Below are 56,517 nucleotides of genomic sequence, written 5' to 3'. Positions count from 1 at the left end.
GAAGTGGCGCGGATCCTCACTGCATGCCGCGAAAGCTTTGCGGTGGCCGTCGACGCCGAGGTCACGCTCGAAGCGAATCCCGAGTCGGCGTCTGCCGAAGCACTGGACGGGTACCGCGCCGCCGGCGTCAATCGCCTGAGCTTCGGCGTGCAGTCGTTCCACGACGCCGAGTTGAAGCGGCTTGGCCGGCTCCACTCGTCGGCCACCGCCCGCCTCGCCGTGACTCGTGCGCGCGCCGCCGGATTCGACAATCTCAGCCTCGATCTCATGATGTGGCTGCCGGGCCAGAGTCCGGCCGACTGGCTGGGCTCGCTGGACACCCTGATTGACGTCGGCCCCGACCACGCATCGCTCTATTTGCTGGAGATCTACCCGAACGCGCCGTTGAAAGACGAGATGGCGCGCGCCGGCTGGTCGGTGGCGCCAGACGATGACGCGGCAGAGATGTATCTGGATGGCCTCGGCCGGCTCGATCGAGCCGGGTACGAGCAGTACGAAATCTCGAACGTGGCTCGCGCGGACCGGCGTTCGCGCCATAACCTGAAATACTGGCAGGAAGGGGAGTGGATTGGCTTCGGCTGCGGGGCGCATTCGACCTATGCTGGGGAGCGTTGGCGGACGCTCAACTCGACGGTCGAGTACGTCGAACGCATCGCCGCCGGCGCGGATGTCCGCCTTGACCGGAGGCTCCTGGACCCGCAGGAACGACTCGAAGAGGCGCTGTTCATGGGGCTCCGGCTGGTGGAGGGCCTGAACCTGCGGGCCATCCAGGCACGACATGGCGTTGATATTTGGGCACGATACGGACAAGACTTAGCTACGTTCGTCCACGCTGGGCTTCTGGTTCATGAGCCGGGCCGGCGCCTGGCGCTGACGAGGGCTGGCATGCTTCTCGCTAACGAGATGATGTCGGTTTTCATCGGGCGCACAGTACGGTAAAGTAGCGAACTTTCGTTTGAAGGAGGCTGGTCAATGCTTCGAGGATTGCGGGTTATGGTGTCGGGAATGGCGCTGGCGGCAATGACGCTGGCGGGGGCGGCGTCGGCTTCGGCTCAAGAGGCGACCGCGCCAACCTTGTCCTTCGAGGGGGACAGGGCGTTAATGATCGTTCTCATCAAGCCCGACAAGACGGCGGACTTTGAGGCGGTGATCGCCAAGTACCAGGAAGCCTTGGGCAAGAGCGACAAGCCGGTCCGCAAGGAACAGCTGGCGGGAATGAAGGTCTTCAAGTCGCCGACGCCGATGGGTGGGAATGCGGCCTACGTCTTCAGCTTCGATCCGATTCTGAAGGGCGAGGAGTACGACATCACGAAAGTGGTGACCGAGGTATTCCCAGTGGAAGTGCTGGAAATCTACGAGAAGTACAAGAATAGCTACGTCGGACGCCAGATCATCCCGTTGATCCGGATTCCCTAGCTGGTGACGTGCACGGGCTCTGGAGTCAGCGACTCCGGAGCCCTGCCCCCCGCCCGGCACTGCGCGGGTCCCGGCAGCGCGCGATATGCTGTCAGCTGTGACCGTCACCCTCACCCTGCTGATGCTGCTGGCCGCCCAGGCCCCAGCGCCCCCGCCCCAACCCGCGGCCGTCCCGGCATCGCCCGATCCGGCCAACTCGGCATTTGCCAGTACAGCAGGGATGATCCTGGTCGCCATCAAGTCGACGGCCACGGCCGACTACGAATCGATTATTCGCGAACTGCAAGCGGCCCTGGCCAAGGACACCGACGCGCCGCGCAAGGCCGCGACCAAAGGGTGGCACGTGTTCAAGGCCTCGACGCCCGATGCGAAAGGCAATGCCCTCTACATCCACGTGATGCTGCCGGCGGTGCCGGGCTTTGATTACCGGCCGTCGTTGCTCGTCGACACGCTGGTGAAGGACCTTGCCCCCGAGTTGCTCACCAAGTACCAGGACGCGTTTGCCGGACCGCCGACGAAGCTGGATCTGGCCGAACTGGCCCAGATGGCCGTCGCACCGTTGCCGCTGCCCGACGCCAAGAAGCCGGGTCGTTAGGGACGCCGTTCGACCTAGAACGCCAGGTTCGCGCCGGCGTAAAAGCGCTGGTAGGCCGGATAGAGCGGCTCACCCTTCAAGCGGAAGACCCGGTAGTCGAGCCTGAGCCGCACCGGCCCCAGGACCCGCACCTTGATCCCGCCGCCGAAGTTGAGACCGAAGTTCTTTTCATCCCTGGCCGCCAGGTACTCCTGGTACCCGCCTGCCCCGGCGGTGGCGTAAAACTGCGTGCCCTTGATCTCGATCGGGGTCTGTACCAGCACGTTGCCCGAATAGGTCTTCAGCCCCGGCAGCGCCTCCAGGGTGTCTTCTCCCAGGTGGCTGTACTCGAACTCGAAGCCGACCACCAGCAGGGACAGGCCGCCGCTGAAACCCTTGACGGTGTGCCGTTCAGGGGTAGGCGACATGCCAAGAAATGCCGTGATGTCGGCGCGCGCCGGCGCCGCCGTGGCTGCGAGCAGGACCAGGGCCGTCAAAAAGTGCACAAACGCGCGAGTGTAGGTAGCCAGTGACATTCCGCCTCCGATGCTATGATCCCACGTTCCTACTGCAAGTGACAGGCCAGGTCCGCCTTCGCCAAAGTCCGGCGACAGTCGCAAATGGGCATGGAATTCGCAATGGATGAGGTCAGTCTCGAAAGACTGTCCCGAGGAGGTTACAGATGGTTCCCCAACGGTGGATCGTGCGTTTGGCCCTGGTCGTGGCGCTGCCGGTTGGCTTGCAGGCCGACACGTTGATCTTGCGAGACGGGTCTCGCGTGCAGGGCGAGCTCGTCTCGGTCAGGAACGGCACTATCGAATTCGAAGAGCGCCGAGGCTACGGCTCGAGCTCGGGCCGGACCCTGCGTTTCGACCGCGACGAAGTGGTTCGCATCGAGTTCGACAACAACCGCAGCACCAGCAACTTCTCGAACAGCTTCGGCCGCCCCTCGGGCATGCGCGAGCGGCAGGTAATGGTCGCGGCCAACGTTGACTGGAACGATGCGGGCATCGACGTGCGGGCCGGGCAAACGGTGTTCTTCGAAGCCACCGGCCAGGTGCGGTGGGGCAAAGACCGGCGCGATGGTCCGGCGGGAGAGCGCAACTCACCGTCGAATCCGAACCGCCCCATCGGCAGCCGCAACGCGGCGGCCTTGATTGGGAAGATCGGCAACGACGTGTTCTTCATTGGCGACGACACCGGCGCCATCCGCATTCGCAACAGCGGCCGCCTCTATCTCGGAGTCAATGACGATGTGCTGACGGATAATACCGGCAGCTTCAGGGTCGTCGTTTACTACTGATACTCGCCGGGAGGGCACTCCTTGTCGGGATGGCACTCTCTGTCGGGAGGACACTTCGTGTCGGGACAGTCCCGGCAAGCGGCACCCTCCCGACAAGCGGCACCCTCCCGACAAGCGGCACCCTCCCGACGAGCGGCACCCTCCCGACGAGCGGCACCCTCCCGACAAGTGGCACCCTCCCGACAAGGAGTGCCTCCCGACAAGGAGTGCCTCCCGGCCAGATATAATCGCCGTAATGGATTTCCGCCCGTCTGAGGAGCAGGAGTTGCTCCGCAAGTCTGTCCGCGAGTTTGCCGAAACCGAAATGCGGCCTCACCTCATGGAGTGGGACAACGCGCAGCACTTTCCGAAAGAGTTACTGCCCAAGCTCGCCGCGCTGGGCCTAATGGGCATCCAGTTTCCCGAAAGCCTCGGCGGCGCCGGCATGAGCGCCGTGGACTACTGCATTTGCATCGAAGAACTCGCCCGGGTTGACCCGAGCGTATCGCTGTCGGTGGCCGCGCACAACGGGCTCGGCGCGGCGCACATTGCCATGTTTGCGAATGACGCGCAGCTACAGCAATACCTGGTGCCGCTGGCCCAAGGAGAAACGCTCGCCGCATGGGGGCTGACCGAACCCGGTTCAGGCAGCGATGCGGCGGCCATGCGGACCACTGCCGTCGCCGACGGCGACCACTACATCCTGAACGGTTCCAAAGCCTTCATCACGCACGGCACGTCGGCCGACACGCTCGTGGTGATGGCGGTGACCGACCGCACCAAGGGGCCGAAGGGCATCTCGGCGTTCATCCTCGAACGCGGCACGCCCGGTCTGCTGGCCGGCAAGAAGGAAGACAAGCTTGGCATGCGGGCGAGCGAGACCACCGAAGTGATCTTCCAGAACTGCCGCATTCCGGCGTCGCAGTTGATCGGTGACCTCAACCAGGGCTTCATCCAGACGCTGCAGGTGCTCGATGCCGGTCGCATTGGCATTGCCGCGCTGTCAGTAGGCCTGGCGCAAGGCGCGTACGAGGCGGCCGAGTCCTACACCGCGCAGCGCAAGCAGTTCGGCCGCGCCATTCGGTCGTTCCCCTCGATCCAGGAACGCCTGTCCGCCCACGCCGCGCGCGTGGACGCGGCGCGCCTGCTGACCTACCGGGCCGCGTGGCTCAAGGACCAGGGGCGCCGCATGACGCTCGAATCGGCCATGGCCAAGCTCTACGCCAGCGAAATTGCCGTGCGCGCATCTGAAGACTGCGTGCAACTGCATGGCGGCTACGGATTCGTGAAGGATTACCCGGCCGAGAAATTCTTCCGCGACGTCAAGCTCCTGACCATTGGCGAAGGCACGAGCGAGGTGCAGCGGCTCGTGATCGCCCGCCAGCTGATGGCCGCATAACGTGACGGCGCCCTTGACACTTGCCGAGCGGGTGCGATCCGGTGACGCACGGGCGATCGCCCGCGCGATCTCGCTGATCGAAGACGAGACCGCCAGCGCGGCCGGCCTGGTCCGCGACATCTTTCCGCACACCGGCCGCACCTACCTGATCGGCGTCACCGGACCGCCTGGCGCCGGCAAGAGCACGCTGGTCGACCGCCTGACGGCTGTCACGCGCGCGGGCGGTGACACCGTGGGGGTAATCTGCGTCGATCCGACCAGCCCGTTCACGGGCGGCGCCATCCTGGGCGACCGCCTGCGCATGCAGGCGCATGCCCACGACGAGCAGGTGTTCATCCGCAGCATGGCGACCCGTGGCCACATGGGTGGACTGGCGCGCGCGACCAGCGACGCCGCACTCGTGCTCGATGCGGCCGGCAAGTCGCTGGTCATCATCGAAACCGTCGGCGTCGGCCAGGATGAGGTCGACATCGTGCGCACTGCGGATATCTCGATCGTCGTGCTGGTGCCGGGCACCGGCGACGATGTGCAGGCGCTCAAGGCCGGCATCATGGAGATTGCCGACATCTTCGTCGTGAACAAGTGCGACCGTGACGGCGCCGACCGCATGGTCTCGTCGATCGAGTCGAACCTGGCGCTACAGGCCTACGGGGACGGCGAATGGCGGCCCCCGATCATCAAGACCGAGGCCACCACCGGCCACGGCGTGCCCGAACTGTGGGCCACGATCCAGCAGTTCCGTGCCCATTCCGAGCAGCTCGCGTCAAGCGGACCGGAGGTGGCGTCCGGCTTCTCAGCCAATGTGGCGTCCGGCTTTAGCCGGACCAGTCGCACCAGGCGCCTCAAGGCCCGCAACGAGTTCCGCCTCCGCGACCTCCTGACCCACCGCTTCATGGAACTGGTCGAACGCGACCTGCTGGCCGCGGGCGAGTTCGATGCGCTCGTGGCCCGCATTGCCGCCAGGGAAGTCGACCCCTACACCGCCGCCTCGGATATCCTGTCGCGAGCCCTCAAGTCCAAGCCGTGATGAAAGCCGTCCTCGACCACATTGGCATCGCCGTCAGCGACCTGCCGGCGTCGCTCGCGTTCTTCCGCGACACGCTCGGCCTGCACCTCGAAGCCAGCGAGGAGATTGCCTCGCAGAAGGTCCGCGCGCATTTCCTGTCGACCGGGCAGTCAGCGCTCGAGATCCTCGAAGCGACGGCGCCCGACTCGCCGATTGCGAAGTACCTGGAGAAGCGCGGGCCCGGCATTCATCACGTGGCGCTGCGGGTCGATGACATCGCGGCGGCGCTGGAGCATCTGACAGCCCGTGGCGTGCGCCTGATCGACGAGCGTCCCCGGCCGGGCGCCGAAGGCGCGCTGGTCGCCTTCATTCACCCCTCGGCCGCGCACGGCGTGCTCGTGGAGTTGAAGCAGCCGGCCCCGGCCGTGCCGCTGTTCCGGACCGTTGGCCGCCACACGCTCGGCGACTTCGAGCTGGTGACCCTGTCCGATGGCTTCATCCACCTCGACGGCGGCGCCATGTTCGGTACGGTGCCGCGGACCCTGTGGCAGAAGCGGTTGCCCCCCGACGATACCAACCGGATCCCGCTCGGGATGCGGCCGCTGATCGTGAGAGGCGAGCAGACGCTGTTGATCGACGCCGGTTGCGGCGACAAGATGGACGCGAAGAACGCGGCCATCTACGGACTGGATCGCCGCTACCACCTGGATCACTCGCTGGCCGAAGCCGGCCTGACCGCCGACGACATCGATATCGTCCTCGCCAGTCACTTGCACTTCGACCACGTGGGCGGCTTCACGGCCCGCGCGAAGGACGGCGCGATCGTCCCCCGATTCCCCAAGGCCCGCTACGTGGCGCATCGCGGCGAGTGGCACGACGCCACGCATCCCCACGAGCGCAACCGCGCGAGCTACCTGCAAGAGAACTTCGTGCCGCTGCAGGACGCGGGTGTCCTCACGCTGGTGGACGATGGCGCCGAGATCATGCCGGGCGTGCGGTTCCGCCACTCCGGCGGCCACACCCCCCATCACCAGGTCGTGATGATCGAGTCGGGTGGCAAGACGGCCGTGTTCACGGCCGACATGTATCCGACGACGGTGCACATTCCCGATCCGTGGATCATGGGCTACGACCTGCATCCGATGGACACGTTGACGTTCAAGCGCGCGTTCGCCCGAGAGGCCGTGGAGAAGGAATACCTGCTGTTCTTCGAGCACGAGCCGTCGTTGGCGGCCGGGTACCTGCGCGAGAAGGACGGCAAGCGGTCGGTGGAAAGATTGATTTGAAGGAGATCGAATGTCCGTGCGGATAGGGATCATCGGCGGCAGCGGCCTGTACGACATGGCCGAGCTGACCGATCGCGAAGAGAAGGTGCTGTCCACACCATTTGGCGAGCCGTCGGGACCGTACGTGCTGGGCACGCTGCGCGGCAAGCGGGTCGCATTCCTGGCCCGCCATGGCACCGGCCACCGCCTGACGCCAACCGAGTTGAATTACCGCGCCAACATCTTCGGCATGAAGATGCTGGGGGCGGAGTGGATCGTGTCGGCCAGCGCGGTGGGGAGCCTGCAGGAGCAGTATCGCCCGATGGATCTCGTGTTTCCGGATCAGTTCATCGATCGGACGCGCGGCCGCATCAGCACCTTCTTCGGCGGCGGGGTGGTGGCCCACGTCGGCTTCGCCCATCCGCTCAGCCACCACCTGTCGGCGCTGGCGGCTGATGCGGCCGCCGAGATCGGCGCCCGCGTGCATCGCGGCGGCACGTACGTGTGCATGGAAGGGCCGCAGTTTTCCACGCTGGCCGAGTCAAAGCTGTACCGCGCCTGGGGCGCCGACATCATCGGCATGACCAACTTGCAGGAAGCCAAGCTGGCGCGCGAGGCTGAGATCGCGTACTCGACCATGGCCCTGGTCACCGACTACGACTGCTGGCACGAGGATCACGATTCGGTCACGGTCGAGATGATCATCAGTAACCTGACCCACAACGCGAAGACGGCGCAGCAGGTGATCGCGACGGTGGTGGAACGACTCGACGTCGAGACGCGCGACCCGGCGCACAGCGCGCTCGCGACCGCCATCATCACGCGCCCAGATGCCATCCCTGCACAGACCCGGCGCGATCTTGCGCCCATCATCGGTAAGTACATCAAATGAAGCTCATCGTCACCGGTTCGGTCGCGTTCGATTACCTGATGTCGTTTCCCGGCAAGTTCACCGAGCACTTCCTTCCCGAGCACATGCACCGGGTGTCGCTCAGCTTCCTGGTTGACACCATGGACAAGCGGCGCGGCGGCTGTGCCCCGAACATCGCCTATACGCTGGCGCTGCTCGGCGAGCGGCCGTTCCTGATGGCCACCGCCGGCCAGGACGTGGGCGACTACAAGACCTGGATGGAGGCGGCGAATATCGACACGTCCCTGCTGAAGGTGATCGACGGCAAGTTCTGCGCCTCGTTCTTCTGCAGCACGGACCAGGCCAGCAACCAGATTGCGTCGTTCTACACCGGCGCGATGGCCAACGCCGGCGAGTTGTCGTTCCGGGGCGTACCGGGCCTGGCGGGCGCGCTGACGATCATCTCGCCCAACGACCCGGGCGCCATGGTGCAATATGCCGAAGAGTGCGCGGCGATCGGCCTGCAGTACATCTGGGATCCCGGGCAACAGTGCGCCCGCATGGAAGGCGATCAGCTCGCCGACGGCGTCAAGGGCGCATTCATGGTGATCTGCAACGACTACGAGTTCGAGCTGATCCGCCAGAAGACCGGCATGAGCGAGGCCGAGGTCCTGGTCCACGTGCCGCTGCTCGTGATCACCAAGGGCGAGAAGGGCTGTGCGATTTACACCCGCGAGGGCATTACCGACGTCGCGGCGGTGCCGCCCGCGCGCATTGCCGACCCCACCGGCGTGGGCGACGCCTTCCGCGGCGGGTTCATGAAGGGGTTGGCCATGGGGGTGACGTTCCCGGTGTGCGCCCAGCTGGGCAGTGTCGCCGCCACGTATGCCCTTGAACACCTCGGCGGCACCGCCCATGCATATACTTGGAAAGAGTTTGTGCAGCGCTACGAACAGCACTTTGGACCCCTGCAGGCATAACACCATGATGCGTAACGTACTGATCACCGCCGGCACGACCCTGACCCTCGCCGTGAGTGCCGTGGCGCTCCACGGCCAGACACCGCAGAAGACGACCAACAGCGCCGTCTACACGGCCGCGCAGGCCGCTCGCGGCGAGGCCATGTTCGCCGAGAGGTGCAGCGCCTGCCACGACCCGGCCCGCTTCACCGGCGCCGCGTTCTTCGACGCCTTCGATGGCAAGGCGCTCAAGGAGTTTTGGGATATCGCCAGCGGCACGATGCCCGAAGACAATCCGGGCAGCCTCAAGCCGCAGGAGTACGGCGACATCGTCGCGTACGTCCTCAAGCTGAACGCGTTCCCGGCCGGCGAGGCCGAACTGCCCGGCGACGCCGGTGCTATGGCCAACATCAAGGTCGAGCAGCCGAAGAAATGATCCGCCTTGGCGCCGCCGGCGCTTCGGCGGGACTGGCCGCGTGCGCCTTGCTCCTGGCGTCCGTCGGCCTGTCCGCAGGTGGAGGCAACCCCTTCTTGGGGTTGCCTGGCCAGGGCCAGAAGTCGGTCAAGGCCGGCGTCTACACCGCGGTGCAAGCCGATCGCGGGCAGGCGCTGTTTCGCAGCAAGTGTGCCAGCTGCCACGCGCCAAACCGGTTCACCGACGACCTGTTCTACACGAGCTTCGCCGGGAAGCCGCTGTGGGAGATGTTCGACGTGATCAGCGACACCATGCCGGAAGAGGCCCCGGGCACCCTGAAGCCCGAGGAGTATGTCGACGTGATGGCCTACCTGTTGAAGCTCAACAGCTTTCCCACCGGCGACACGGAGCTACCGGTGGGGAAGAACGCCTTGAGCGCGATCCTGATGGAAAAGCCTTAGGAAACACTAGCTGGCGATTCATTGACCGCCGACGAACTTCTTGCGTACCTCTTCCCAGGGAATCCCAGTCGTCGGGTCCGCCAGGTGTTCTGCTAAGCGTCGATCGAGCTCTGCAGCCAATGCTGGGGTGAGATCAAAGGACGCTTCACGATCGGTTTCGTCCAGGCTTTCCCATAGGGCAAGCGCCAGATCGGCTCGCTCGTTCGGCGGAAGCTTGAGTAAAGTTTGCATTACCTCTGGTGCCATGTCTTCATCCTGCCATGACTGTCGCCAGGAGGCGAGCGTTCGTCGTGCCCGGGTAACGCTGGCGTTCACCAGCGGCGGCTCATGATTACACCAGCCGCCGTCTGGTGCAACGCGATGCTAGGCAGAAATGGTGTCCTTCTCGCTCCGGCTAGTTGTGGGCGGTGACGTCAAAAGGCGTTCCACCAGGTGGGTGGGGTCAGCAGCGGCTGAATTCCAAGCCGCAATGCTTGGATGAGTGGCAATCACAACACTCGTGCCGCTTGTGTTTCGGAAGGCTTCGCTTTTCCAACGCCGGGCATTGTCTTCGACAAACGTTCCTACGTGTTCTCGTGCGCCAAGTTTTCTGCGGACCCAATTCCCGGTGGTGCCGCCAAAACAGAGGATGACTTGAATACTCAAGGTGTTGATGACGCGCTCGTGAAACGTCCAGCAAGCGTCCGCGAGTTCATGTGCGCGACCCTTTAGGTCACTTTCTCGTGCTGAGCGAACGAAGATCAGGTTGCTCGACGGAACGCGTCCGGGATCGAAAACAAGCTTCCGCAGCAAGTGGAGGACGCGCGGCTGCATTCGATAGGTACCGGGTGGAGCACCCTGCCAGGACTCGTCTCGGTAAGCGGACCAGTTGCCTGGCTTTTCATGGAGGACGCGGTTCGAATGCCGCAACAGAGTGCTTTGGACCTGCTTCGATGGCGAGCCGCCCGGGTTCAGCCCGAGCAGATACAGTCGCGAAGGGTTGCTAAACGCGTCCCGGCCGGAATAGAACACGGCGCCGGATTCGTCAAGCAGGTGCGTCGGGACGGCGCGGAAGAGTTCATCGATCATCGTGACTATTCTGCCTAATAGTAGGCCGACCGGCATGTCGCGGCCGTTCCTGCGAGTCCCGCAGCATAACACTCGACGACTGCCGCGGCGAATGATCTGTAGTGTGTTCTGGCGCAGTTACTTGAGACAGACGGCGACCCGCGGCGAACCTGCGTTAGGCCGACCTGCATAACGCCGAACTGGGTGCCGCGCAATCGCGGCACCGAGCGCCTTCGTCCTCATCGGTCGCGATGCGACCAGTAATTCGCTTGAGGGGGACGTTCCGCGAAGACCTGTACTACCGCCTGACGGTGAGCTCCCCGAGAACGGCATCGACCTGCCCACGATGATCGCGCAGATCGAGAAAGGCCTGATCGATCGCGCCCTGGCTCGCACGGCGCAAAACCGCGGCGCCGCCGCGCGCTTACTCGGATTGAAGCGAACCACGTTGGTGGAGAAACTAAAGCGCATGTAAGCAGGCGCGGCGGAGGGATCGCGCAGAAGAAAGAGTACTGACGGTGCGTGTTATTGAGCGCTACCCAGCGAATTTCTTCGGAGCGATTCCTCCGTCGCGCCTGCGGTCAGTCGGCTGTCGCGCGACGGCCCCTCGTCATTCGCCTCCGTGCTCTCTTCGCGACGGCTGACAACTCGCAGCTCAGGCCTGCCCGACGCTGCTGGCCTTCGCAGCGAGGTTGTCTGTAAGTAACCTGTCCGCCGGGGCGCTGCTGATGCCCTCAGTCCAAACACGGATCGGTCGCCCCGGCTCTCGACCTTCGACGGTGCTCAGGTCGCCCCGAGCGGAGTCGAGGGGCGCCGGCTACGTTCGCACTCCAGCGAACGACGAGCGGCCGCCGCCGTTATAGCGGCAAGCATGCACCCACCCGATGGGTGTCAGACCGGAGTTCCGTTACCGGCTCATGACGACACGCCCGCCGCAACCCTGGCGCGGGCGGCGGCCGTGATGCGGGCATACTTCGCCTGAATCAGTAAGTACTCCGTCTGCAGCAGCCGGACCTGCGCGTCGTTCAGTTCCGCCGACGTGATGACGCCGTTCTCGTACGAGACCTGCGCGATCACCACGCTCTCGCGAGCCATCTCCAGCGCCTTTTCCTGGGTCGTCACGACTTCCGCCGACGCTTCGAGCGCCGTCCAGGCCGACTCGAGCTCAACCCGCGCGTTGTCGGTGGCGTAGCGCAGGCCGTGCTCGGCCTGGCGCATCTGCGATTGCGCCTGGCTGCGGCGGGCGGCCGCGCCCGGGGCCGCGAACAACGGCACGTTCAGGGCGATGCCGAACGTGTAGCTCTGGTTATCGCGCGACAGGAAGTTGTTGAGCGAGTCCTGCTGGTATTGCATGTTGCCGGTAAAGGCGAGGCTCGGCTTCCATTCCCCCTGGGCGAGGCTCGACGAATATTCCGCTGCCTGCCGGCGGGCGGCAAACGCCTGGAGGTCGGGCCGCTTCGGCAGCTCGGCGTCGAGCACCTCGCGCGGCTGTTCGACGACCGGTTCGTCGAGCGAGCCTTCGAGCTTGAGCGGCTGGGTCTGGGGAATGGCGAGCACACCGCGCAGTTGCTGGAGCGCCCCGTCGACCAGCGCCTTGGCCTGGATGCGGCGAGCCTTGGCGTTGGCCAGTTCCACTTCAGCCTGCAGCACATCGAGTCGCGCCACCGTGCCCGATTCGAACCGGGCCTTCGCTAACTCGAGTTGCTTCATGCCCAACTGCACCTGCTCGTCAGCCACCGCCACGCCGCGTTCGTGCATCAGCGCCGCGTAGAAAATCTCGACGACCCGGTACTCAATCTCCTGGCGGGTGCGATCCAGTTCCAGCTTCGACGCGTCGAGTGTCGAGGTGCTGATGCCGTAGGCGCTGTTCAACCGGCCGCCCGTGTAGAGCGGCTGGCTGATATACAGCTGCAAGCTGTTCTCGCGGCTGAACGCCGCCTGGAACGTCTGCTCCTCAGGCCCAAACACGCCGGCCGGGACTCGGATCACCGGGAAGCGCTGCATGGGGAGGTAGTTGTAACCGAGGCTCACCTGCGGCAGGAAATTGCTCCTGGCTTCCTGCACGCGGGCCTCGGTCTCGACGACCTTCTCTTGCGCCACCTTCAGGCCCTCGTTGGCCGAGAGCGCGCGCTCGAGCGCCTGGTTGAAAGTGAGCGTCACGGCGCCAACGGGCGCCTGGGCCGGAGCAGACTGCCCGCCTGCGCGGCCGGAGGCCGCTTCCACCTTCGCTGAAGCTACGGCGGACAAGCCGGCGAGGTCTCGACGTAGCTCGTTCGTTTGTTCGCGAGCGGAGTCGGAGGCGAAGGCGCTGGTCGCCGACAGCAGCCAGCCGACCATGGCGACGAGCAGCACGACCCCGGCCACCCGCACCGCCTGGGGCACGCGGGCGTTCGGCTCGGCGCGCCAGGCCTTGACGGCTTCGACGGTCCGGGCGAGCAACAGGTAGGCGACCGGCACGACCACGAGGGTCAGCAGCGTCGAGGTGATCAGGCCGCCGATGGTCGCAATGGAGATCGGCGCGCGAAACTCGCTGCCCTCACCGGTGGCCATCGCCGATGGCAACATGCCGAGGATCATCGCGATGGTCGTCATCAGGATCGGCCGCAGGCGAATCGGGCCCGCCTTCAAAATGGCGTCCTTCACGGTCAGGCCTTCGCGGACGTACTGGTTCGTCAGGTCCACCAGCAGGATGGCGTTCTTGGTCACCAGGCCCATCAGCATGACCACGCCGATCATGGCCGGCATGCCGAGGTTCTTGCCGGTCAGCAAAATGGCCAGCAGCGCGCCGACCAGTGCCAGCGGCAGCGAGATCATAATCAGCATCGGTTCGAGGAACGACTCGAACTGCGACGCCAGCACGATGTAGATGAAGGCAATCGCCAGCACCAGGGCCAGGCCCATCGCGGCGGCTGATTCCTGCATCATCTCGACGTCACCGGCAAAGCCCCACTCGAAGCCCGGTGGCATGGGAATGCCGGCCATGACCGCCGCCACGTCGCTGGTCACGTCGCCGAGTGGCCGGTCGGTCAGCTCGATGCCGATCTTGGCCTGGCGGACGCGCTGCTCTCGGTCGATGCTGGCCGGCCCGACTTCCGGCTCCAGCCGCACGATGTCGCGGGCCCGGACCACCGCGCCGGTCGCCGAGTAGAGGGGCGTGCGGGCAATCGCCTCGAAGTCGTTGCGGTACTCGGGCGCCAGGCGGACACGGATGTCGTACTCCTTGTCGTTCTCGCGCAGGCGGGTCGGGACGATGCCCTCGACCATGCCGCGCAGTTGCATCGCGACGGTGCCGACGTCGAAGCCGAGGTCGGCCGCGAGTTCGCGGTTGATGCGCGCCGCCATCTCGGGCTGGCCGGTCTCGAGGGAGCTGTCGACGTCGACCGCGCCGGGCACGGTCTTCACCTTGGCGACGATCTCCTCGTTCAGCCGCTGCAGCTCGACCATGTCGTCGCCGCGCACGAACACGTTGAGCGGCGCCTCGCTCGGCGCGCCCTGCATGAACTCCGGGTCGGCGACGGTCATCTTGAGCAGCGGAATCGCCTTCAGCCGTGTCCGCATGTCGTCCTTGAGCGCCAGCAAACCGCGCTCGCGTTCGCGCTTCTTGCCCGTCTTGACGCGCAGCGCCGCCTTCATCGGATTGCCCTCGACGCCGACCGTCGAGAAGATCTGCTGCACCTCGGGCATCTCCCTAATCGTTCGCTCGACCTCGGCGACGTGGCTCACGGTCTGCTCGAACGACGTGCCCGGTGGCACTTCGACGTTGACCACGAACTCACCACGGTCTTCCATCGGCACAAACTCGGTGCCGATCACGGTGAGCGTCGACATGCTGGCAAAGAACACCACCGTGGCCGTCGCGACAATCTTCCAGGGGTGTTCGATTGCCCAGCCGAGCAGGCGGTGGTACTGCTGATCGAGGCGGTCGTAATAGCCGCCCACCCGCTCGAGGAAACGTCCGAACCGCGTGCGCGTGCGTTCCTCGAGCGGAATGAACCGCACGAAGCGCGACGACAGCATCGGGTCGAGCGTGAACGCCACCAGCAGCGAGATCGAGACGGCAAAGGCGATCGTCAACGCGAACGACTTGAAGAACTGGCCGACCAGGCCGGTCATGAAGCCGACCGGCAGGAACACCGCCAGGATGGTGAAGGTGGTTGCCATCACGGCCAGGCCAATCTCCGACGTGCCTTTTCGCGCGGCGGTCATCGGGTCCTCGCCATGCTCCATGTGGCGATAGATGTTCTCGCGCACCACCACCGCATCGTCAATCAGGATGCCGATGACGAGCGACAGCGCCATCAAAGTCATCATGTTGATGGTGAAGCCGACCAGATACATGAAGAAGAACGTCGCGATCACCGAGGTGGGCAGCGCCAGCGCAGTGATCAGCGTCGAGCGCCAGTCGCGCATGAACACGAAGATCACCAGCACCGCCATGAGACCGCCGAAGATGATGTGGCCGCGGACGTCGCGGACGTTCTCCTGGATGGCCTCGGCGTCGGTGTGGACGGTCTTGATCTGCAGCTGCGGAAAGCCAGGCGCGGCTTTCGCCAGCGCCGCGTCGATCTTGTTCTGCACGTCCACGGTGTTGGCGCCCGACTGCTTGCGCACCGCGAACGACACCGCGTCGGCGCCGTTCAAACGGGTGGTCGACAGGCGGTCCTCGTAGCCGTCGATCACGACGCCGACGTCCTTGACGCGAATCGTCGAACCGCTCGACGAGCGCAGGATCACGTTCTCGATCTCCGCGGCGGACTGGTACTGGCCTTGCGTGCGGAGCGACACCGCCTTGCCGTCGCGCTTGATCTGTCCGCCGGGGACATCGAGGTTGTCGGCGGCCAGCTTGGCCGCCACTTCCGTCAGCGGCAGGTTGAGCGCTTCGAGACGGCGCGGATCGAGGTCCACGTGCAGCTCGCGAACTTCGCCGCCGTTGACTTCAACGGCGGCGACACCGTCGATCTGACCCAGGAGTGGCTTCAGGTCGTCTTCCACCATGCGGCGCGTGACGTCGGACGGCAGTTCCGAGCCGACCGCATACGTGGCGATCGGCAGCGCCGCGACGTCAAAGCGCTGAATGGTCGGGTCCTTGATCTGCTCGGGCAGCCGCTCGCGAATGGCCGCCACCTTCTCGCGCACTTCGGCCGCCGCCGCCTGCGGGTCAACCTCGAGCCGCAGCTCGATGCCGACCCGCGAGAACCCCTCGGTCGAGGTGGAGATCACCCGCTTGACGCCGGCGATGCCGGCCACCGCGTCCTCGACCGGCCGCGTCACCAGCGTCTCGACCTCTTCGGGGCCGGCGCCGGGATACACGATCGAGACGTTGACGAACGGGAAGTTGACCTCGGGGAACAGGTCGATGCCAAGCCGCGTCATCGAGACCGCGCCGAGCACCATGAAGCTCATGATGACCATCGTCGCGAAGACGGGTCGCTTGATGGAGGTGTCAGATATCCACATGATTCAGCTCTGAACTCCTAAACCGCTTAGCTCTTGGCCGCGATGCCCCGGACCTTGGCGCCCGCCGGGAGCTGCCGCCGCGCATCGGCCATCACCGCGTCGCCGGCCGCCAGGCCGGTCAGGATCTGCACGTGGGTGCCATCCGACAATCCTTCGGTGACGACCACGGCCGACAGCGTGTCGCCCGTCACCTTCTGCACCACGCGCTTGCCGTCACGCGTCATGACCGCGTCCTTCGGCACAATCACCACGCCGGTGACGGTGGCCTCGACGATGCGGGCTGTGGCATACATGCCCGAGAGCAAGGCGCGGTTGGCGTTGGGCACGCGCACGTCAATCTTGAAGTGGCGGTTCCGCGCATCCACTTCGGGCGCAATGGCCGCGAGCTGGCCCTCGAACGCCTGGCCCGGCTTGGCCTGCACCGAGATGTGCGCCTTGAGTCCGACGCGCAGCCGGCCGGCCTCGAGTTCCGAGACGCCGGCTTCGAGCTTCATCTGCCGCATGTCGGCCACGATCACGACCGGCCGGTCGCCGGGAATGGCGCCGGCGTCGTAGTTGCGCTCGACCACATAGCCGGTTACCGGCGACGTGATGGTGGCGTTTTTCTGGACTTCGCGCGCCCGCCGCAGGGCCGCTTCGGCCTGGGCGAGGTTGGCGGCGGCCAGATCGCGCTGCGCCACCGCCGACCGGTGCGCGGTCTGTGCCCCATCGAGACGCTGGCGCGGCAGCGCGCCCTTGTCGAACAGGGTCGTGGCGCGGTCGCGCTCGAGCAGCGCATTGGCCAGCGCCGCTTCGGCGTTTTCGAGCGCGGCCTTGCCGACTGCCACCGAGGCGACGGCCGCGTCGGCCTGCGCGTCGATCTCGCGCCGATCGATCGTCGCAATGATCTGGCCCATCGTCACCGCGTCGCCGATGTCGACCATCATGCGCTCGATGGTGCCCGGCAGCTTCGGCTTGACCGCGACGCGGCTCAGTGGCGTCAGCGTTCCCGAAATCTCGAGGGCCGATTCAATGGCGCCGGTCGTCGCGGTCACGGTCATCACATCGACCACCGCCGGTGCCGGTGCCGAACTTTCGGGCGCGGCTTCGGTGGTGGTGGAGGCGCCGCAGCCAGCGGCCACGAGCGACGAGCCCAGGACCACGGCGGCAGCAACGATTCGGAGGTGGGGCACACTACGCTTCATGACGGGTCGCTCCAGCAGGCACCGGGGCGCCCGCGATCTCTACTGCTACGCACTTACAGGAAACGAAAGTCGTGGCCACGCCGGCCTGCAGGCCCGCGATGGTCGCGTTCAGCACATCGCGCGCGAGCGCGTCGTAGTCTTCGCCCGAGGCGAGGCGGTGACGAATGCCGACCACGGCCGGACCAACCAGCCCGGCCCACAGCATGTGCATCGCCGCGTTGGCATTGAGCGTGGCGGGGAAGGCCCCGGCGTCGATCGCGGCCTGGATGCCGGCCACGGCCTTGCTCAGCATCTGCTGCAGGAACTCGAAACCGTCCCACTGTTCGGTGATGCGCGGCACCGAGCGATCCACGAACATCAGTAGGAAGTACTCTGGCTGTTCCTTGGAGAATTCGTAGAAGGCCCACCAACAGGCACGGACGTCCTCGAGCGGATTGCCCGAGCCGGCGGCTGACTGCACCTTGGCGTCAAGGCGGTGGAAACCTTCCTTGGCCAGGGCGAGGAAGATGTCGTCCTTGCTGGGGTAGTAGCTGTAAATCGCCGCCGGGCTGTACTCGATGCGTTCGGCAATCTTGCGAATAGAGACGCTTGGGTAGCCTTCCGCAAGGAAGAGCTCCCTGGCAGCGTCGAGAATGGAGTCAGTGACGGCCTGTCGTTCGCGGTCGCGGCGTTCTTCAATACCCATATAAACAGTGTTCAGTCTTCAAATGGTGTTAGACGTTAGCCCTGTCAGGCAAGTTCCAAATTTCACAAGGTGACCAGGAATAGTGGTAAAAATGTGTGAAATTGCCTGATTTCTTTGGTTTTCTTGCCGGTTTGGCCTATCTTGCGGGCTCGGTGGTCTGCCACCAGCTGCCGGAACGCTCTTTTTTCACGGCGGGTATGCAGTGGCCGGTTTGTGCACGATGCGCCGGGATCTACCTCGGGGTCGCCGTGGGGTTTGCCGCCTGGTGGATGCTTCGCCGGTGGATCAGCCCGCGGCCCGGCGGGCGAGCGTGGCTGACCATGCTCGCGGTGGTGGCGACGCCGACCGCTGCGTCGTGGGTGGGCGGGGTTCTGGGCTTTTGGGACGGCACCAACGGCATTCGCTTCGCACTGGCGGCGCCCCTGGGACTGACCGTGGGCGTGATCGCGGCGGCGGTGACCGCAAAAGACCTGAGGTAAACTCGCGGTCGTGCCGCCTCCGGTTGTGTGTGTGTTGTCGTGGCTCGTGCCGGGGGCCGGTCACCTGATTCAGGGCCGCCGGCAGAAGGGCGTGATTTTCCTGCTCGCGCTTCCCGCGATGTTCGCGATCGGCCTCGTCCTCAGCGGCCGGCTCTTTCCGTTTGTGATTTCAGATCCCCTGGTCGGCCTGGCGGCGCTCGCCAATGCCGGCATGGGGCTGCCCTACGTCATCGCCTCGGCGCTCGACCTGGGGCAGGGGGTCGTGACGGCGGCGTCCTACGAATACGGCAACGCCTTCCTGATCGTCTCGGGGCTCTTGAACACGCTGGTCGTGATCGATGCCTATGACATTCGCCTGGGCCGCAAGTAGATGACCAGTCACTTCGGTTTGCTCGTGTTGTTCGCCGCGTTCGTCTCGCTGATCTTTGCGGTGATCGCGAAGGACACCCCGAAGGAGCAGGCCACGCTCGGCCTCTCGTTGTTGGGGAGCTTTGTCGGCGCCGCCATCGTGCTCGGCTGGCTCATGCGCGCGCTCCCGCTTTGATACTCCTCTGGGCACCCGTCGTCGTCTACATGGCGGCGATCATCTACGGCGCCACGGCCGCGTCCGTGCCTGGGCCCGTCGGCAGCTGGTTTTCAGACACCTTCCTGCATGGCGGCGGCTATTTCGGCCTGGCCCTGCTGACGCTGCGCGCGCTGGCGCGCGGACGCTGGTCGGGTGTCACGACAAGCGCGCTGCTGCTGGCGTGGTGCATTTCGATGGTGCACGGCGCCGCGGTCGAGTGGCTGCAGATGTACGTGCCGACGCGCATGGCCGAGTGGCGCGACCTGGGCAACAACGCGATCGGGGCGGCGGTGGCCCTCGGGGCGGCACGGGCGTGGGGTATCATGAGGAGTACGTCGCGGGCCAAGCCAAACAGCTAGAAAGCGCCTGCGTACGAGGCACTCCAATGACCTTTGACAACCTCCTGCTTGCCCGTGATGGCGCCGTCGCCATCGTCACCCTCAATCGGCCCAAAGTCCTGAACGCCCTGAACAATCAGACCCTGGCAGAACTGTCGGCGTGCATGGCCGGCCTCAAGGCCGACGATAGCGTGCGTGCCGTCATCCTGACCGGGGCCGGTGAGAAGTCGTTTGTCGCCGGTGCCGACATCAACGAACTGGCGGCGCTGTCGCCGGTGGAAGGCCAGGCGCACGCGCGCCGGGGCCAACTGATCTTCGATGCCATCGAGCAACTCGGTAAGCCGGTGATCGCCGCGATCAACGGCTTTGCACTGGGCGGCGGCTGTGAGCTGGCCATGGCGTGCACGATTCGCCTGGCGGCCGATACGGCGCGGTTCGGACAGCCCGAGGTCAACCTGGGACTGCTCCCCGGCTATGCCGGAAGCCAGCGGCTGCCGCGGCTGGTGGGCAAAGGCGTGGCGCTCGAGATCCTGCTGACCGGCGACATGGTGAGCGCCGCGCGCGCGTACGAGATTGGCCTGGTCAATCGGGTGGTGCCGGCCGCCGAGTTGATGGCCGAGGCCATCAAGCTGGCGCAGGCGCTGGCGGCGAAGGCGCCGATCGCTGTGCGCTTCATTCTCGAGGCCGTCAACCAGGGCCTCGAGTCGCCGTTCGCGGCCGGCGAGTACCTGGAAACCACGTTGTTTGGGACCATTGCTTCGTCCGCCGACATGCGCGAAGGCACCAAGGCCTTTCTCGAGAAGCGCCCGGCCGTGTGGCAAGGCAAGTAATGCGCATTGGCATTGTCGTCGCCCGGTTCAACGACTTCGTTACCGAGCGTCTGCTGGAAGGGGCGACCGCGGCGCTGGCTGACGCCGGCGTCGGCGGTGACTCCGTCGATGTGATCCGGGTTCCGGGCGCGTTCGAGATCCCGATGGCGGCCCAGCGCATTGCCGAGACCGGCCAGGTGGAGGCGGTGATCTGCCTCGGCTGCCTGATTCGCGGCGCCACGCCGCACTTCGAATACATCGCGTCGGCCTGCGCCCACGGCATCACCGCGGCTGCTGCCAGCACCGGCGTGCCCATGGCGTTCGGCGTCCTGACCACGAACTCGGCTGAAGAAGCGCTGGAGCGCGTGGCGCCGGGGCCGTCGCACAAGGGCCGAGAGGCGGCGGACGCGGCGGTCGAAATGGCGCGGTTGTTTGCGCGCATTGGGGACGGCCGCCGGTGAGCCAGGACTCCCCAGACGCCGGCTCGCGCTGGGCCGGACGTCACAACGCCCGGGCCGCTGCACTGCAGGCGCTCTATGAATGTGAAATCGGTGGCCTGACGCCGCAGCAGGCGCTCGGTGTCCTGCATCACGCCGGGCCACCCGATGTCAACGATCCGGGCGAGTCGCAACATGCGTTCGTCATCGCCCTGGTCAAGGGCGCCCTTGCCAACCGCGCCAGCCTTGACGAGCGGATCGGCGACGCCGCGAAGAACTGGCGGGTGGAACGGATGGCGGTGCTCGATCGCCTGGTCATGCAGCTGGCGGTAGAGGAAATGATGAGCCACCGCGAGAGCCCGCCGCGCGTGGTGATCAGCGAAGCCATCGAACTGGCGCGCGCCTACAGCGGCGAAGAGGCCGCCAAGTTCGTGAACGGCGTCCTCGACGGCGTCTATCGCAAGTTGAAGGACGAAGGCCTCGTCGCCGAGTAAGAGATCATGAGTAGTGAAGTAGTCCAGACCGAGCAGCGCAAAGCCAACCTCGAGGCGATTACCCGCCTCGGCTTTGCCGCGTACCCCAATAAGTTCGATACCACCCACACGGTCAGCGAGCTCGTAGACGGCTACACCGAGACCGCCGCCGACGTGCTCGAGAACCCGAAGGTCGAGACCGTCGCCGCCGGCCGGGTGGTGGGCATTCGCAGTTTTGGCAAGGCCGCCTTCCTGGTGATCTCCGATGGCCGTTCGCGGCTGCAGGTGTACGTGCGGCAGGATGTGCTCAGCGAGCGCGACTATCAACTGGCGAAGCTGCTCGACGTCGGCGATCAGGTCGGCGTGACCGGGCACCTGTTCCGAACCAAGACCAACGAGCTGTCGATCTGGGCGGCCAAACTGGAGTTCCTGGCGAAGTGCTTCCTGCCGCTGCCCGAGAAGTGGCACGGCCTTCAGGATGTCGAGACCCGCTATCGCCAGCGCTACCTGGATCTGATCGTGAACCCGGACGTGCGCCGCGTGTTCGAGATTCGCACGCGGGCCGTGTCGGCGGTGCGCGAGTTCCTGACCGCGAACGGCTTCCTGGAAGTCGAGACGCCGATGATGCAGCCGATTGCCGGCGGCGCGCTCGCGCGCCCGTTCGTGACGCATCACAACACGCTCGACATGAGGCTCTACCTGCGAATCGCGCCGGAGTTGTACTTGAAGCGGCTCACGGTCGGCGGCGTCGAGCGCGTGTTCGAGATCAACCGCAACTTCCGCAACGAAGGCATTTCGACGCAGCACAATCCCGAGTTCACGATGCTCGAGTTCTACTGGGCCTACGTGGACTACCAGCGGTTGATGACTTTTACCGAGGAACTGCTGACGACTGTCGCCCAGCAGGTGATCGGCACGACCGAGTTGCCGTTTGGCGAGGATCTCATCCACCTGTCGGCGCCGTTCCGCCGGTTGTCGCTGCGGCATGCCGCGGCCGAGAAGGCCAGCGAGAAGCTTGGCCGGACCGTGACCGTGGACGAGCTGCGCCAGGTGGATTCAGCGCGGGCGATTGCGAAGCAACTCGCGGTTGACGCGCCGAAGGGCGCCGGGGCGGGCAAGATCGCCAGCAACATCTTCGAAGCGTTGTGGGAGAAGGACCTGATCCAGCCCACGTTCGTGCACGACTTTCCGACCGAGGTCTCGCCCCTGTCGAAGCAGCGTCCCGACGATCCCGATACGGTCGAGCGCTTCGAGCTCTACATTGGCGGATTCGAAGTCGCCAACGCCTTCAGCGAGCTGAACGATCCGGTGGAGCAGCGGCGCCGCTTCGAAGCGCAGTTGGCCGACCGGGCCGCCGGCGACCAGGAAGCGCACGCCATGGACGAAGACTACGTGCGGGCGCTCGAATACGGCATGCCGCCGGCCGGCGGCGAAGGCATTGGCATTGACCGGCTGGTCATGCTGCTGTCGAACTCGCAATCGATCCGCGACGTGATCCTGTTTCCGTTGATGCGTCCGCGCGCCGAAGAACCGCCGAAGGCTGAAGGCTGATCGCGGTAGTCTAAGGGAGAGCATGCCGTTCGAACTCCAGGTCGCGCTGCGCTACTTGCTGGCCAAGCGCCGCCAGGTGTTCATCTCGGTGATTTCCCTTGTCTCCACCGTCGGCGTCACCGTCGGCGTCATGGCCCTGGTGATCGCGCTGGCGCTGATGACCGGCCTCCAGCAGGAATTGCAGTCCCGCATTCTCGGCTCGTCCGCGCACGTGTATGTGTGGAAGCCGTCCGGCATTACCGACTACCAGGCGGAGGTCGCCAGGCTCCGCGCCGTCCCGGGCGTGATCGGCGCCGCGCCGGCGATTGAAGCCAAGGCCATGATTACCAATGGCAGCAGCAACGGCTTCGCCATGATCAAGGGGATCGATCCGGCCCTCGAACCGACCGTCACCGATATCGGCCGGGTCCTGACCGACGGCTCGCTGGATCAGCTGACGCCGGCCTCGGACGACGAGTTTCCGGGCATCCTGCTGGGCAAGGACCTGGCCGGCTCGCTCGGCGCGATGGTGGGGGACACGGTGACCCTGCTGACGTCGAACGGCACGTTGACGCCCATGGGCGTGATGCCGCGCCAGCGGCGCTTCAGGGTGGTGGGCACTTTCCGCCTTGGCCTCTACGAAGTCGATAACGGGACCGGCCTCGTGTCACTCGAGACGGCGATGATGCTGGCGGCGACCGATCGGGTCGAGCGCATCGAGCTGAAGGTCGACGAAGTCTACGACGCGCCGCGGATTGCCGACCAGATCGCCGGAGACTTCGGCACCGAGTACGTCACCTCGGATTGGTCAGATCTGAACCAGCAGCTCTACTCGGCGCTGATGCTCGAGAAGATCGGCATGGGCATCGGCATCGGCCTGATCGTGATGGTCGCCGCGCTGAACATCGTCGCGTCGCTGATCCTGCTGGTGATGGAGAAGACCCGCGACATTGCCATTCTCAAGACCATGGGGGCCTCGTCTCGCAGCATCACGCTGATCTTCCTGCTGCAGGGTACCATCATCGGCGTGCTGGGCACCCTCGTCGGCGCGGCGCTGGGGACGACGGCGGCCTACGTGCTCGATCGCTACCGGCTGATCACGATTCCGAGTGATGTCTACCAGGTGAACTACCTGCCGTTCAAGCTGCTGCCCGGCGACCTGGTCACCGTCGTCGTGGCCGCGATTGTCGTCTGCTTCGTGGCCACCTTGTACCCGTCGCGCCAGGCGGCGCGCCTGGATCCAGCGCAAGCGTTGCGGTATGAGTAGGACTCCTGCCGAGGTGGCGTCCGGCTTCAGCCGGACCCGTGGGGCTTGGCGCTTCGCGCCTCGTAGGGCTTGCGCTTCGCGCTCGTAGGGGAGCATGGCTTTCATCACTGTTACCGGGCTCAATAAGTACTACAGCGTCGCCGGCAACCCGTTGCACGTGCTCCGCGATCTCGATCTCACGGTCGAGAAGGGCGAGATGGTCGCGATCATGGGCGCCTCTGGCGTAGGCAAGAGCACGTTGCTGCACGTGATGGGCGGACTCGACACCATCGACGGCGGCCGGGTCCAGGTCGGCGAACACGACATCACCACCATGACCGACGAGGCACGCGTGGCGTTCAGGAATCGCCACATCGGCTTCGTGTTCCAGTTTCACCATCTGCTGCCGGAGTTCACCGCCATCGAGAACGCGATGATGCCGATGCGCATTGCCCGCCTGTCGGTGGCCGAGGCCCGGCCGCGCGCTGAAGCACTGTTGACGCGCGTGGGCTTGGGCGAGCGGCTGGATCACCGGCCCGGCATGCTCTCTGGTGGCGAGCAGCAACGCGTCGCCGTGTCGCGTGCGCTCGTCATGCAGCCGTCGCTGTTGTTGGCCGACGAGCCCACTGGCGACCTGGACGAGGCAACCGCTGATTCACTTCATGAGCTGCTGCGGGCCATGCATGCCGAGTTTGGGCTGACCGCCGTGATTGCCACCCATAACCCCCGGCTGGCCGCCCAGTGCGACCGCACCCTACGCCTCGAAGGCGGCCGGCTCCACGCCGCCTGACCGTTCCAGGTGATGCTTAGCCGGACCTTCGACACGATCGTCGTCGGCCTCGGCGGCATGGGCAGCGCGGCGGCCGCGCACCTTGCCGCGCGTGGCCAGCGCGTGCTCGGTCTCGAGCAGTTCCAGCCGGCGCACGATCGCGGGTCGAGCCACGGCCGCTCGCGCGTCATCCGGCTCGCGTACTTCGAGCATCCGGCCTATGTGCCCCTGCTGCGGCGGGCGTACGAGCTGTGGCGCCGCCTCGAGACCGACACCGGCCGGCGGCTGCTGCAGGTCACCGGCGGGTTGATGATTGGCGCGCCCGACAGCGAGGTCGTGAGCGGCAGCTTGCGCAGCGCCCGTGAACACGGATTGGCGCACGAGATGCTCGACGCCGCGGAGATTCACCGCCGCTTCCCGCCCTTCACGCCGCGTCAAGAAACTGTCGGTTTCTACGAAACTGAAGCAGGTTCACTTTTCCCCGAAGAGGCGATTCGAGCTCATCTCGACGTGGCGGTTGCTGGCGGCGCTCACCTCCACTTCGATGAACCGGTTGACGACTGGCGCGTGACGGCGCCGGGAACGGTTGAAGTAACGACGCCCCGGGCGCGCTACGAGGCCGGGCGGGTCGTGCTGGCCCCTGGCGCGTGGGCGTCACAGTTGTTCAAGCTGCCTGACCTGCCGCTGACCGTCGAACCACAGGTGCTGTACTGGTTCGAGCCCGCCGGTGGTTCGGCGCTGTTTTCGCCCGAGCGTTTCCCTATCTATATCTGGGATCTCGGTGACGGCGTGCAGTTCTACGGGTTTCCGGCGGATGAGGAGGGCCGTGTCAAAGTCGCGTTCTTCAGGACGAAGACTGGCGACGAGCCGTCGCTGCGGTCGGCGCTGGCGCCCTTCGTGCCATCACTCGCGTCGGGATCGCTCGTCGACACCGCGCCGTGCCGATACACCCTCACGCCGGACCATCATTTCGTGATTGGGCTGCATCCAGACCACGCGCAGGTGGTGGTCGCCTCGCCGTGTTCCGGCCACGGTTACAAATTCGCCAGCGTCGTCGGGGAAATCCTGGCGGATTTAGCAATCGGCGGGGCGACCAGGCACCCAATCGGCCTGTTCTCGCCGGCAAGGTTTGCCCGTCGAGCTTGATCGGCACGGGTGACGGCTCAATAATGTGGGTCGCCAACCCTCCTGAGGTCCAGTCATGAAGAGTATTGCTCTCGCATTGTCGGTGCTCCTCGTCGCGCCCGCGGCCGCCGTTGCCCAACACGAACACCCGGTCTCCGTTGGCGACAAACTCGGAACCGTTCACTTCGAGACGTCATGCGCGGCGTCAACCCGCGTCGACTTCGACCGGGCCGTCGCCCTGCTGCACTCCTTCGAGTACCGGCCGGCATTGGAATCGTTCACCAAGGTGCTGGCCGCCGACCCCTCGTGCGCGATCGCGCAGTGGGGCATTGCCCTGTGCCACTGGGGCAACCCGTTTGCCGGGATCAAGGCCGGCCCGCAGCTCGAGCGCGGGCGCGAAGCGGTGCAGAAGGGACTCGCGACCGGCGCGCCGACCCCGCGCGAGAAGGCGTACCTCGCGGCCGTCAACGAGCTGTTTGCGAACACGGCCACCGTGCCGCACCGCGATCGCACGCTGGCTTATGCCAAAGCGATGGAGGCGGTGCAGCGCGACCACCCGGCGGACGTTGAGGCGAAGATCTTCTACGCCCTCGCGGTGAATCAGACGGCGGCGCCGACCGACAAGCGCTACACGGCGCAGCTTCAGGCGGCCGGCATCCTCGAGCCGCTCTGGGCGCGCTATCCGGATCACCCCGGTCTGCCGCACTACATCATTCACGCGTACGACCACCCACCGCTCGCGGAGAAGGCCCTGGACGCCGCGCGCCGTTACGCCAAGATTGCGCCGTCGGCGCCGCACGCGTTGCACATGCCCTCGCACACGTTCACCCGCGTCGGGTCATGGCAAGAATCGGTCGAGACCAACATCGCGTCCGAGCAGGAAGCCATGAAAGCCGGCGTGATGGCCGAAGCACTGCACGCGATGGATTACCAGGCCTATGCCTACCTGCAGTTGGCGCAGGACCAGAAGGCCCGCGCCGTCCTGTCGCGGGTGCCGGCGGTGGTCGCCAAGCTTGACGTGAACGCGATGGGCGGCGCTGCCGCCGGCGTGGCCGGCATCTACGCCCGTAACGCCATCGCCGCGCGCTATGCCCTCGAGCGGGGGGCCTGGGCCGAGGCGGCGGCGCTCGAAACCGTGTCGTCGACATTCCCTCACGCGGATGCGATCACGCACTTCGCGCGGGCGCTCGGCGCGGCACGCGCCGGCACGCCCGCGGCAGCCAAGGCCGATGTCGAGCGGCTGGTCACGCTCAGGGACACGCTCGCCGCCGCGAAGGATCCGTACTGGACGGAGCAGGTTGACATCCAGCGCCAGGTCGCCACGGCGTGGGTCACGTTTGCGGAGGGAAAGAAAGACGAGGCCCTCAGGTTGATGCGGGCGGCGGCCGACGCCGAGGACGCCACCGACAAGGCGGCGATCAGCCCGGGACCCATCGCGCCGGCGCGTGAACTGCTGGGCGAGATGCTGATGGAGGCGGGGCAGCCACGCGAGGCGCTGACCGCGTTCGAGGCGACGATGAAGAAGGAGCCTGGCCGATTCCGCGGCGCCTACGGCGCGGCGCGCGCGGCCGAAGCCGCCGGCGACCGCGCGAAGGCTGGGGCCCTCTACGCCCAGGTGGTGGCCGGCGCGAGCGGCGCAGATGGCAATCGTCCCGAGCTGGCCCAGGCGCGCAGCTTCGCGCAGCGGCGCTAGCTAGAGATTCGCGAGCTTGAAGATGGCCTTGGCGAGGCCCGAGTAATCCTCTTCGCCTTCGCCCGCGGTGATTTGCGCCTGCACGAGCTGCTGCACGACAGCACTCGTGTAGGCCGGCACCCCGTTCTCGGCGAGCGTCGTCAGGGCGATCCCCAAATCCTTCTTGAAGAACTTGGCCTTGAACCCCGGCTTCCAGTTGGCGGTGATCATCCGCTCGCCGTGCACATCCAGCACGCGGCTTTGCGCAAAGCCGCCCATTAACGCGGCGCGCACCTTCATGGGATCGACGCCGGCTTTGCGCGACAGCGCGATGGCTTCGGCCACGACCGCCATGGTGCCGCCCAGGACGATCTGATTGCAGGCCTTGCAGACCTGGCCGGCCCCCGAGTCGCCGACGTGCACCAGTTTCTCCGGTGAGCCCATGGCCTCGATCACCGGCCGCATGGTCTCGACGGCCGTGGCATCGCCCCCGACCATGAACGCCAGTGTGCCGGCGATCGCCCCGATCTCGCCGCCGCTGACCGGGCCGTCCAGGAACTGACCACCGCGTTCGGCGGTCGCCGCCGCGAGACGCTTGGCCGTCGCCGGGGCAATGGTGGAGGAGTCGAGAATGACCGTGCCGCGCTGCATCGCGCTGAAGATGCCGTGTGGTGCCTCCAGCACCAGGCTGACGTCCGGTCCGTCCGGCAGCATCGTGACGATGCGAGTGGCCGCCTTCGCGATGTCGGCGGGGGAGGCCGCCGCCGTGGCGCCGGCCGCGACCAGTTCGTCAACCGGGCCGCGGCTCCGGCTGTGGACGATGATGGGGAAACCCTTCTTGAGAAGGTTGAGGGCCATGGGCTTGCCCATGAGGCCCAGGCCGATGAAGCCAATGGTGTTTGCCATGGCGACAGGATAACGATCCAAAACTCCGAAGTCTCGCAATTTCTTCCACTTACGGGCATCCGTGGCGTGAAAATGGACCGTCCTGCCGTATAATGTCCCGCAGGGGGCCAGGGCGGCGGAATGTTCGAACGCTACACCGAACGAGCCAGGCGGGTTCTATTCTTTGCCCGCTATGAAGCGAGTCAGCTCGGAAGCATCTCGATTGAAACCGAGCATTTGCTTCTAGGGTTGATCCGTGAGGGCAAGGGCCTCACAAGCCGGATCTTTGCCCGATCCCATCTCTCCCTCGAAAACATCCGCAAAGATATCGAAGGCCGCACGGTCTTCCGCGAGAAGGTGTCGACCTCGGTCGAGATCCCGTTCAGCGCCGAAACCAAGCGCGTGCTGCAGTACGCCGCGGAAGAGGCCGATCGCCTCCTGCATAACTACATCGGCACCGAACACCTGCTGCTCGGCATCCTCCGCGAGGAGCGATCCGTGGCCGCGACCATCCTCATGGAAAAGGGGATGCGCCTGCACCAGGTGCGCGAAGACATCGTCCAATTGCTGAACGAGAAGACCTCGCTGACGCGCGTCAAGGAAACCCCGCTCCTGGCCGAGTTCAGCCGCGACCTGACCGAAGCGGCGATGAAGAACTCGCTCGATCCGCTGGTCGGCCGCGACTACGAACTGGAGCGCGTCCAACAGGTGTTGTGCCGCCGCACCAAGAACAACGCCGTGTTGATCGGCGAACCCGGCGTGGGCAAGACCGCCATTGTCGAAGGCCTCGCGCAGAAGATCGTCTACGGCGACGTGCCGCACTTCCTCGCCGACAAGCGCCTGCTGGCGCTCGACATCTCGCTGATCGTCGCCGGCACCAAGTACCGCGGCCAGTTCGAAGAGCGCCTCAAGGCGATCATGAAAGAACTGACCGACAACCCGCACATCATCGTCTTTATCGACGAGTTGCACACGCTCGTGGGGGCGGGGTCGGCCGAAGGGTCGCTCGATGCGGCCAACATCCTGAAGCCGGCGCTCAGCCGCGGCGAGATTCGCTGCATTGGCGCGACGACGCCGGCCGAGTACCGCAAGTACATCGAGAAGGACCGCTCGCTCGAACGCCGCTTCCAGGCGATCAAGGTCGATCCGCCGTCGGAAGGCGAGACCATTTCGATCCTGCTGGGCATCAAGGAACGCTACGAGCAGTTCCATCACGTCGAGTACACCCGCGAGGCGCTCGAGGCGGCGGTCTACCAGTCGAGCCGCTACATCACCGATCGGTTCCTGCCCGACAAGGCGATCGACCTGGTGGACGAGGCGGGCGCGCGCGCCAAGCTGCGCGAGGCCGGCTACAGCGAGGAATTCGGCGAGATCAACAAGAGCATCCGCGTGGCCGTCGAGCAGATGGAAAGCGCGGTCTCGCAGAAGGACTTCGACAAGGCGCAGTTCTACCGCGAGCAGGAGCAGGTGGCGCGCGAAAACCTGCAATTCGTGCGCGAGAAGTTCGACGTGCGCACCAGCGCCCGCAAGGTCGTGGTGTCGCGCGCCGAGATCGACGAAGTGGTCTCGAAGTGGACCGGCGTGCCGCTGTCGTCGATCAACCAGGACGAGAGCGACAAGCTGATTCGCATGGAGGCCGACCTCCACAAGCGCGTGATCAGCCAGGAGCGCGCCATTTCGGCCGTGTCGCGGGCGATTCGCCGCTCGCGGGCCGGGCTCAAGAGCCCGAACCGGCCGGTGGGCAGCTTCATGTTCCTCGGGCCGACCGGCGTCGGCAAGACCGAGTTGGCGCGGGCGCTGGCGCAGTTCCTGTTCGGCAGCGAGAACGCGCTGATTCGCTTCGACATGTCCGAGTACATGGAGAAGCACTCGGTCTCGAAGCTGATCGGCTCGCCGCCCGGATACGTCGGCCACGAAGAGGGCGGCCAGCTGACCGAGAAGGTCAAGCGCAACCCGTATTCGGTGGTGCTGCTCGACGAAATTGAGAAGGCGCACCCCGACATCTTCAACATTCTGCTGCAGGTGTTCGAGGACGGTCACCTGACCGACGGCCTGGGTAATCGCGTCAACTTCAAGAACGCGATCCTGATCATGACCTCGAACATCGGCGCCCGCTTCATCCAGAAGAAAGCGTCGATGGGTTTCCAGACGTCGGAGGCCGGGGATGCCAAGGGCGTGCAGGAAATGGTGCTCGGCGAGGTCAAGCGCACCTTCAATCCCGAGTTCATCAACCGCGTGGACGAGTTGATTGTCTTCGACGCGCTGAACGACGACGACCTGCGGAAGATCCTGACGCTGCTGGTGGAGCAACTCAACCTGAACCTGCTCGACCGCCGGATGAAGGTGATCGTGTCGCCCGAGGTCGCCGACTGGATCATCGACATCACGTGCAAGGACCGTTCGTACGGGGCGCGTCCCCTGCGCCGTGCGATTCAGCGCTATATCGAAGATCCCCTGGCCGAAGAGCTCATCCGCGGCAACCTGCTGGGCGGCGAGATCGAGGTCTACCTCGAGGGGGGGCAGTTGGCCTACCGGCCGGCGGGCCAGCCGGTGGCCGCAGGCCGCCGATTGAGCTCGAACGTCTAATTCTTGCTAACCCGCCTCCGGCGGGGGTTTTTACTAGCCCGCCTCCGGCGGGCGGGGTAGCATTAAGGGTTGATTAGCCAGCGTTCGACAGGTGTGTACGCTTTGATTTCACGAATTCTTGTCCTTTCGGCGTTATTGGCCGTCTTCGCCTTCGCGGCTGGGGTTCAGCCCGCTTCGGCGGGACAGGCGCCGGCGCCGGCTCCGCCGCCGTTGACGGACCAGGCCCCGGCTATTGCGAAGGCCCAGCCGGCCGCCAACCAGCCGCCCGCAGGCTCGGGCGCGGTCGTGTGGCCGACCGAGATCCGGTTCCACCCGGTCAACGAATCGATCATCGAGCCGCAGACCTATCTCTATTACATCCAGACGCCCCTCAGCCGTCCGTCCGAAAACGCGTGGGTGCCGTACAACGAGGCCACCGAGCGCACGCTGCTCGAGGACTTCAAGCGCCTGTGGGCGACCGGGTTCCTCGACAACTTGTGGATTGAGACGATCGACGAGCAGTTTGAAAACGGCGTGATGGCGAAGCATGTGATTTATCACATGGAAGAGCGGCCGCGCGTGAAGATCGTCGACTACACTGGGTCGACCAAGGTCGAGCGCACCAAGATCGACGAGAAGATGAAGGAGCTCGGCATCTCGCTCCGCCTCGACTCGTTCCTGGACGAGGCCGTCGTCCGCCGCGTGCAAGGGCTCGTCAAGAGCTTCATGGCCACGAAGGGCTACGAGTTCGCCGAAGTGACCTCGAAGGTCGAGCCGCTGCCGACCGGCCCCAAGCTGGTCAAGGTGGTGTTCGACGTCCAGGAAGGCCCGAAGGTCAAGATCCGGACGATCAACTTCAACGGCAACACTGAAGTCAGCGACCGCACGCTCGGCAAGCAGATGAAGTCGACCAAGTCGCACAACTGGCTGTCGTGGATCGGCGGCAAGGGCACCTACCAGGCCGCGAAGTTCGAGGAAGACGCCGAGAAAATTATCGAGTACTACCGGAACCGTGGCTACATCACGGCTCGCGTCGGGACGCCCGAGATCAAGACCATCGAAGATAGCGTGGACAAGGGCACCCGCTGGGTCGAGCTCAGCGTGCCGGTGGACGAGGGCCCACGCTACAAGGTCGGCGAGTTCTCATTCGACGGCAACAAGATCGTCAAGACCGAGTTCCTGCAGCCGCTCTTCAAGCTGAAGGTGGGCGACTGGTACAGCGACAAGCCGATCCGCGACGGCCTGATCAAGACGCGCGAGCTCTACGGGGCGGGTGGTTACTTCGAGTTCACCGGCTTCCCCGACCTCGAGCCGGTGGAGGCCGCGGCGGGCCCGGTGGCCGGTCCGGCCGAGCCGACGGTCAACGTGACCATGCGCATGCAGGAGGGCGAGCAGTACTTTGTGAACCGCCTGACCTTCGTCGGCAACACCACCACCCGCGACAACGTCATCCGCCGCGAGGTGCGGCTGGTGGAAGGCGCGCCGTTCAACACCGAGTCGCTGAAGTACAGCATCAAGCGCCTCAACCAGCTGGGGTACTTCAAGCCGCTCGAAGAGGGCCAGGGCATCGACGTCCAGAAGACGCCCGGCTCGACAAACGAAGTCGACGTCACCCTGAAGCTGGAAGAGCAGAACCGCAACCAGCTGACCTTCGGCGCGGGCGTGTCGCAGTTCGAGGGGTTCTTCGGCCAGCTGTCGTTCCAGACCTCGAACTTCATGGGTCGCGGCGAGTCGCTGACCGTGTCGCTGCAGATGGGGTCGCGGTCCGAGAACTACCAGGTCGCGTTCTCGGAACCGTTCCTGTTCGACCGCAACATCACCGGTGGTGTCGACGTCTACAAGCGCACGCTGCGCTACATCGACCAGTTCACGCAGGAAGCCACCGGCGGCAACCTCACCATGGGCTTTCCGCTGGCCGGCTTCTCGCGCATGTTCATGGTCTACAGCTACGAAGCCGTGCAGGTGTCGGAGCTGAACCCGGTCTACTACTCGGACGAATTGGTGCGCCGTAACCCGTACCTGGCCGACTCGCTGCTGATTGGCCAGGGCGGCCGGCGCACCATCAGCAAGGTCACGCCGAGCTTCGTGCACAATACGGTCGACAATCCGATCTTCCCGAACAGCGGCACCCGCCTCACCGGCTCGATCGACCTCGCCGGGCTCGGTGGCAATACCAATTTCACCAAGCCGCGGGTCGAGTACGCGCGGTTCCAGCCGCTCAACCGCCGCACGTCGATCGGCTTCCGCACGCAGTTTGAATGGATCAGGCCCTACGGCAGCACGCAGAGCATTCCGATCACGGAGGCGCTCTATCTCGGCGGCGAGTACACCATCCGCGGCTTCGACATCCGCTCGATCGGTCCGCGCGACCCGGAGAATCGGTACCTCGTGCTGGGCGGCAACAAGAGCATGTTGTTCAACGGCGAATACCTGATCAACATTGCCGGGCCGGTCCGCCTGGTGTTGTTCTACGACGTCGGCCAGGTCCGAACTATCGGCCAGAGCTTCGGCATGAAGGAAGACGTCACCGAGACATTCGACCCGAGCCTTCCGGCCATTATCGACCCGTTCACGTCAACTGAACTGGTCAACCCGAACGCCTTGCCCAAGCAGCAGCGGGTGATCGGGCAGGCCAACGCTTTCAAGGCCTCGACCGGCGCCGAGATCCGGTTCTTCATGCCGGTGCTGAACGTGCCGTTCCGGCTGATCTTCGCATACAACCCGTCGCGCTTCGGCGTGCTCGACAACAACCTGCAGCCGGCCAAGAAGTTCACGTTCAAGTTCGCGGTGGGCTCGACGTTCTAGCGCTGCTCAGTGCCAAGGAAACTCATGCGTGTATTCAAGTTGGTTGCGGTGGCGTTACCCTTGTTGCTGGCGGTGTCCGCCTGCGACAGCGTCATCGACAACATTCCGACGACTCCCGATCCGGTGACGGTGACCGAGACATTTACCGGCAGCATCAACATCAACGGCGCCGCCACTCACACGTTCTTCACCTCGGCGACTGGGGCCGTGACGGCGACGCTGATGTCGCTCGGCGACAATCCGCCGGCGCGGGTGGGCTTCAGCGTGGGGACCTTTGCCGGGTCGAGTTGCAGCCTGCTCATCACCAACGACAAGGCGGTGGTGACGAGCGTGGTCACCGGCGTCGTCACGACCCTGGGGGGGAGCCTGTGCGTCCGCATCTACGACGTCGGCAGCCTGACCGAATCGGTACCCTACGAAATCCGGGTCGAACACAAGTAGTGTAAAATCATCGGCTTAGCGTTCGTGACTGAAAGGACCTTGGTAATGAGAGCTTTTGCTGTTGTTGTTGCGTTTAGCGTGGTGCTGACCGCATCTCCCACGTTCGCCCAGGCGCCCGCCGCCCCCGCCCCGGCCCCGGCCCAGGCGGCCCCGCCCGCGGCGGCCCCGGCCCAGCCGCCCGCTCCGCGGCCGTTCCCGCAGGGCGCCAAGGTGGCGTACGTCGTGTTGCAGCGGATTGCCAACGAATCGGCCGACGGCCGGGTCGCGACCACCCGCATCCAGGCGCTGCAGCAGAAGAAGGCTGCCGAGCTGACCAACAAGCAGACGCAGATGCAGGCCATGCAGGCGCGGCTCGAGAAGGAAGGCGCCGTCATGAGCGCGGCCGTCGCGGCCGACCTGCAAAAGCAGATTGAGAAGATCAACGTCGAGGTGCAGCGTTTCACGCAGGACGCGCAGGCCGAAGTGCAGGAGCTGCAGCAGGATCTGCAGAGCGAGTTCCAGCAGCGCCTCGAGCCGGTGTTGCAGCAGGTCGCCGCTGAAATGGACCTGCAGTTCATCTTCAACGGACCGGACGCCGGTTTGGTGTGGGCGGATGCCGCGCTCGACATCTCGGGCGAAGTCATCAAGAAGCTCGACTCGGCCAAGCCCGTGACGGCAAAGCCGGCAGCGCCCACCAAGCCGCCCGGCCGGTGATCGCCGGCTTCCCCGCGGTTCTCGATCGCCTGACCCACCGCTTTCCCTCGCTGCTCGTCGATACCATCGACGAGCATGAGCCGGGAAAGCGGATGGTCGCGATCAAGAACGTCACCGCCAACGAAGACTTCTTCCAGGGTCATTTCCCCGGCAAGCCGCTGATGCCAGCGGTCTTGATGATCGAGGCGCTGACCCAGGTCGCCACCGCACTGCTGCTCGATCGCGCCGGCGCCCTGGCCACCTGCCGCGTTCACCTGCGCGGTGTGGACGGGGCAAAGTTTCGGCGACAGGTCGTGCCCGGCGATCGCCTCCGGCTCACGGTCACGCTCAAGGACTCGAAGGGCTCGCTCGTGCGCGCCGCCGCCGCGGCCGACGTCGATGGCCAGGCCGTGGCCGAGGCGGAGTTGGTCCTGATGGTTACGCCGAGCGCCGAGGTCGATCCGTCGGCGCGGGTGCACGACGGCGCCGAGATTGGCGCCGGCACCGTGGTGGGCGCGTTTGCGACGATTGGTCCGCAGGTGCGCATTGGCCGCAATTGCAAGATCGGCGCGTCGGCTGTGATCGACGGCAACACCAGCATTGGCGACGGTACCGAGGTCTATCCGTTTGCCTCGATCGGACTGCCGCCGCAAGACCTGAAGTACAAGGGCGAAGACACCCGGCTGGTGATCGGCCAGCGCAACATCTTCCGCGAGTTCGTCACCATTCACCGCGGCACCGCCGGCGGCGGCGGCGTGACGACCATCGGCGACCGCAACCTGTTCATGAATTACGTGCACGTCGCGCACGACTGCCACGTCGGCAACGAGACCATCTTCGGCCCGCACGCCACGCTCGGCGGCCACGTCTCGGTCTCGGATTTCGTCAACGTCAGCGCCGGTTCGGCGGTCCACCAGTTCTGCCGGGTCGGCCCGTATGCCTTCATCGGCGGCTACTCGGTGATCACCAAGGACGCCCTGCCGTACGGGCGCACCGTGGGGAGCCGCCCGGCGCGGGTGTTCGGCCTCAACCTGATCGGCTTGAAGCGCCGCGGGTTTTCCGACGCGACCTTGAAGCAGCTGCGCGCGGCGTATCGCTACCTGCTGCAGTCGAAGCTGAACACGACCCAGGCCATGGAGCGCATCGAGCAGGATCCCGCGCTGGCGAGCCCCGAAGTCAACAACCTCGTGCAGTTCATCCGCAGCGCGTCGCGCGGGGTCATCCTGCGCCGGGGCGGCAAGAAGGCGGAAGAGTCCGCCGAGGACTGATGAAGATCGGCCTGATTGCGGGCAACGGGCGATTCCCATTCCTGGTGCTCGACGCGGCGCGCTCACTCGGCTACGACGTCACCGTCATTGCCCTCAAGGAAGAGGCTTCGAGGGAGATCGACGAGGCCGCGGCGCGCGAACCGAAGGCGGTGGTTCACTGGATCTCGATCGGCCAGCTCGGCACCTTCCTCAAGATTCTCAAGGACGCCGGCCTGACCCAGGCGGTCATGGCGGGACAGGTCAAGCACATCAAGATCTTTGGCGGCTTCGTGCCGGACCTCACGGCTATGGCGCTGCTCTCGCGGGTCAAGGCCATGAACACCGATGCGCTGATTGCCGCGGTCGCCGACCTGATGCGCGAACACGGCGTTGAGCTCGTCAACTCGACGGCATTTCTCGAGCCGCTGCTGGCCGGGGCCGGGCTGTTGAGCAACCGGGCGCCCAACGAGGCTGAAGGCAAAGACCTCGAATTCGGCTATCGCATGGCCGACACCATCGCCGGCCTCGACATTGGCCAGACCATCGCGGTGAAGCACCTGGCGGTGGTGGCGGTCGAAGCGATGGAGGGCACCGACGAAACCATTGCCAGGGCCGGGCAACTGGCCGGCGACGGCGTCGCGGTCATCAAGGTCGCCAAGCCGAACCAGGACATGCGCTTCGACGTGCCCATCGTCGGGCTCGCGACCATCCAGGCCATGCGGGTGGCCGGCGCCACGGTGTTGTCGATCGATGCCGGGCGCACGTTGATCTTCGACCGCGAGGCGTTCTTCGCATCCGCGAACGAAGCTGGGATCGCGATTGTCGGCCGCAGCCTGCCGCGCCGAAGCGATAGCGGAGGCGGGGCGTGAGGGCAGTGGTGGTTGGCGTCGGGCACCTCGGCAAGCACCATGCGCGCATTCTGGCGTCGCTGCCGGGCGTGACGCTGGCCGGCGTGGTCGACACGGACGCGGCTCGGGCGAACCAGGTCGCCGCCGAGCGCGGCACGAGCGCCTATGCCGAGGTCGCCCAGGTTCCAGGGAAGATCGATGTGGCCGTGGTCGCCGTGCCCACCGAAAGCCACGCGCGGATTGCGCTGGGCCTGCTCGAGGCCGGCGTGCACACGCTGGTCGAGAAGCCGATTACCCAGACCGTCGCCGAGGCCGATGCCTTGATTGCCACGGCCAGCTCCCGCGGCGTCGTCCTGGCCGTCGGCCATAGCGAGCGTTTCAACCCGGCGGTGCTGGCCGCCCGCCCGCACCTGAAGGACCCCCGGTTCATCGAGGTGCATCGCCTGGGGCAGCTGCCCGGGCGCAGCCTCGACATCGACGTGGTGCTCGACCTCATGATCCATGACCTCGACTTGATCCTGAGCCTGGTGCCCAGTGAAGTCGAAGGGGTCGAAGCAGTGGGCGTGCCCGTGCTGACTCCGCGCATCGACATTGCCAACGCGCGGTTGCGGTTCGCCAACGGCTGCATCGCCAACCTGACGGCCAGCCGCATCAGCCGCGAGCCGGTCCGCAAGATCCGGTTCTTCCAGCAGGATGCCTACGTGTCGATCGATACCGCGGCGCGGGAAGTCGAGATGTGGCGCCTCGTGCCGCAGCCGGCGGGAGCGCCGACGATTGGCGGCGGTAAGCTGGAAGTGGCCGGCGACGAAGCGCTGAAAGGCGAGCTCGAGGATTTCCTCGGTGCGGTCCGCGACGGCCGCGCGCCGGCCGTGACCGGGCAGCAGGGCCGCGCGGCACTGGCGCTGGCGACGAGGATTGTTGAACTAATGGGACACCAGCTGTGACTATCAATTCCGCGATTGCCGATCGCGCGCGCGCCAACCAACCGCTGTCCGCCGCCGAACTCGACGAGCTGGCGTCGGCCGACATCCTGTCGCTCGGCATGCTCGCCGACGAGGTCCGCCGCGCCCGTGTCGGCGACAGCGTCACGTTCGTTCGGGTGGTGGAAATTCAAGGTGCCAGCGGTGCCAAGGGTGCGGAAGTGCGAATTACTGACACGGCTGCGACTTTGTCGGAGACCGTCCAGGTCGTCGCGCAAGCCAAGGGCGCCGCAGAGAACTCAGTGGTGAGTGGCTTCTCGCTGGCCGACATCATCGACCGTGGCTGGGGAGACCTGGCCGGCGTGCTCGCGCAACTGAAACAGGCGGGGCTTGGTGCCATCGTCGAGGCACCCCTGGATCGCCTGGCCAATGCCGAGGCGGCCCTCCAGGCCTGCCAGGACGCGGGGCTGCCGGTGCAGTGCCTGTCTCTGCAAAAGCCCAACATCGAGGCGCGCACGCCCATGCTGATCCAGGCCCGCGCGCTGGCCGACAAGTTCCCGTGGCTCACGACCATTGCGCCGCTCTCGCGGGAACAGTCGATTGCCGTGCCGACGACTGGCTATGACGATGTCAGGGCGGTGGCGCTGGCGCGATTGGCGCTGCCCGGGGTCCCGAATGTGCAGGTGGATTGGCAGCAGTATGGCCCCAAGCTGGCCCAGGTGGCGCTGACCTTCGGCGCGAACGATCTCGATCGCGTGTCAATCACCGATGACGAGTCGCTGGGGCGGCGCCGGACCTCTCTCGAAGACGTCACCCGTAACATCGCCGCGGCCGGCTTCCAGCCTCGCGAGCGGACATCGCCCGCATGACGCCGCTGCGCCTGGGCGCGGTGTCGTACCTGAACACGAAGCCGCTGGTGTATGGCCTCGACGCCATGTCCGATCAGTTCGAGCTGCGCTATGACGTGCCGGCGGTCTGCGCCGCGCTGTTGCACGAAGGGCGGGTCGACCTGGGGCTGGTTCCAGCCATCGAGTACATCCGGGGACCCCAGGATTACTGGATCGTGCCAGACGTGGCGATTGCTTCGGACGGCGAGGTGGCGTCGGTGGCGGTTTTCTCGAAGGTGCCGATCGGGGAGGTTCGTTCCCTCGCCCTCGACGTGAGTTCGCGGACCTCGGCGGCGCTGACGCGCATCCTGTGCGCGAAGCGGTGGGGCATCGCGCCCGCGTTTATGCCCGCAGCCCCAGACCTGGACGCGATGCTGGCGACCGCCGATGCCGCGCTGGTCATTGGCGACCCGGCGCTCGAGATCGATGCCGCGGGGCGTGGCCTGTCGAAGTACGACCTTGGCGGCGAATGGCGCGCCCTCACCGGCCTGCCGTTCGTCTATGCGATGTGGACCGGACGCGAGGGGGCGGCTTCGCCCGCGCAGTGTGCGGCGTTGCTCGCGGCCCGCACAGCGGGCGAGGCGCACCTGCCGGAGATCGCCCGGGGCGTGGCTGGCGGCGATGCCGCCCACGAGGCCAGGTCGCTGGCATACCTGCGTGATAATCTCAAGTACGGGCTGGGCGATCGCGAGGCCGCCGGCCTGAGACGCTTTCTCGAACTGGGCGTCGAAGTGGGTGTGGCCGTCGCGTTGAAACCCCTCCGTTTCTATCAGTAGCTATGGATCTCAAGGCGTTCGAGCAGCGAATCGAAGCGGGCGGCCGGCTGGCCGCAGACGAGGCGTTAGCGCTTTATCGCCACGCGCCGACCTACTGGCTCGGCCGCATGGCCGACGGCGTGCGCCGCCGCAAGCACCCGGCCGGCGTGGTCACTTACATCATCGATCGCAACGTCAACTACACCAACGTGTGCGTCGCCCGCTGCAACTTCTGTGCGTTCTACCGCGAGGTCGGCCACGGCGAAGGCTACGTGCTCGGCTTCGACGAGATCTACCGGAAAATCGAAGAGACGCAGGCCCTCGGCGGCGGGCAACTGCTGCTGCAGGGCGGCCATAACCCTGATCTGCCGCTGGCGTGGTACGAGGATCTGTTCCGCGGCGTGAAGCAGCGGTTCCCCGACTTCAAGCTGCATGCGCTGTCCCCGCCGGAGGTGCTGCACATCTCTCGCACCTCGAAGTTGCCGGTTCCCGAAGTCATCGCGCGGCTGATCGCTGCCGGCCTCGACAGCGTGCCGGGCGGCGGTGCCGAGATCCTGGTCGACCGCGTGCGCAAGCTGCTGAACTGCTATGCGAAGGCCACGGCCGACGAGTGGCTGGACGTGATGCGCCATGCGCACCGGGCCGGGCTGCGCACGACGGCGACGATGATGTACGGCACGGTCGAGAGCGACGAAGAACGGCTCGAGCACATGCTGCGGCTGCGCGACCTGCAGGACGAGACCGCCGGCTTCACGGCGTTCATCGCCTGGAGCTACCAGCCCGAGCACACCGAGCGCGGCGGCACCGAAGCGACCGGCATCGAGTACCTGCGCACCCTGGCGATTGCCCGGCTGGTGCTCGACAACTTCGACAACCTGCAGGCGTCGTGGGTCACCCAGGGCGGCAAGGTCGGGCAGTTGAGCCTCGCGTTCGGCGCCAACGACATGGGCAGCGTGATGATCGAAGAGAACGTCGTCCGGGCGGCCGGCGCCGTGTACTGCATGGACGAAGTGGAAATCGTCCGCAACGCCGAGGACGCGGGTTTCTCTGCCAAGCGACGCAACATGCACTACGAGATTTTGGGCGACCCGTTCTTTCGCGAACACCAGGTCCCGCGCACGCTGGAGTTGTCGACCGCGCGCGAAGCCGGGGACACGACCGTGCCCGTCGAACTGGTCAACTATCCCGCTCGCACCGCCGCCGGCAAGCGGCAGCGTTCCCAGCCGCCGGCGTCGCCGGTCGCATGACCGCCTACCGGGCGGCCTGGATCTGCCCGATCGATCAGCCGCCGATGAGGGACGGCCTCGTGCATGTCGAGGGCGGCCGCATAACAGGGATCAGGGATCAGGGACCAGGGATCAGGGATCAGGGACCAGGGATCGGGGATCAGGGACCGGGGATCAGGGATCAGGGACCGGGGATCAGGGACCTCGGCAACGTGGTCCTGATGCCCGGGCTCATCAACGCGCACATCCATCTGGAACTATCGTGGCTGCGCGGACGCGTGCCGCCGGCGGGGAAGTTCACCGACTGGGTCAAGCAACTGTTCGCGATTCGCCGCGGGGTCGAGCGCGCCGACGACCCCGCCGTGCTCGAGCCGTTGCGCGGGGCAATCCGCGAATTGCAGGCGAGCGGCACGGTGGCCGTCGGCGACATCAGCAACTCGCTCGCCTCGCCGCCGCTTCTGACCGCCGCCGGTCTCGCTGGCATCGTCTTTCACGAGTTGTTGGGTTTCAACGACCGGGACGGCGCCGGCGTCGAGCGCACGCGCGCCGCGCGGGCCGATGCGGTTGGCTGCGTGTCGCTGGCGCCGCATGCGCCGTACTCGACCTCGCCTGAATTGTTCCAGGCGATCCGTGCGGAGGTGGGCGCGTCCGCCTGCCCGATCATGAGCGTTCACCTTGGCGAGTCGCCGGAAGAGACCGAGTTGCTGGCCTCCGGCACCGGGCCCTGGCGAGGCATGCTCGAGTTGATCGGGGTGTGGCGCGACGACTGGGCCGTTCCCGGCTGCGGCCCGGTTGAGTACCTGGACCGCCTCGGCGTGATCGACGCCCGCACACTCGTCGTGCACGGCGTGCAGTTCGATGACGCTGCGCTGGCGCGGTTGGCCGCGATCGGCGCCACCCTGGTCACCTGCCCCCGTAGCAATCAATGGGTCGGCGTCGGCCTGCCGCCCATCCAGCGCTTCTACGACTCGGGCGTGCCGGTCGCCATTGGCACCGACAGCCTCGCGAGCGTTGACGACCTGAACCTGTTCAGCGAGCTGAAGACCATGCGCGCGATCGCGCCCGGCGTGCCGGCGTCGAAACTGCTCGAGAGCGCCACCCTGACCGGTGCGCGCGCCTTGGGCCTCGACGCCGACCTCGGCTCCTTGACCCCCGGCAAGCGGGCACAGATTATCGCCATCGAACTACCCGGCCCAGTGGATGATATTGAAGAGTACCTGGTGAGTGGGATCAACCCCGCTCGAATCAAGCACCTGAGCACCCCAGGCACCTTAGGCACCTTAGGCACCTTAGGCACCTTAGGCACTTTAGGCACCCCTGGCACCCTTGGCACCTAACCGTCTCGTCACGTATCTGTCCTTCGTTCGTTTCAGCCACTCGGTGTTCGCGCTGCCGTTTGCGCTCACCGGTGCGCTGCTGGCGTGGCGCGAGGCGCCGTTTTACTGGAGCCAGGTGGGGTGGGTGGTGGTGGCCATGGTCTCGGCGAGGAGCGCCGCCATGGGCTTCAATCGCCTCGTTGACGCCCGGTTCGATGCCCTGAATCCGCGGACCGCGATGCGCGAGATCCCGCGAGGCGCCATGAGCCGGGCCGAGGCGACGATCTTCGTCGGCGTCTCCTCGATCGTGTTCGTGTTCGCGGCCGCGCGCCTCAACCCGCTGTGCGGGATGCTGTCGCCGGTGGCGCTGGGCATTGTGTTCTGGTACTCGGTAGCCAAGCGCTTCACCTCCTATACGCAGGCCTTTCTCGGCTTGGCGATGGCGGTGGCGCCGGTCGGCGGCTGGCTGGCCGCGGGCGGCCGCGGCGGGTGGGAGCCCTGGCTGCTGGGCCTGGCGATTGGCTTGTGGGTGGGCGGCTTCGACATTCTCTATGCCTGCCAGGACCTGGAGTTCGATCGCGCCCATGGCCTCAACTCGATCCCGGTCCGCTACGGCGTGGCGCGCTCGCTGGTCATCTCGCGCGTGATGCACGTGGCCACCGTGATCTGCATGGCCACGCTGGCGGCGCTGGTGCCACTTGGGCCGATCTATCTCGGCGGCGTCGCGCTGGTCGCGGCGTTGCTGGTCTACGAACAGTCGCTGGTCAGCGAGCACGACCTGTCGCAGGTCAAGCGCGCATTCGATTTGAATGGGTGGGTGGGCATCTTGTATTTCGTGACGACGGGACTGGCGCTGTATGTCGGATAGGCCACAGATTAAACGCGGATTAGGCACAGACAGTCCGGATAAGTCGCCCGAGAAGATCGCCGGCATGTTCGACGCCATTGCCGGCCGTTACGATTTGCTGAACACGGTGCTCTCGGGCGGCGTCGATCGCTACTGGCGCCGGCATGCCATTGCCTCGCTGAAGCTCACCGGGCGCGAGCGGCTGCTCGATGTCTGCACCGGGACTGCCGATGTCGCGATTGGCGCGGCCCGCACCGGCGCCGCCCGCGTCGTCGGCGTGGATTTTTCAGGCGCCATGCTGACGCACGGTCTCTTGAAGGTGGAGAAGGGCGGCCTCGCCGGACGGATCCAGCTGCTGCGCGGTGATGCCATGCACCTGCCGGTCGCGAACGAATCGGTGCACGCCGCGACCATCGCCTTCGGTATTCGCAATGTGCAGCTGCCGGAGGTCGCGTGCCGGGAGCTGGTGCGAGCCCTTCGTCCTGGTGGCCGGGTCGCGATTCTCGAGTTCGGCACGCCCAGCTCGCCGATCTTCGGGCCAATCTACCAGTGGTATTCCCGCAACATCCTTCCGCGGATCGGCCGTGCCGTGTCGCGTCACGACGCCGCCTATACCTACCTCCCCGAGTCCATCGGGGCCTTTCCCTATGGCGACGAGTTCGCGGAAATTCTGTCTGCCGCAGGGTTTTCACAAGTTCAGGCAAGGCCATTCATGTTCGGCGCCGTCTATCTCTATACGGGTCAAAAAACATAGGGAGCCTAAGGCACCTTAGGCACCTTAACCAGCATGTATAATCCTGTAACCTACTGATGTACTTCGACTTCGATGATCGCTACCGCGATATCGAGCCGGTTGGGTCCGCCATTAACCGACGCGACGGCGTTGCTGTGTCGATTTTCGTGCACGCCGCGATCGTCGCCGTCTTCCTGTTCCTGCCAGAATTTCTGCCGCAGCGCTCGCCCGAAGAGCAAGTGATGCAGCCGCGGCCCCGCGACGAGAACGCGCCGACGTTCGTCTTCGTGCAGCCGAAGATGGACCTGCCGCCGCTGACTCAGCCGGAGCGCGCGGAGATGTCGGATGTCGACCGCAGCGCCCGCACGCCGGATCGGGTGCCGGAGATGACCAACCCGCTGCCGGCCGCCCGTGGCAACTCGACCGAGCGGACCGAGGCCACGCCCGAAGAGAAGATGCGGGGGGACGGCCCGGCGCCGGAGTCGGCACCACCGGCCCCGCCCGTGGAAACGCCGCCCATGAACGATCCGCGGACCGATCCGCAGATGGCGATGATGCAGCGTCCGCAGGTGCAGCCGCCGGCGGGTGGCTCGCTGGGCGATGCGCTGAAGAACCTGCAGAAGTACGTCCAAAACGAATCGTTCGACAACCAGAAGGGCCAGATGCAGGAGTTTGGGCCCCTGCAGTTCGACACCAGGGGCGTCGAGTTCGGTCCGTGGATTCGCCGGTTCATCTCGCAGGTGCGGCGAAACTGGTTCGTGCCGATGGCGGCGCAGACCATGCGCGGGCGGGTGGTGATCACCTTCAACGTGCACCGCAATGGCGCGCTGACCGACGTCACCGTGGTCCGGCCGTCGGAGATTGAATCGTTCAACTTGTCGGCCGTCAACGCCCTGCGGGCCTCGAATCCGACGACGCCGCTGCCGCCCGAGTATCCGGAAGACAAGGCGTTCTTCACGGTCACGTTCTTCTACAACGAGAATCCGCCGGGGCAGTGAAGCCCTTAATCGCAGTTCTCGGACCCACCGCCGTTGGCAAGAGCGCGCTTGGCATTGCGCTGGCCGAGCGGCTGGGTGGCGAGATCATCAACTGCGATTCCACAGCCGTGTACCGCGGCTTCGACATCGGCACCGACAAGGTGCCCATGGCCGAACGGCGGGGCATCCCGCATCACCTGATCGATATCGCCGATCCCACCGACGAGTACACGGCCGCGCAGTTCGCGCGCGATGCCACGGCGGCGATCCGCGGGATCCAGGGCCGCGGCCGCATCCCGATCCTGGTCGGCGGCACGGGCTTCTACTACCGGGCCCTGACCCGGGGCCTCTTTCCGGGCCCGCCGGCTGATGCCAGACTGAGGGGACGGCTCGAAGCGATTGCCGCCAGGCGCGGTGTGGAACGGCTGCACCGCCTGATGGGGCGTGTGGACCCGGCGTCGGCCGCGCGCATCATGCCCCGCGACCTCAAGCGGATTATCCGGGCCCTCGAGGTGTATTTCCTGACCGGCCGGCCGTTGACCTCGCACTTCGAGGCGACCGCGTCCCTGCTCGATCCCGACGTGCAGGTGATTCCGATCGGCCTGCGCATGCCGGCGGCCTGGCTGTCGGAACGGCTGACCAGCCGCGTGGATGCACAGTTCGACGCAGGCTTGCTGGACGAAATCCGCGGGCTGCTGGCGGCCGGCGTGCCGTCGAGCGCCAGGCCGTTTGGCGGCCTGGTCTATCGCCAGGCCATGGAGCATCTGCAGGGCGTGCGCGACGAGGCGGCCACCCGTGCGTTGATTGCGCAAGAGAACCGCCGATATGCGCGTCGGCAGTTGATCTGGTTCCGAAAAGAGCCTAACCTTGACTGGTTTGACGGTCCCGGCACTCACGCCGACGTGCAAGACAGCGTAATTTCGATGCTGTCCGCGCGGGACCTGTTGAAGGACGGGAAAAATGTCGCCGATACCTGAGGCCAAGACCGGCGCTCCTAACATTCAGGACGTCTTCCTGAACTACGCACGTCGCGAGAAGTTGCCCGTCACCGTCCACCTGCTCGATGGGCGCGAGTTCGAAGCGCGCATCAAGAACTTCGATCGGTTTGCCTTGATCGTCGAGCACGCGGGCATGGATCACCTGATCTTCAAGCACGCGATTGCGACAATTCGCACGCCGCGCAGCGTGCCGAACTACTTCTCGTCCCACCATCCCTGACGCGTGTTTTCACGCGCTCTCGTTATCGTGCTCGACAGCGTTGGCATCGGCGAGTTGCCCGATGCCGCGCTGTACGCGGACGAGGGGAGTAATACCCTCGGTAACATCGCGGCGCAGGTGCCGTTAAGCATCCCCACCCTCGCCGGCATGGGCCTGGGGCGGCTGGTGCCGCTGCCTGGGATGCCGGCGACCGCCTCGGGCGCATACGGACGAATGGCGGAACGCTCCGCCGGCAAGGATTCGGTCACCGGCCATTGGGAGCTGATGGGCGTGGTGCTCGACCGTGCCTTCCCGACATTTCCCAACGGCTTTCCGCCGGAGCTGATTCAGGCCTTCGAAGAGCGCATTGGCCGCCCGTCGATCGGCAACGTGGTGGCGTCGGGCACCGCCATCATCGACGAACTGGGGCCGCGGCACATGGAGACGGGCTTCCCGATCGTCTACACCTCCGCCGACAGCGTCTTCCAGATTGCCGCACACGAAGGCATCGTGCCGGTCGAGACCCTGTACCAGTGGTGCGATGCGGCCTACGACCTGGTCGTCCGTGGACTCGGCCTGGGACGGGTTATTGCCCGTCCGTTCATCGGGTTGCCAGGTTCGTTTGCGCGCACCTCGAATCGGCACGACTACGCCATGCCGCCCGTGGCCGAGACGCTGCTCGATCGCCTGGTGGCCGGCGGCCACCCGGTCACGTCGGTGGGGAAGGTCGCCGACTTGTTTGCGGGCCGTGGAGTGACAGGGACGCATCCGACCAAAAGCGATGCGGACGGCATGGACCGCATTGCGTCGCTGCTGCAGACGCAGGACCGCGGCTTGATCTTTGCCAACCTGGTTGATTTTGACGCCGTCTACGGCCACCGCAACGACACGGTGGGCTACGGCGCCAACCTCGATCGCTTCGACGTCCGACTGGCGCAATTGCTGCCGCAACTGGGGCCCGACGACCTGCTCGTGATCACGGCCGACCACGGGAACGACCCGACCACGCCCAGCACGGACCATTCTCGAGAGCACGTGCCGGTGTTGTTGCACGGCGCGCGCGTGCGCGCGGGTGTGGACCTTGGCACGCGGGCCACTTTCGCCGACCTCGGCCAGACGCTCGCCGAGGTCTTCGGCGTCGGTCCACTTGCTCACGGCACGAGCTTCCTGAAGGACATTGTCCGCCGCTGAAGGTCCGGCTAAAACCGGACGCCACATTAGACCGACGATACAATGGAGCAAATGACGAGCGCAGGGCGCCCGATGATCCGCGAACAACTCGAGGCGCGCGAACGGCAAACCCTGGCGCCGCAGGCCGCGAAGAGCGCCGAGAGCAAGGGCCGCATCCGCCCCGAAACCGAGGATCCGATTCGGCCGGCGTTCCAGCGCGACCGCGACCGCATTGTCCACACCAAGGCATTCCGGCGGCTGAAGCACAAGACCCAGGTGTTCTTCGCGCCGACCGGCGATCACTACCGGACGCGTCTCACCCACACGCTCGAAGTCGCGCAGATTGCCCGCACCATCGCCAAGGTCCTGCACCTGCACGAGGAACTGACCGAGGCCATCGCCCTGGGCCACGACCTGGGCCACACGCCATTTGGCCACGCGGGGGAGCGGGTGCTCAGCGCGCTGGTGCCGGGGGGCTTCAACCACTACGAACAGAGCCTGCGCATTGTCGACGTGCTCGAGAACGACCGCCAGGGCTTGAACCTCACGTGGGAAGTGCGCGACGGCATTGCCCGGCACTCCAAGGGCAAGCACGGCATGCCGGTCGGCGCGCCGCCCGAGCATCGCGCCAGCACCATCGAAGGACAGGTCGCCCGCGTGGCCGATATCTCGGCCTATGTGAACCACGACATTGACGATGCGGTGCGGGCCGGAATCATCTCGGAGACCAGCCTGCCGAAAGGGGCGACCGAGGTCCTCGGGCACTCGTCGTCCGAACGCATTGGCCGGCTGGTCACCGACGTTGTCCACCAGACGCTCGACGGCGGCCTGTCGGAGATCCGGATGAGCGAGCCCGTCCTGACCGCGCTCGTCGACCTGCGTGGCTACCTGTTCGAGGCCGTCTACGAAAACCAGAGCGCCACGGCCGAGTTTGCCAAGGCCGCGGGCATTCTTGGCGGGCTCTGGGAGAAGGTCCAGGAGCGTCCGGAAGAGTTCCTGGACGTCCGGACCATTGCCGCGGAGGGGGTGGATGTGGCCGCCCAGGACTTCGTGGCGGGCATGACCGACCGCTTCGCCGTCACCCTCTTCGAGCGCCTGTTCATCCCCAAGCCCTGGGTGGGCCCCAGCGTGGTATACTGAAAAGTCTTGTACGCCGGAGAAATTCCCGGAAGTACTTGTAGGGTCCGGCTTTAGCCGGACCGGCAAGCCTGTCAGGTTTTTGAAGATGCGCCTCGAACTGTCCCATATCCGTCTGCCCGAGACCGAAATTGCCAAGGTCTTCGATCCGGCCGACTTGCCGGGAGAGGGCGAGGAGTACCGGGTGATCGCCCCGGTGGACCTTCGGGTCACGATCCATAAGGATCACGACCGGTTCCGTCTGGTGGGCACCGTCAAGACCGAGCTCGGGCTGGAGTGCAGCCGGTGTGTCGAGCCGTTTGTGTTGCCGGTCGATCGCGAATTCGACCTGCGGTTCCTGCCCTCAACGGCAGTGGATGCCGCGAAGGACGAAGACGACGAGACCGAAGTCGAGGTCGAAGAAGACGACGTCTCGATTACGTACTATCGGGACGAGCAGATCGACCTGATCGAGTTGTTGCGGGAACAGTTCTACCTGGCCTTGCCGATGAAGCCGCTGTGCACGCCGGCATGCAAGGGGATCTGCCCGCAATGTGGGACCAACCGTAATCTCGCCGCCTGCGATTGCAATCCGCAGATGGAAGATACACGGATGGATGTTTTGAAGACGTTGATCACGAAGCGAAAGCACGACGATGCCTAATCCAAAACGCAGACACTCCAAGACCCGCGGCCGTAAGCGCCGCACTCACGACGCGCTCAAGGCCACCACGCCCGGCCTGTGCCCGCAGTGCAGCGAGCCCAAGGCCGCTCACCGCGTGTGCGCGTATTGCGGTTTCTACCGCGCGCGCCAGGTGCGTCCGGTCAATAACGACTAACCACCCCCATGCGCATCGCGGTTGACGCGATGGGCGGCGATCACGCGCCCGGGCGCCCGGTCGAGGGCGCCTTGGCCGCCGCGCGGTACCTCGGCCTGGGCATCGATCTGGTCGGCCGCGCCGGCGAGATCCGCGCCGAGCTTCAACGCCATCCCGACGCCGAGACCCTGGATGTGCGCGTCGTTGACGCGCCAGACGTGGTCGACATGGCCGAATCGCCGGCCCACGCCTTGCGCCGCAAGCCGAGGGCCTCGATCCGTGTCGCCGCCGAGCTGGTGGCCTCGGGCGAGGCCGCGGCGCTGTTTAGCGCCGGGCACACCGGGGCGTGCGTGGTCGCGGCGCATGGCGCGTTTGGCATGTTGCCGGGTGTCGATCGGCCGGCCCTGGCGCCGACCGTGCCGACCCGGCAAGGGTCGGCGGTGCTGCTCGATGTCGGGGCGACGGTGGCGTGCCGCCCAGCCCACCTGCTGCAGTTTGCCCACATGGGCGCGGTCTACGCCAAGACCGGACTGGGCGTGGCGCGACCTCGCATCGGGCTGTTGTCGATCGGCGAGGAAGAGACGAAGGGCAACGAGCTGACGCGCGAGGCGCACCAGCTGATTAAGGCCTCGGCGCTTCGGTTCATCGGCAACGTCGAGGCGCGCAGCATCTTCTCGGGGGATGCCGACGTGATTGTGTGCGACGGGTTTACTGGGAACGTCGCCTTGAAGTTGAGCGAAGGCCTGGTCGAGATGGTCGAAGAGCTGCTCGGCGAGGAACTGCAGAGCACGTTTTCGAGCCAGATGGGGTACCTGCTCTCGCGGCGCGCGTTCCGGCGGTTTCGCAAGCGCGTGGACTACTCGGAGTTCGGCGGCGCGCCGCTGCTCGGCGTCGCCGGCGTGTGCATCGTCGGGCACGGCCGGTCGTCGGTGAAGGCGGTTCGTAACGCCGTGGCGATGGCGTCACGCATGGCAGAGCATCAAATGGTGGAGCAGCTTCGACACGAGATGGCTACTTTTGCGGTGACTCAGTCGTGATTGCCTGCTTGTTTCCCGGGCAGGGCTCGCAGGCGGTCGGCATGGGCAAGGCGCTGGCCGATCAGTTCCCCATTTGCGCCAACACGTTTGCCGAGGCCGACGCGGCACTCGGCGAGTCCCTCAGCGGGCTGATCTTCAACGGTCCCGCGGAGCAATTGCAGCTGACGGCCAACACGCAGCCGGCCATCCTGACCATGAGCGTGGCCGTCTGGCGTTTGCTCGCCGAGCGCGGCCTGGCGCCGGCCTTTGTTGCCGGCCACAGCCTGGGCGAGTATTCAGCGCATGTCGCGGCCGGGACGCTGGCGTTCGCCGATGCCGTGCGCCTGGTCCGTAACCGTGGCAGCTACATGCAGCAAGCCGTGCCGGTGGGGCAGGGCGCCATGGCCGCCATTCTCGGCCTCGACGAGGCGGGCGTGAACCAGGCGTGCCTCGAAGCGGCCCAGGGCGAGGTGGTCAGTGCGGCGAACCTGAACAGCCCCGGCCAGATCGTGATTGCCGGCTCGGCCGCGGCGGTCGCCCGCGCCGGCGAGTATGCCAAGCAGCTCGGCGCCAAGCGTGCCATTCCGTTGCCGGTCAGCGCGCCCTTTCACTGCGCGCTGATGAAGCCGGCGGAAGAACGGCTCGCGCCTGAACTGCGCGCCGCCGCGTCACACGACCCGCGCATTCCGGTCGTGGCCAACGTCGACGCGGAGCCGAAACGCACCGCCGCCGATGCGATTGAGGCGTTGATCCGGCAGGTATCGTCGCCGGTACGGTGGGAAAACGTCATCCAGCGTCTTGCGTCGGAAGGCGTCACCCGATATGTTGAAGTAGGTCCGGGGAAAGTGTTGAGCGGTCTCGTGAAGAAGATCGTCCCGGGCGCCACCATTCTGAACGTCGAGGGTCCCGAAGACCTGGCGGCGATCGGGGGATTACTCTGAGACAGTTCGACGGCAAGATCGCGATCGTGACGGGTGCGTCGCGCGGCATCGGCCGGGCGATCGCGCTGCGCCTGGCCAACGGCGGCGCCACCGTGCTGTGCGTGGCGCGCGGCACGAATGCCGACGCCACCGCGGCCGAGATTACGGCGGCCGGCGGCACGGCGTTCGCGCACGGTCTCGATGTCACCGATGCGGCCGCCGTCGAGGCGTTGCTCAAGGGCGCGGTCGAGCGGCACGGGCGGCTCGACATCCTCGTGAGCAACGCCGGCATCACCCGCGACCAGTTGATGCTGCGCATGAAGCGCGCCGATTGGGACGACGTGCTGGCGACCAACCTGACGGCGGCGTTTACGCTGTGCCAGGCGGCGCTCAGGCCGATGATCAAGCAGCGCAGCGGCCGGATCGTCGCCATCAGCTCGGTCGTCGGGCAGATGGGCAACGCCGGGCAGGCCAACTACGCGGCGTCAAAAGCGGGGTTGATTGGGTTTTGCAAGGCCCTGGCGCGTGAAGTCGCGTCGCGCCAGGTGACGGTGAATGTGGTGGCGCCAGGGTTGGTCGAGACCGACATGACGCGCGCGATCACCGAGGCGGCCAAGACCGACTGGTCGTCGCAAATTCCGTTGGGCCGGCTCGGCTCGCCGGACGACATTGCGGCGGCGGTTGGCTTCCTGGCATCCGACGATGCAGCGTATATTACTGGTCAGGTTCTCGCCGTCAACGGCGGGATGTACATGTAGGAGGGACTCGTGGCCGTTGCCGACAAGGTGAAGAGCATTATCGTGGAGCAGTTGGGTGTGGACGAGGAAGAAGTCACCCCGGATGCTTCGTTCGTGGACGACCTGGGCGCCGACTCGCTCGATACCGTCGAGCTCGTGATGGCGTTCGAGGAAGAATTCGGCATTGAGATTCCTGACGAGGAAGCGGAGAAGATCACGCGCGTCAAGGAAGCGGTCGACTACATCGAGTCGCACGCCAAGAAGAAGTAAGCGGGCACGCGACCAGCAAGGGCACCCCGTGATGGGGTGCCGTTTCGTTCGGAGGTCAAGTGAGCAGGCGAGTCGTAGTGACCGGCGTGGGCCTGGTGTCGCCGGTCGGCATGGGCGCTCAGGCGAACTGGGACGCGCTATGCGCGGGCAAGAGCGGCATTGGCCCGATCACGCGCTTCGACGCCACCGCGTTCTCGACGCGGTTCGCGGGCGAAGTGAAGAATTTCGATCCGCTGCAGTTCATCGAAAAAAAGGAACTGAAGAAGATGGACATCTTCATTCAGTTCGCCGTGGCGGCGTCGCAATACGCCATGGACGATGCGCGGCTGGTGATTACGCCCGAGGTCGCCGACCGCGTCGGCGTGTTCATCGGCTCAGGCATCGGCGGGTTCACCACCATCGAGCGGGAGCACGCGGCGTACCTGGCCGGCGGCCCGCGCAAGATTTCTCCGTTCTTCATCCCTTCGTCGATCATCAACCTGGCCTCGGGCCAGGTGTCGATTCGCTACGGCGCCAAGGGGCCTAACCTCGCGACCTGCACCGCCTGCACGGCGTCGGCGCATGCGATTGGCGACTCCTACGAGATCATCCGGCGCGGCGCGGCCGACGCGATGATTTCCGGCGGCGCGGAAGCGGCCGTGTGCCCCATGGGCGTCGGCGGCTTTGCCGCGCTGCGCGCGCTGTCGACGCGTAATGACGACCCGGCCAAGGCCAGCCGCCCGTTCGAGAAGGACCGCGACGGCTTCGTCCTGGGCGAGGGCGCCGGCATTCTCGTGCTCGAAGAACTCGAGTTTGCGAAGCGCCGCGGCGCGACGATTTATGCCGAGATGGTCGGCTACGGCATGTCGGGCGATGCGTACCACATGACCGCGCCATCCGAAGACGGCGATGGCGCGTTCCGGGTGATGAATGCGGCGATTGCCTCGGCCGGGATTCGTCCCGACCAGGTCAACTACGTCAACGCCCACGGCACCTCGACGCCGCACAACGATCGCATCGAGACGACCGCGATCAAGCGCGTGTTCGGCGAGCACGCGCGCAAGCTGGCGATTTCATCGACCAAGTCGATGACCGGCCACCTGCTCGGCGCGGCCGGCGGCCTCGAGGCCGGCATCACCGCGCTGTCGGTGCGTCACCAGACGGCGGCGCCCACCATCAACCTGGAGCAGGCCGACGAGGGCTGCGACCTCGACTACGTGCCGCACACGGCGCGGCCCATGACGATCGACTACGCCCTGTCGAATTCGTTCGGCTTCGGGGGGACCAACGGCGCGCTGTTGATGAAGAGATACGTTGAATGACGACCGTGACGTTCGGAGGGCGGCCGCTTTAGCGGCCGCCGCTCCAGCGACGGCTGAAGCCGTCGCTCTCCAAACGCAAGACGGCAGGACTACCGAATGAAAATAGCAGTCTGTATCAAGCAAGTGCCGACCCGCGAGTGGCAGCCGCGTCTGAACGACGACCAGACGTGGGTCCGCGAGCAGGACGTCAGCTACGAAATGAACGAGCCCGATGCGTATGCGCTCGAAGAGAGCCTGCGCCTGCGGGAGAAGCACGGCGGCGAGGTCGTGGTGTGCTCTGCCGGTCCCAGCCGCGTGCAGCAGGTGATTCGCGAGGCGCTGGCGCGCGGCGCCGACCGCGCGCTGCACGTCGAAGACGACTCGCTCGGCGCGGCCGATGCGTATACGGCCGCCGCGGCGCTGGCGCCGGCCATGGCCGAACAGCAGTTTGATCTGATCCTGACCGGGCTGCAGTCCGACGACCAGGGGCACGCGCAGTTCGGCCCGGTGCTGGCCGAGAAGTTGGGCATGCCGCACTCGACCATCATCATGGAAGTGCTCGTGGATGGGGCGAACCTGAAGGTGAAGCGCGAACTCGAAGGCGGCTGGTTCCAGCACGTGGCGATGCCGTTGCCGGCGCTCCTGACGATCCAGAGCGGCATCAACCAGCTGCGCTACGCCACGCTCAAGGGGATCATGGCGGCCAAGAAGAAAGAGATCGTCAAGGTGGCGGCGCCTGCGGGCCTGTCGCCACGGCTCAAGGTCGTGGCGCTCAGCGCGCCGCAGAAGTCGAAGCAGACCGTGATGATTGGGGGCTCGCCGGCGGAAGCCGCGAAAGAGCTCGTCAAGCGGCTGCGCGAAGAAGCGAGGGTCCTGTGATTCTGGTCATTGCGGAACAACAGCAGGGCAAGCTCAATCGCGCGAGTTGGGAAGCCATTGCTGCGGCGCAGCAACTGGCCGGCGCAGCGATGCCGGTGAAGGTGGCCGTGGCGGGGCAGGGCGTGGCGGCGGTTGCGGCGGAGCTGGCGCAGGCGGCCGTCGCCGAAGTGCTGACCGTCGAGCACGCGGCGCTGGCCATCTACACGCCCGACGGGTTCGTCCAGGCACTGCAGCAGGTGATTGCGCAGGTCGCGCCGGCCTACGTGTTCTTCTCTCACACCTACCAGACGCGCGACTTCTCGCCAACCCTGGCGACGCGCATGGATCGCGCACTGATTACCGACGTGACCGCGATCAAGGCGGTGGGTGGCGCGACCGCGTTCTCGCGGCCGATGTTCCAGGGCAAGCTCGTGGCCGACGTGGTGCCGCAGGGCGAGGGCCCGTTCCTGATCAGCATTCAGATCGGCGCGTTTCGCGCCGACGCGGCCGCGAAGGGCAGCGCCCCGGCGCCGATTGCCGCGGCGGCGATCACGATCGACGAGTCGAAGATTCGCCAGAAACCCGAAGCGCCGTTCCAGGAGGCCAAGCAAGCGGTAGACCTGTCGCAGGCCGAGCGCATTGTCGCGGTCGGACGGGGCATCAAGGCAGTCGAGAACATTGCCATCGCGGAACAGCTGGCGAAGGCCTTCGGCGCCGAGCTGGCGGCCTCGCGGCCGATTTGCGACAACGGCTGGCTGCCCATGGAACGCCAGATCGGCAGCTCGGGCCAGACCGTGGCCCCGAAGCTGTATGTCGCGCTGGGAATCTCCGGCGCGATTCAGCACCTCGTCGGCATGAAGGGCTCACGCGTGATCGTCGCCATCAACAAGGACGCCGAGGCGCCGATCTTCGAAGTGGCCGATTACGGCATCCAGGGTGACCTGTTCGAGCTCGCGCCGGCAATCATCGCGGAGCTTCAAAAGGGCTGATGGCTGAACGCGAGACGCTTGAAGTTGATGTGCTGATCGTCGGCGGCGGGCCGGGTGGCTTGTCGGCGGCGTTGCGCCTCGCTCAACTCCAGAAGCAGAAGGGCGGTGAGCCGCTCGCGATTGCGGTCATCGAGAAAGCCGCCAACGCCGGCCAGCACCAGTTATCGGGCGCCTTGCTCGATCCGTCGACGCTGCGCGACCTGATTCCCGACTTCCAGGCCAAGGGCGCGCCCCTGGCGCAGGAAGTGCACCAGGACAACATCTACTTCCTGACGCCGGAGAGGAAGTTCCGGCTGCCGATCACGCCGCCGCCGTTCCAGAATCACGGCAACTACATCATCTCGCTCAACCAGTTCGCGAAGTGGCTGGCGAGCCAGGTCGAGGCAGAGGGCATCGACCTGTTCATGGGGTTCCCCGGGCAGACGGTGCTGTTCGACGGCGATCGCGTGATTGGCGTCCGCACCGGCGACCGCGGGCTGGGCAAGGACGGCAAGGCGAAAGGCGCGTTCGAGCCGGGCGCCGACATTCACGCCAAGGTCACGATCTTTGCCGACGGCCCGCGTGGTCACCTCACCAAGCAGCTGAACCAGACGCTGCACCTGTCGGCCGAGTCCGAGCCGGCGCAGTTCGCGATCGGCATCAAGGAACTCTGGGACATCCCGAAGGATCGCCTCGCGCCCGGCACCGTGATCCACACGCTTGGCTATCCGCTGCGCGATGAAGAGTTCGGCGGCAGCTGGCTGTATGCGCTGCCCGACGGCCGGCTCTCGATCGGCTTCGTCGTCGGTCTCGACTACAAGGATCCGCTGTTCGATCCCCACGCGGCCTTCCAGCACTTCAAGCGGCACCCGTTCATCAGCGGCATTCTCGAGGGCGGCGCGATTGTCCGCTACGGCGCCAAGGCGCTGCCCGAGGGCGGCTGGAACACGCAGCCGCAGCTGTATTTCGATGGCGGCGTGATTGTCGGCGATGCGGCCAACTTCGTGAACTCGACACGGCTGAAGGGGATTCACCTCGCCATGCGCAGCGGCATGCTGGCGGCTGAAGCCGTGTTCGATGCCGTGCGATCGGGCGACACGAGCCGAACGTCACTGGCACGCTACAAGGCGTTGGTGGACGCGAGCGCGATCAAGACCGAGCTCTATCCGGTTCGCAACGTGCACCAGGCATTTGGCCACGGCACCATGGTCGGCGGCGCCTACGCCGGCATCGCGATGTTCACCAACGGCAAGGGCCTCCCCGAACTGTCGGGGCATCCCGGCCACCAGGCGATGCAGAAGATCGAGGACTACTACGGCATGACCAAGCGGGACATCCTGGTCCCGTCGAATGCCGCGCCCATCGATCGCAAGATCACGTTCGACAAGGTCACCGGCGCGCACTACTCCGGCACGCATCACGACGAGGACCAGCCGGTGCACCTGCTGGTGCAAACGGACGTGTGCCACAGCATTTGTGGGCCCGAGTACGGCCACCCCTGCGTCCGGTTTTGTCCGGCGAACGTTTACGAGATGGTCGACAACGGTGCTGGTGGACTCAAGCTGCAGATCAACGCGTCGAACTGCGTGCACTGCAAGAC

Annotated in this window: 59 protein-coding genes (1 of these 59 only partly in view); 52 read left to right on the top strand and 7 right to left on the bottom strand. The window is 65.9% G+C overall.

All coding sequences use genetic code 11. From position 1 onward, the window contains the following. The 3 genes from hemW to Q8T13_10470 all read left to right on the top strand — a co-directional run. A protein-coding gene (gene hemW, locus Q8T13_10480; protein MDP3718178.1) for a radical SAM family heme chaperone HemW crosses the window boundary here: on the top strand, window positions 1-939 show its 3' portion. Its footprint begins 207 nt before the window's first position; the window shows 939 of its 1,146 coding nt (coding positions 208-1,146); the start codon falls outside the window, past its left edge; the stop codon is at window positions 937-939. A 66-nt stretch (window positions 940-1,005) separates the two neighbouring features. Then, window positions 1,006-1,416: a hypothetical protein gene (locus Q8T13_10475; GenBank protein ID MDP3718177.1), complete on the top strand. Its 411-nt coding sequence runs from the start codon at window positions 1,006-1,008 to the stop codon at window positions 1,414-1,416. 97 nt (window positions 1,417-1,513) lie between these two features. Continuing rightward, complete coding sequence (locus tag Q8T13_10470) at window positions 1,514-2,011, top strand: hypothetical protein (protein MDP3718176.1); 498 nt, start codon at window positions 1,514-1,516, stop codon at window positions 2,009-2,011. Window positions 2,012-2,025: 14 nt separating this feature from the next. Here the strand turns inward: Q8T13_10470 and Q8T13_10465 are convergent, their stop codons facing one another. Beyond that, a complete protein-coding gene (locus Q8T13_10465; protein MDP3718175.1) occupies window positions 2,026-2,526 on the bottom strand; it encodes a hypothetical protein in 501 nt (166 codons plus the stop codon). A gap of 146 nt (window positions 2,527-2,672) precedes the next feature. Here Q8T13_10465 and Q8T13_10460 point away from each other — a divergent pair, with 146 nt between their 5' ends. The 8 genes from Q8T13_10460 (at window position 2,673) to Q8T13_10425 (ending at window position 9,627) form a co-directional block, all read left to right on the top strand. Further along, window positions 2,673-3,293 (top strand): LecA/PA-IL family lectin, encoded by a 621-nt coding sequence (locus Q8T13_10460; protein MDP3718174.1) that lies wholly within the window; start codon window positions 2,673-2,675, stop codon window positions 3,291-3,293. Window positions 3,294-3,528: 235 nt separating this feature from the next. Further along, window positions 3,529-4,671 (top strand): acyl-CoA dehydrogenase family protein, encoded by a 1,143-nt coding sequence (locus Q8T13_10455; GenBank protein ID MDP3718173.1) that lies wholly within the window; start codon window positions 3,529-3,531, stop codon window positions 4,669-4,671. A gap of 1 nt (window position 4,672) precedes the next feature. After that, a complete protein-coding gene (gene meaB / locus Q8T13_10450) occupies window positions 4,673-5,698 on the top strand; it encodes a methylmalonyl Co-A mutase-associated GTPase MeaB (protein MDP3718172.1) in 1,026 nt (341 codons plus the stop codon). Next, complete coding sequence (mce, locus tag Q8T13_10445) at window positions 5,698-6,963, top strand: methylmalonyl-CoA epimerase (GenBank protein MDP3718171.1); 1,266 nt, start codon at window positions 5,698-5,700, stop codon at window positions 6,961-6,963. Before meaB ends, mce begins: the two co-directional genes overlap by 1 nt. A gap of 10 nt (window positions 6,964-6,973) precedes the next feature. Next, window positions 6,974-7,834, top strand: a complete 861-nt coding sequence (mtnP, locus tag Q8T13_10440; GenBank protein MDP3718170.1) for an S-methyl-5'-thioadenosine phosphorylase — start codon at window positions 6,974-6,976, stop codon at window positions 7,832-7,834. Beyond that, entirely contained in the window at window positions 7,831-8,772 is a 942-nt protein-coding gene (locus Q8T13_10435; GenBank protein MDP3718169.1) for a carbohydrate kinase family protein, read from the top strand. Before mtnP ends, Q8T13_10435 begins: the two co-directional genes overlap by 4 nt. A gap of 4 nt (window positions 8,773-8,776) precedes the next feature. Further along, window positions 8,777-9,187 carry a cytochrome c gene (locus tag Q8T13_10430; protein MDP3718168.1) on the top strand — a complete coding sequence of 137 codons (411 nt, stop codon included), beginning with the start codon at window positions 8,777-8,779 and terminating at the stop codon, window positions 9,185-9,187. Next, entirely contained in the window at window positions 9,184-9,627 is a 444-nt protein-coding gene (locus Q8T13_10425; GenBank protein MDP3718167.1) for a cytochrome c, read from the top strand. Before Q8T13_10430 ends, Q8T13_10425 begins: the two co-directional genes overlap by 4 nt. An 18-nt stretch (window positions 9,628-9,645) precedes the next feature. On the opposite strand, the gene Q8T13_10420 is transcribed toward Q8T13_10425, so the two are convergent. Together Q8T13_10420 and Q8T13_10415 are read right to left on the bottom strand one after the other, a co-directional pair. Then, entirely contained in the window at window positions 9,646-9,873 is a 228-nt protein-coding gene (locus Q8T13_10420) for an addiction module protein (protein MDP3718166.1), read from the bottom strand. Between the two features lie 117 nt (window positions 9,874-9,990). Continuing rightward, window positions 9,991-10,695: a hypothetical protein gene (locus Q8T13_10415; GenBank protein MDP3718165.1), complete on the bottom strand. Its 705-nt coding sequence runs from the start codon at window positions 10,693-10,695 to the stop codon at window positions 9,991-9,993. A 325-nt stretch (window positions 10,696-11,020) separates the two neighbouring features. On the opposite strand from Q8T13_10415, the gene Q8T13_10410 reads away from it, so the two are divergent. Then, on the top strand, window positions 11,021-11,149 hold the full coding sequence (locus Q8T13_10410) for a helix-turn-helix domain-containing protein (protein MDP3718164.1): 129 nt from the start codon (window positions 11,021-11,023) through the stop codon (window positions 11,147-11,149). 440 nt (window positions 11,150-11,589) lie between these two features. Here Q8T13_10410 and Q8T13_10405 read toward each other — a convergent pair whose 3' ends face one another. The 3 genes from Q8T13_10405 to Q8T13_10395 are packed head-to-tail and all read right to left on the bottom strand — an operon-like array spanning window position 11,590 to window position 18,000. Further along, entirely contained in the window at window positions 11,590-16,131 is a 4,542-nt protein-coding gene (locus Q8T13_10405) for an efflux RND transporter permease subunit (GenBank protein ID MDP3718163.1), read from the bottom strand. Window positions 16,132-16,157: 26 nt separating this feature from the next. After that, entirely contained in the window at window positions 16,158-17,315 is a 1,158-nt protein-coding gene (locus tag Q8T13_10400) for an efflux RND transporter periplasmic adaptor subunit (GenBank protein ID MDP3718162.1), read from the bottom strand. Continuing rightward, on the bottom strand, window positions 17,305-18,000 hold the full coding sequence (locus Q8T13_10395; protein MDP3718161.1) for a TetR/AcrR family transcriptional regulator: 696 nt from the start codon (window positions 17,998-18,000) through the stop codon (window positions 17,305-17,307). The genes Q8T13_10400 and Q8T13_10395 overlap by 11 nt, the downstream gene beginning before the upstream one ends. A gap of 95 nt (window positions 18,001-18,095) precedes the next feature. Here Q8T13_10395 and Q8T13_10390 point away from each other — a divergent pair, with 95 nt between their 5' ends. The 12 genes from Q8T13_10390 to Q8T13_10335 all read left to right on the top strand — a co-directional run bounded on the left by Q8T13_10390 (window position 18,096) and on the right by Q8T13_10335 (window position 27,464). Continuing rightward, window positions 18,096-18,479 carry a DUF2085 domain-containing protein gene (locus Q8T13_10390; GenBank protein ID MDP3718160.1) on the top strand — a complete coding sequence of 128 codons (384 nt, stop codon included), beginning with the start codon at window positions 18,096-18,098 and terminating at the stop codon, window positions 18,477-18,479. A gap of 10 nt (window positions 18,480-18,489) precedes the next feature. Next, entirely contained in the window at window positions 18,490-18,849 is a 360-nt protein-coding gene (locus tag Q8T13_10385) for a hypothetical protein (GenBank protein MDP3718159.1), read from the top strand. Then, the gene (locus Q8T13_10380) at window positions 18,850-19,023 is read left to right on the top strand and encodes a hypothetical protein (protein MDP3718158.1); all 174 of its coding nucleotides are present in this window, start codon (window positions 18,850-18,852) and stop codon (window positions 19,021-19,023) included. Further along, window positions 19,020-19,403: a VanZ family protein gene (locus Q8T13_10375; GenBank protein ID MDP3718157.1), complete on the top strand. Its 384-nt coding sequence runs from the start codon at window positions 19,020-19,022 to the stop codon at window positions 19,401-19,403. The genes Q8T13_10380 and Q8T13_10375 overlap by 4 nt, the downstream gene beginning before the upstream one ends. Window positions 19,404-19,429: 26 nt before the next feature. Beyond that, window positions 19,430-20,212: an enoyl-CoA hydratase-related protein gene (locus tag Q8T13_10370; GenBank protein MDP3718156.1), complete on the top strand. Its 783-nt coding sequence runs from the start codon at window positions 19,430-19,432 to the stop codon at window positions 20,210-20,212. After that, on the top strand, window positions 20,212-20,652 hold the full coding sequence (ribH, locus tag Q8T13_10365) for a 6,7-dimethyl-8-ribityllumazine synthase (protein ID MDP3718155.1): 441 nt from the start codon (window positions 20,212-20,214) through the stop codon (window positions 20,650-20,652). The genes Q8T13_10370 and ribH overlap by 1 nt, the downstream gene beginning before the upstream one ends. Continuing rightward, window positions 20,649-21,122, top strand: coding sequence for a transcription antitermination factor NusB (nusB, locus tag Q8T13_10360; protein MDP3718154.1), 474 nt, complete (start codon window positions 20,649-20,651; stop codon window positions 21,120-21,122). The genes ribH and nusB overlap by 4 nt, the downstream gene beginning before the upstream one ends. Before the next feature lie 6 nt (window positions 21,123-21,128). After that, window positions 21,129-22,652, top strand: a complete 1,524-nt coding sequence (gene lysS, locus Q8T13_10355) for a lysine--tRNA ligase (GenBank protein ID MDP3718153.1) — start codon at window positions 21,129-21,131, stop codon at window positions 22,650-22,652. Window positions 22,653-22,674: 22 nt separating this feature from the next. Beyond that, complete coding sequence (locus Q8T13_10350) at window positions 22,675-23,898, top strand: lipoprotein-releasing ABC transporter permease subunit (protein MDP3718152.1); 1,224 nt, start codon at window positions 22,675-22,677, stop codon at window positions 23,896-23,898. A gap of 94 nt (window positions 23,899-23,992) precedes the next feature. Further along, window positions 23,993-24,667, top strand: coding sequence for an ABC transporter ATP-binding protein (locus Q8T13_10345; protein MDP3718151.1), 675 nt, complete (start codon window positions 23,993-23,995; stop codon window positions 24,665-24,667). A 12-nt stretch (window positions 24,668-24,679) separates the two neighbouring features. Then, window positions 24,680-25,792, top strand: a complete 1,113-nt coding sequence (gene solA, locus Q8T13_10340; protein ID MDP3718150.1) for an N-methyl-L-tryptophan oxidase — start codon at window positions 24,680-24,682, stop codon at window positions 25,790-25,792. A 55-nt stretch (window positions 25,793-25,847) separates the two neighbouring features. Beyond that, on the top strand, window positions 25,848-27,464 hold the full coding sequence (locus Q8T13_10335) for a hypothetical protein (protein MDP3718149.1): 1,617 nt from the start codon (window positions 25,848-25,850) through the stop codon (window positions 27,462-27,464). Here Q8T13_10335 and Q8T13_10330 read toward each other — a convergent pair whose 3' ends face one another. Further along, window positions 27,465-28,349 (bottom strand): NAD(P)-dependent oxidoreductase, encoded by an 885-nt coding sequence (locus Q8T13_10330; GenBank protein ID MDP3718148.1) that lies wholly within the window; start codon window positions 28,347-28,349, stop codon window positions 27,465-27,467. A 120-nt stretch (window positions 28,350-28,469) separates the two neighbouring features. Between Q8T13_10330 and Q8T13_10325 the strand changes: the two genes are divergently transcribed. From Q8T13_10325 to Q8T13_10190, 28 genes are all read left to right on the top strand, one after another. Then, entirely contained in the window at window positions 28,470-30,914 is a 2,445-nt protein-coding gene (locus Q8T13_10325) for an ATP-dependent Clp protease ATP-binding subunit (protein ID MDP3718147.1), read from the top strand. A gap of 135 nt (window positions 30,915-31,049) precedes the next feature. Further along, on the top strand, window positions 31,050-33,698 hold the full coding sequence (gene bamA / locus Q8T13_10320) for an outer membrane protein assembly factor BamA (GenBank protein MDP3718146.1): 2,649 nt from the start codon (window positions 31,050-31,052) through the stop codon (window positions 33,696-33,698). Window positions 33,699-33,722: 24 nt separating this feature from the next. After that, the gene (locus tag Q8T13_10315; protein MDP3718145.1) at window positions 33,723-34,139 is read left to right on the top strand and encodes a hypothetical protein; all 417 of its coding nucleotides are present in this window, start codon (window positions 33,723-33,725) and stop codon (window positions 34,137-34,139) included. Window positions 34,140-34,184: 45 nt separating this feature from the next. Continuing rightward, window positions 34,185-34,832 (top strand): OmpH family outer membrane protein, encoded by a 648-nt coding sequence (locus Q8T13_10310; protein ID MDP3718144.1) that lies wholly within the window; start codon window positions 34,185-34,187, stop codon window positions 34,830-34,832. Further along, a complete protein-coding gene (gene lpxA, locus Q8T13_10305; protein ID MDP3718143.1) occupies window positions 34,829-36,079 on the top strand; it encodes an acyl-ACP--UDP-N-acetylglucosamine O-acyltransferase in 1,251 nt (416 codons plus the stop codon). Before Q8T13_10310 ends, lpxA begins: the two co-directional genes overlap by 4 nt. Beyond that, window positions 36,079-36,927 carry a UDP-2,3-diacylglucosamine diphosphatase LpxI gene (lpxI, locus tag Q8T13_10300; GenBank protein ID MDP3718142.1) on the top strand — a complete coding sequence of 283 codons (849 nt, stop codon included), beginning with the start codon at window positions 36,079-36,081 and terminating at the stop codon, window positions 36,925-36,927. Before lpxA ends, lpxI begins: the two co-directional genes overlap by 1 nt. Further along, a complete protein-coding gene (locus Q8T13_10295; protein MDP3718141.1) occupies window positions 36,924-37,850 on the top strand; it encodes a Gfo/Idh/MocA family oxidoreductase in 927 nt (308 codons plus the stop codon). The genes lpxI and Q8T13_10295 overlap by 4 nt, the downstream gene beginning before the upstream one ends. Then, window positions 37,847-38,695 (top strand): hypothetical protein, encoded by an 849-nt coding sequence (locus Q8T13_10290; GenBank protein MDP3718140.1) that lies wholly within the window; start codon window positions 37,847-37,849, stop codon window positions 38,693-38,695. Before Q8T13_10295 ends, Q8T13_10290 begins: the two co-directional genes overlap by 4 nt. Further along, a complete protein-coding gene (locus Q8T13_10285) occupies window positions 38,692-39,489 on the top strand; it encodes a menaquinone biosynthesis protein (protein ID MDP3718139.1) in 798 nt (265 codons plus the stop codon). Before Q8T13_10290 ends, Q8T13_10285 begins: the two co-directional genes overlap by 4 nt. 2 nt (window positions 39,490-39,491) lie before the next feature. Further along, window positions 39,492-40,715 carry a cyclic dehypoxanthinyl futalosine synthase gene (gene mqnC / locus Q8T13_10280; GenBank protein MDP3718138.1) on the top strand — a complete coding sequence of 408 codons (1,224 nt, stop codon included), beginning with the start codon at window positions 39,492-39,494 and terminating at the stop codon, window positions 40,713-40,715. Then, window positions 40,712-42,031, top strand: a complete 1,320-nt coding sequence (locus Q8T13_10275; GenBank protein MDP3718137.1) for an amidohydrolase family protein — start codon at window positions 40,712-40,714, stop codon at window positions 42,029-42,031. The genes mqnC and Q8T13_10275 overlap by 4 nt, the downstream gene beginning before the upstream one ends. After that, window positions 42,021-42,878, top strand: coding sequence for a UbiA-like polyprenyltransferase (locus Q8T13_10270; GenBank protein MDP3718136.1), 858 nt, complete (start codon window positions 42,021-42,023; stop codon window positions 42,876-42,878). Before Q8T13_10275 ends, Q8T13_10270 begins: the two co-directional genes overlap by 11 nt. Then, window positions 42,868-43,611 (top strand): bifunctional demethylmenaquinone methyltransferase/2-methoxy-6-polyprenyl-1,4-benzoquinol methylase UbiE, encoded by a 744-nt coding sequence (gene ubiE / locus Q8T13_10265; protein ID MDP3718135.1) that lies wholly within the window; start codon window positions 42,868-42,870, stop codon window positions 43,609-43,611. Before Q8T13_10270 ends, ubiE begins: the two co-directional genes overlap by 11 nt. A 56-nt stretch (window positions 43,612-43,667) precedes the next feature. Next, the gene (locus Q8T13_10260) at window positions 43,668-44,588 is read left to right on the top strand and encodes a TonB family protein (GenBank protein ID MDP3718134.1); all 921 of its coding nucleotides are present in this window, start codon (window positions 43,668-43,670) and stop codon (window positions 44,586-44,588) included. Further along, the gene (gene miaA / locus Q8T13_10255; GenBank protein ID MDP3718133.1) at window positions 44,585-45,544 is read left to right on the top strand and encodes a tRNA (adenosine(37)-N6)-dimethylallyltransferase MiaA; all 960 of its coding nucleotides are present in this window, start codon (window positions 44,585-44,587) and stop codon (window positions 45,542-45,544) included. The genes Q8T13_10260 and miaA overlap by 4 nt, the downstream gene beginning before the upstream one ends. Further along, window positions 45,528-45,785, top strand: coding sequence for an RNA chaperone Hfq (gene hfq, locus Q8T13_10250; protein MDP3718132.1), 258 nt, complete (start codon window positions 45,528-45,530; stop codon window positions 45,783-45,785). Before miaA ends, hfq begins: the two co-directional genes overlap by 17 nt. A 3-nt stretch (window positions 45,786-45,788) precedes the next feature. Then, window positions 45,789-46,955: a phosphopentomutase gene (locus Q8T13_10245; protein MDP3718131.1), complete on the top strand. Its 1,167-nt coding sequence runs from the start codon at window positions 45,789-45,791 to the stop codon at window positions 46,953-46,955. Between the two features lie 51 nt (window positions 46,956-47,006). Next, window positions 47,007-48,074 carry a deoxyguanosinetriphosphate triphosphohydrolase gene (locus tag Q8T13_10240; GenBank protein MDP3718130.1) on the top strand — a complete coding sequence of 356 codons (1,068 nt, stop codon included), beginning with the start codon at window positions 47,007-47,009 and terminating at the stop codon, window positions 48,072-48,074. A gap of 85 nt (window positions 48,075-48,159) precedes the next feature. Next, on the top strand, window positions 48,160-48,714 hold the full coding sequence (locus tag Q8T13_10235) for a DUF177 domain-containing protein (protein MDP3718129.1): 555 nt from the start codon (window positions 48,160-48,162) through the stop codon (window positions 48,712-48,714). Then, on the top strand, window positions 48,707-48,889 hold the full coding sequence (rpmF, locus tag Q8T13_10230; GenBank protein ID MDP3718128.1) for a 50S ribosomal protein L32: 183 nt from the start codon (window positions 48,707-48,709) through the stop codon (window positions 48,887-48,889). The genes Q8T13_10235 and rpmF overlap by 8 nt, the downstream gene beginning before the upstream one ends. An 8-nt stretch (window positions 48,890-48,897) precedes the next feature. Further along, entirely contained in the window at window positions 48,898-49,905 is a 1,008-nt protein-coding gene (gene plsX, locus Q8T13_10225) for a phosphate acyltransferase PlsX (protein MDP3718127.1), read from the top strand. After that, window positions 49,902-50,825 (top strand): ACP S-malonyltransferase, encoded by a 924-nt coding sequence (gene fabD / locus Q8T13_10220; GenBank protein ID MDP3718126.1) that lies wholly within the window; start codon window positions 49,902-49,904, stop codon window positions 50,823-50,825. Before plsX ends, fabD begins: the two co-directional genes overlap by 4 nt. Then, the gene (gene fabG / locus Q8T13_10215) at window positions 50,822-51,562 is read left to right on the top strand and encodes a 3-oxoacyl-ACP reductase FabG (protein ID MDP3718125.1); all 741 of its coding nucleotides are present in this window, start codon (window positions 50,822-50,824) and stop codon (window positions 51,560-51,562) included. Before fabD ends, fabG begins: the two co-directional genes overlap by 4 nt. Before the next feature lie 9 nt (window positions 51,563-51,571). Further along, window positions 51,572-51,811, top strand: coding sequence for an acyl carrier protein (acpP, locus tag Q8T13_10210; GenBank protein ID MDP3718124.1), 240 nt, complete (start codon window positions 51,572-51,574; stop codon window positions 51,809-51,811). Window positions 51,812-51,870: 59 nt separating this feature from the next. Continuing rightward, the gene (fabF, locus tag Q8T13_10205) at window positions 51,871-53,112 is read left to right on the top strand and encodes a beta-ketoacyl-ACP synthase II (protein ID MDP3718123.1); all 1,242 of its coding nucleotides are present in this window, start codon (window positions 51,871-51,873) and stop codon (window positions 53,110-53,112) included. Window positions 53,113-53,208: 96 nt separating this feature from the next. After that, complete coding sequence (locus Q8T13_10200; GenBank protein ID MDP3718122.1) at window positions 53,209-53,970, top strand: electron transfer flavoprotein subunit beta/FixA family protein; 762 nt, start codon at window positions 53,209-53,211, stop codon at window positions 53,968-53,970. Next, the gene (locus Q8T13_10195; protein ID MDP3718121.1) at window positions 53,967-54,938 is read left to right on the top strand and encodes an electron transfer flavoprotein subunit alpha/FixB family protein; all 972 of its coding nucleotides are present in this window, start codon (window positions 53,967-53,969) and stop codon (window positions 54,936-54,938) included. The genes Q8T13_10200 and Q8T13_10195 overlap by 4 nt, the downstream gene beginning before the upstream one ends. Next, window positions 54,938-56,517 (top strand): electron-transfer flavoprotein:ubiquinone oxidoreductase (locus Q8T13_10190; protein ID MDP3718120.1); only part of this gene is annotated, 1,580 nt, incomplete at its 3' end. The genes Q8T13_10195 and Q8T13_10190, both read left to right, overlap by 1 nt.

This window comes from Acidobacteriota bacterium (assembly GCA_030697165.1).
GTDB lineage: Bacteria > Acidobacteriota > Vicinamibacteria > Vicinamibacterales > UBA2999 > 12-FULL-67-14b.
This window is presented reverse-complemented; position numbering and strand designations above follow the sequence as displayed.

Coding starts and splice junctions, on each gene's coding strand:
- Q8T13_10395 (MDP3718161.1), bottom strand. CDS start 18,000: ATGGGTATTGAAGAACGCCGCGACCGCGAACGACAGGCCGTCACTGAC.
- solA (MDP3718150.1), top strand. CDS start 24,680: ATGCTTAGCCGGACCTTCGACACGATCGTCGTCGGCCTCGGCGGCATG.
- Q8T13_10275 (MDP3718137.1), top strand. CDS start 40,712: ATGACCGCCTACCGGGCGGCCTGGATCTGCCCGATCGATCAGCCGCCG.
- Q8T13_10325 (MDP3718147.1), top strand. CDS start 28,470: ATGTTCGAACGCTACACCGAACGAGCCAGGCGGGTTCTATTCTTTGCC.
- Q8T13_10285 (MDP3718139.1), top strand. CDS start 38,692: ATGACGCCGCTGCGCCTGGGCGCGGTGTCGTACCTGAACACGAAGCCG.
- Q8T13_10200 (MDP3718122.1), top strand. CDS start 53,209: ATGAAAATAGCAGTCTGTATCAAGCAAGTGCCGACCCGCGAGTGGCAG.
- Q8T13_10415 (MDP3718165.1), bottom strand. CDS start 10,695: ATGATCGATGAACTCTTCCGCGCCGTCCCGACGCACCTGCTTGACGAA.
- Q8T13_10465 (MDP3718175.1), bottom strand. CDS start 2,526: ATGTCACTGGCTACCTACACTCGCGCGTTTGTGCACTTTTTGACGGCC.
- mtnP (MDP3718170.1), top strand. CDS start 6,974: ATGTCCGTGCGGATAGGGATCATCGGCGGCAGCGGCCTGTACGACATG.
- lpxI (MDP3718142.1), top strand. CDS start 36,079: ATGAAGATCGGCCTGATTGCGGGCAACGGGCGATTCCCATTCCTGGTG.
- Q8T13_10330 (MDP3718148.1), bottom strand. CDS start 28,349: ATGGCAAACACCATTGGCTTCATCGGCCTGGGCCTCATGGGCAAGCCC.
- Q8T13_10435 (MDP3718169.1), top strand. CDS start 7,831: ATGAAGCTCATCGTCACCGGTTCGGTCGCGTTCGATTACCTGATGTCG.
- Q8T13_10240 (MDP3718130.1), top strand. CDS start 47,007: ATGACGAGCGCAGGGCGCCCGATGATCCGCGAACAACTCGAGGCGCGC.
- Q8T13_10380 (MDP3718158.1), top strand. CDS start 18,850: ATGACCAGTCACTTCGGTTTGCTCGTGTTGTTCGCCGCGTTCGTCTCG.
- hfq (MDP3718132.1), top strand. CDS start 45,528: ATGTCGCCGATACCTGAGGCCAAGACCGGCGCTCCTAACATTCAGGAC.
- mce (MDP3718171.1), top strand. CDS start 5,698: ATGAAAGCCGTCCTCGACCACATTGGCATCGCCGTCAGCGACCTGCCG.
- Q8T13_10475 (MDP3718177.1), top strand. CDS start 1,006: ATGGCGCTGGCGGCAATGACGCTGGCGGGGGCGGCGTCGGCTTCGGCT.
- rpmF (MDP3718128.1), top strand. CDS start 48,707: ATGCCTAATCCAAAACGCAGACACTCCAAGACCCGCGGCCGTAAGCGC.
- Q8T13_10455 (MDP3718173.1), top strand. CDS start 3,529: ATGGATTTCCGCCCGTCTGAGGAGCAGGAGTTGCTCCGCAAGTCTGTC.
- Q8T13_10345 (MDP3718151.1), top strand. CDS start 23,993: ATGGCTTTCATCACTGTTACCGGGCTCAATAAGTACTACAGCGTCGCC.
- ubiE (MDP3718135.1), top strand. CDS start 42,868: ATGTCGGATAGGCCACAGATTAAACGCGGATTAGGCACAGACAGTCCG.
- Q8T13_10430 (MDP3718168.1), top strand. CDS start 8,777: ATGATGCGTAACGTACTGATCACCGCCGGCACGACCCTGACCCTCGCC.
- Q8T13_10235 (MDP3718129.1), top strand. CDS start 48,160: ATGCGCCTCGAACTGTCCCATATCCGTCTGCCCGAGACCGAAATTGCC.
- Q8T13_10410 (MDP3718164.1), top strand. CDS start 11,021: ATGATCGCGCAGATCGAGAAAGGCCTGATCGATCGCGCCCTGGCTCGC.
- Q8T13_10310 (MDP3718144.1), top strand. CDS start 34,185: ATGAGAGCTTTTGCTGTTGTTGTTGCGTTTAGCGTGGTGCTGACCGCA.
- Q8T13_10335 (MDP3718149.1), top strand. CDS start 25,848: ATGAAGAGTATTGCTCTCGCATTGTCGGTGCTCCTCGTCGCGCCCGCG.
- Q8T13_10260 (MDP3718134.1), top strand. CDS start 43,668: ATGTACTTCGACTTCGATGATCGCTACCGCGATATCGAGCCGGTTGGG.
- plsX (MDP3718127.1), top strand. CDS start 48,898: ATGCGCATCGCGGTTGACGCGATGGGCGGCGATCACGCGCCCGGGCGC.
- Q8T13_10425 (MDP3718167.1), top strand. CDS start 9,184: ATGATCCGCCTTGGCGCCGCCGGCGCTTCGGCGGGACTGGCCGCGTGC.
- Q8T13_10460 (MDP3718174.1), top strand. CDS start 2,673: ATGGTTCCCCAACGGTGGATCGTGCGTTTGGCCCTGGTCGTGGCGCTG.
- mqnC (MDP3718138.1), top strand. CDS start 39,492: ATGGATCTCAAGGCGTTCGAGCAGCGAATCGAAGCGGGCGGCCGGCTG.
- Q8T13_10405 (MDP3718163.1), bottom strand. CDS start 16,131: ATGTGGATATCTGACACCTCCATCAAGCGACCCGTCTTCGCGACGATG.
- Q8T13_10400 (MDP3718162.1), bottom strand. CDS start 17,315: ATGAAGCGTAGTGTGCCCCACCTCCGAATCGTTGCTGCCGCCGTGGTC.
- lysS (MDP3718153.1), top strand. CDS start 21,129: ATGAGTAGTGAAGTAGTCCAGACCGAGCAGCGCAAAGCCAACCTCGAG.
- ribH (MDP3718155.1), top strand. CDS start 20,212: ATGCGCATTGGCATTGTCGTCGCCCGGTTCAACGACTTCGTTACCGAG.
- Q8T13_10350 (MDP3718152.1), top strand. CDS start 22,675: ATGCCGTTCGAACTCCAGGTCGCGCTGCGCTACTTGCTGGCCAAGCGC.
- Q8T13_10420 (MDP3718166.1), bottom strand. CDS start 9,873: ATGGCACCAGAGGTAATGCAAACTTTACTCAAGCTTCCGCCGAACGAG.
- Q8T13_10315 (MDP3718145.1), top strand. CDS start 33,723: ATGCGTGTATTCAAGTTGGTTGCGGTGGCGTTACCCTTGTTGCTGGCG.
- Q8T13_10370 (MDP3718156.1), top strand. CDS start 19,430: ATGACCTTTGACAACCTCCTGCTTGCCCGTGATGGCGCCGTCGCCATC.